39 protein-coding genes and 4 tRNA genes (2 of these 43 running past the window's edge) are annotated in these 57,671 nt (G+C 42.9%); 38 read left to right on the top strand and 5 right to left on the bottom strand.

Annotated elements, in window-relative coordinates; translation table 11 throughout:
• From D0T20_RS05475 to D0T20_RS05460, 4 genes are all read left to right on the top strand, one after another.
• Positions 1–398: the 3' end of a lipid II:glycine glycyltransferase FemX gene (locus D0T20_RS05475; protein ID WP_116438638.1), read on the top strand. It extends 691 nt beyond the left edge of the window; only the last 398 of its 1,089 coding nucleotides appear in the window; its start codon lies beyond the left edge, outside the window; its stop codon occupies positions 396–398.
• 452 nt (positions 399–850) lie between these two features.
• Positions 851–1,021, top strand: coding sequence for a hypothetical protein (locus D0T20_RS06405; RefSeq protein ID WP_155237383.1), 171 nt, complete (start codon positions 851–853; stop codon positions 1,019–1,021).
• Positions 940–6,660: a MiiA motif-containing surface protein gene (locus D0T20_RS05470; protein ID WP_116438637.1), complete on the top strand. Its 5,721-nt coding sequence runs from the start codon at positions 940–942 to the stop codon at positions 6,658–6,660. The genes D0T20_RS06405 and D0T20_RS05470 overlap by 82 nt, the downstream gene beginning before the upstream one ends.
• A 402-nt stretch (positions 6,661–7,062) precedes the next feature.
• On the top strand, positions 7,063–8,892 hold the full coding sequence (locus D0T20_RS05460) for a DEAD/DEAH box helicase (protein WP_116438636.1): 1,830 nt from the start codon (positions 7,063–7,065) through the stop codon (positions 8,890–8,892).
• Positions 8,893–9,080: 188 nt separating this feature from the next.
• On the opposite strand, the gene D0T20_RS05455 is transcribed toward D0T20_RS05460, so the two are convergent.
• The gene (locus tag D0T20_RS05455; protein WP_004130062.1) at positions 9,081–9,503 is read right to left on the bottom strand and encodes a DUF3052 domain-containing protein; all 423 of its coding nucleotides are present in this window, start codon (positions 9,501–9,503) and stop codon (positions 9,081–9,083) included.
• A 237-nt stretch (positions 9,504–9,740) separates the two neighbouring features.
• Between D0T20_RS05455 and nrdD the strand changes: the two genes are divergently transcribed.
• The 6 genes from nrdD (at position 9,741) to D0T20_RS05425 (ending at position 17,814) form a co-directional block, all read left to right on the top strand.
• Positions 9,741–12,188, top strand: coding sequence for an anaerobic ribonucleoside-triphosphate reductase (nrdD, locus tag D0T20_RS05450; RefSeq protein WP_116438635.1), 2,448 nt, complete (start codon positions 9,741–9,743; stop codon positions 12,186–12,188).
• A 133-nt stretch (positions 12,189–12,321) separates the two neighbouring features.
• On the top strand, positions 12,322–13,029 hold the full coding sequence (gene nrdG, locus D0T20_RS05445) for an anaerobic ribonucleoside-triphosphate reductase activating protein (RefSeq protein WP_016636315.1): 708 nt from the start codon (positions 12,322–12,324) through the stop codon (positions 13,027–13,029).
• Positions 13,030–13,289: 260 nt separating this feature from the next.
• A complete protein-coding gene (locus tag D0T20_RS05440) occupies positions 13,290–15,233 on the top strand; it encodes an ABC transporter ATP-binding protein (protein WP_116438634.1) in 1,944 nt (647 codons plus the stop codon).
• Entirely contained in the window at positions 15,223–17,481 is a 2,259-nt protein-coding gene (locus tag D0T20_RS05435) for an ABC transporter ATP-binding protein (protein ID WP_116438633.1), read from the top strand. Before D0T20_RS05440 ends, D0T20_RS05435 begins: the two co-directional genes overlap by 11 nt.
• A gap of 143 nt (positions 17,482–17,624) precedes the next feature.
• A tRNA-Asp gene (locus D0T20_RS05430) sits at positions 17,625–17,698 on the top strand.
• 43 nt (positions 17,699–17,741) lie between these two features.
• Positions 17,742–17,814 (top strand) — tRNA-Phe (locus tag D0T20_RS05425).
• Between the two features lie 119 nt (positions 17,815–17,933).
• Here the strand turns inward: D0T20_RS05425 and galE are convergent.
• Positions 17,934–18,944: a UDP-glucose 4-epimerase GalE gene (gene galE / locus D0T20_RS05420; RefSeq protein ID WP_116438632.1), complete on the bottom strand. Its 1,011-nt coding sequence runs from the start codon at positions 18,942–18,944 to the stop codon at positions 17,934–17,936.
• A 212-nt stretch (positions 18,945–19,156) separates the two neighbouring features.
• Here galE and trmB point away from each other — a divergent pair, with 212 nt between their 5' ends.
• The 7 genes from trmB to D0T20_RS05385 all read left to right on the top strand — a co-directional run bounded on the left by trmB (position 19,157) and on the right by D0T20_RS05385 (position 26,725).
• Complete coding sequence (gene trmB, locus D0T20_RS05415; protein ID WP_116438742.1) at positions 19,157–20,098, top strand: tRNA (guanosine(46)-N7)-methyltransferase TrmB; 942 nt, start codon at positions 19,157–19,159, stop codon at positions 20,096–20,098.
• A gap of 153 nt (positions 20,099–20,251) precedes the next feature.
• Positions 20,252–20,323, top strand: a tRNA-Glu gene (locus D0T20_RS05410).
• 170 nt (positions 20,324–20,493) lie between these two features.
• Positions 20,494–21,231, top strand: coding sequence for a hypothetical protein (locus D0T20_RS05405; RefSeq protein ID WP_115757303.1), 738 nt, complete (start codon positions 20,494–20,496; stop codon positions 21,229–21,231).
• Positions 21,232–21,256: 25 nt separating this feature from the next.
• Positions 21,257–23,971 (top strand): HAD-IC family P-type ATPase, encoded by a 2,715-nt coding sequence (locus tag D0T20_RS05400; protein WP_116438741.1) that lies wholly within the window; start codon positions 21,257–21,259, stop codon positions 23,969–23,971.
• Positions 23,972–24,033: 62 nt separating this feature from the next.
• The gene (locus D0T20_RS05395; RefSeq protein ID WP_116438631.1) at positions 24,034–25,512 is read left to right on the top strand and encodes an L-serine ammonia-lyase; all 1,479 of its coding nucleotides are present in this window, start codon (positions 24,034–24,036) and stop codon (positions 25,510–25,512) included.
• A gap of 268 nt (positions 25,513–25,780) precedes the next feature.
• A complete protein-coding gene (locus D0T20_RS05390) occupies positions 25,781–26,188 on the top strand; it encodes an FKBP-type peptidyl-prolyl cis-trans isomerase (protein WP_004130076.1) in 408 nt (135 codons plus the stop codon).
• 57 nt (positions 26,189–26,245) lie between these two features.
• The gene (locus tag D0T20_RS05385) at positions 26,246–26,725 is read left to right on the top strand and encodes a GreA/GreB family elongation factor (RefSeq protein ID WP_004132677.1); all 480 of its coding nucleotides are present in this window, start codon (positions 26,246–26,248) and stop codon (positions 26,723–26,725) included.
• 186 nt (positions 26,726–26,911) lie between these two features.
• Here the strand turns inward: D0T20_RS05385 and lexA are convergent, their stop codons facing one another.
• Complete coding sequence (lexA, locus tag D0T20_RS05380) at positions 26,912–27,634, bottom strand: transcriptional repressor LexA (protein WP_004130078.1); 723 nt, start codon at positions 27,632–27,634, stop codon at positions 26,912–26,914.
• A gap of 160 nt (positions 27,635–27,794) precedes the next feature.
• On the opposite strand from lexA, the gene D0T20_RS05375 reads away from it, so the two are divergent.
• Entirely contained in the window at positions 27,795–28,157 is a 363-nt protein-coding gene (locus tag D0T20_RS05375; RefSeq protein ID WP_116438630.1) for a LysM peptidoglycan-binding domain-containing protein, read from the top strand.
• A gap of 312 nt (positions 28,158–28,469) precedes the next feature.
• Positions 28,470–28,916, top strand: coding sequence for a transcriptional regulator NrdR (nrdR, locus tag D0T20_RS05365; RefSeq protein ID WP_116438629.1), 447 nt, complete (start codon positions 28,470–28,472; stop codon positions 28,914–28,916).
• A 234-nt stretch (positions 28,917–29,150) separates the two neighbouring features.
• Here the strand turns inward: nrdR and D0T20_RS05360 are convergent, their stop codons facing one another.
• Positions 29,151–31,427, bottom strand: a complete 2,277-nt coding sequence (locus D0T20_RS05360; RefSeq protein WP_116438628.1) for a HelD family protein — start codon at positions 31,425–31,427, stop codon at positions 29,151–29,153.
• 199 nt (positions 31,428–31,626) lie between these two features.
• On the opposite strand from D0T20_RS05360, the gene mraZ reads away from it, so the two are divergent.
• The 18 genes from mraZ to D0T20_RS05275 all read left to right on the top strand — a co-directional run bounded on the left by mraZ (position 31,627) and on the right by D0T20_RS05275 (position 54,884).
• Complete coding sequence (mraZ, locus tag D0T20_RS05355; protein WP_116438627.1) at positions 31,627–32,406, top strand: division/cell wall cluster transcriptional repressor MraZ; 780 nt, start codon at positions 31,627–31,629, stop codon at positions 32,404–32,406.
• Positions 32,403–33,473 carry a 16S rRNA (cytosine(1402)-N(4))-methyltransferase RsmH gene (gene rsmH / locus D0T20_RS05350; RefSeq protein ID WP_116438626.1) on the top strand — a complete coding sequence of 357 codons (1,071 nt, stop codon included), beginning with the start codon at positions 32,403–32,405 and terminating at the stop codon, positions 33,471–33,473. Before mraZ ends, rsmH begins: the two co-directional genes overlap by 4 nt.
• Positions 33,473–34,117, top strand: coding sequence for a hypothetical protein (locus tag D0T20_RS05345; protein WP_116438624.1), 645 nt, complete (start codon positions 33,473–33,475; stop codon positions 34,115–34,117). The genes rsmH and D0T20_RS05345 overlap by 1 nt, the downstream gene beginning before the upstream one ends.
• Positions 34,117–36,171: a peptidoglycan D,D-transpeptidase FtsI family protein gene (locus tag D0T20_RS05340; RefSeq protein ID WP_116438622.1), complete on the top strand. Its 2,055-nt coding sequence runs from the start codon at positions 34,117–34,119 to the stop codon at positions 36,169–36,171. The genes D0T20_RS05345 and D0T20_RS05340 overlap by 1 nt, the downstream gene beginning before the upstream one ends.
• A gap of 28 nt (positions 36,172–36,199) precedes the next feature.
• Complete coding sequence (locus tag D0T20_RS05335; RefSeq protein WP_116438621.1) at positions 36,200–37,381, top strand: UDP-N-acetylmuramyl peptide synthase; 1,182 nt, start codon at positions 36,200–36,202, stop codon at positions 37,379–37,381.
• Between the two features lie 23 nt (positions 37,382–37,404).
• A complete protein-coding gene (locus D0T20_RS05330; protein WP_116438619.1) occupies positions 37,405–39,240 on the top strand; it encodes a UDP-N-acetylmuramoyl-tripeptide--D-alanyl-D-alanine ligase in 1,836 nt (611 codons plus the stop codon).
• The gene (gene mraY, locus D0T20_RS05325; protein ID WP_016802455.1) at positions 39,237–40,340 is read left to right on the top strand and encodes a phospho-N-acetylmuramoyl-pentapeptide-transferase; all 1,104 of its coding nucleotides are present in this window, start codon (positions 39,237–39,239) and stop codon (positions 40,338–40,340) included. The genes D0T20_RS05330 and mraY overlap by 4 nt, the downstream gene beginning before the upstream one ends.
• Before the next feature lie 9 nt (positions 40,341–40,349).
• Positions 40,350–41,918 (top strand): UDP-N-acetylmuramoyl-L-alanine--D-glutamate ligase, encoded by a 1,569-nt coding sequence (gene murD / locus D0T20_RS05320; protein ID WP_116438617.1) that lies wholly within the window; start codon positions 40,350–40,352, stop codon positions 41,916–41,918.
• Positions 41,911–43,254: an FtsW/RodA/SpoVE family cell cycle protein gene (locus D0T20_RS05315; RefSeq protein ID WP_116438616.1), complete on the top strand. Its 1,344-nt coding sequence runs from the start codon at positions 41,911–41,913 to the stop codon at positions 43,252–43,254. Before murD ends, D0T20_RS05315 begins: the two co-directional genes overlap by 8 nt.
• 214 nt (positions 43,255–43,468) lie before the next feature.
• Positions 43,469–44,677 (top strand): UDP-N-acetylglucosamine--N-acetylmuramyl-(pentapeptide) pyrophosphoryl-undecaprenol N-acetylglucosamine transferase, encoded by a 1,209-nt coding sequence (locus tag D0T20_RS05310; RefSeq protein ID WP_198684139.1) that lies wholly within the window; start codon positions 43,469–43,471, stop codon positions 44,675–44,677.
• A gap of 2 nt (positions 44,678–44,679) precedes the next feature.
• A complete protein-coding gene (gene murC / locus D0T20_RS05305) occupies positions 44,680–46,188 on the top strand; it encodes a UDP-N-acetylmuramate--L-alanine ligase (RefSeq protein WP_116438615.1) in 1,509 nt (502 codons plus the stop codon).
• A 115-nt stretch (positions 46,189–46,303) separates the two neighbouring features.
• A complete protein-coding gene (locus D0T20_RS05300) occupies positions 46,304–47,494 on the top strand; it encodes a cell division protein FtsQ/DivIB (protein ID WP_116438613.1) in 1,191 nt (396 codons plus the stop codon).
• A 285-nt stretch (positions 47,495–47,779) separates the two neighbouring features.
• Complete coding sequence (gene rpsL / locus D0T20_RS05295) at positions 47,780–48,151, top strand: 30S ribosomal protein S12 (RefSeq protein ID WP_003813881.1); 372 nt, start codon at positions 47,780–47,782, stop codon at positions 48,149–48,151.
• Between the two features lie 3 nt (positions 48,152–48,154).
• Positions 48,155–48,625, top strand: coding sequence for a 30S ribosomal protein S7 (rpsG, locus tag D0T20_RS05290; protein ID WP_004127577.1), 471 nt, complete (start codon positions 48,155–48,157; stop codon positions 48,623–48,625).
• Positions 48,626–48,667: 42 nt separating this feature from the next.
• On the top strand, positions 48,668–50,797 hold the full coding sequence (gene fusA, locus D0T20_RS05285; protein WP_004130136.1) for an elongation factor G: 2,130 nt from the start codon (positions 48,668–48,670) through the stop codon (positions 50,795–50,797).
• Between the two features lie 170 nt (positions 50,798–50,967).
• Positions 50,968–52,167, top strand: a complete 1,200-nt coding sequence (gene tuf, locus D0T20_RS05280) for an elongation factor Tu (protein ID WP_004130138.1) — start codon at positions 50,968–50,970, stop codon at positions 52,165–52,167.
• 211 nt (positions 52,168–52,378) lie between these two features.
• Positions 52,379–52,555, top strand: a complete 177-nt coding sequence (locus D0T20_RS06400; RefSeq protein ID WP_162862694.1) for a hypothetical protein — start codon at positions 52,379–52,381, stop codon at positions 52,553–52,555.
• Entirely contained in the window at positions 52,518–54,884 is a 2,367-nt protein-coding gene (locus D0T20_RS05275) for a leucine-rich repeat domain-containing protein (RefSeq protein WP_116438611.1), read from the top strand. Before D0T20_RS06400 ends, D0T20_RS05275 begins: the two co-directional genes overlap by 38 nt.
• A 189-nt stretch (positions 54,885–55,073) precedes the next feature.
• Here the strand turns inward: D0T20_RS05275 and D0T20_RS05270 are convergent.
• Positions 55,074–55,147 (bottom strand) — tRNA-Lys (locus D0T20_RS05270).
• A gap of 438 nt (positions 55,148–55,585) precedes the next feature.
• Between D0T20_RS05270 and D0T20_RS05265 the strand changes: the two genes are divergently transcribed.
• Positions 55,586–57,671: the start of a S8 family serine peptidase gene (locus D0T20_RS05265; protein WP_116438610.1), read on the top strand. The gene runs 3,815 nt beyond the window's last position; 2,086 of the gene's 5,901 nt are visible here — the first part of the coding sequence; the start codon lies at positions 55,586–55,588; its stop codon lies off the right edge, out of view.

Here is a 57,671-nt window from a genome sequence, read left to right as displayed (position 1 = left end):
AAGGCGAGCCAGTTGCAAGCATGCTTTCGTTCCCATATAAAGACACTTTGTGGTACATTTACGGCGCAACTCAGACTATGCACGGAAAGGTTGCTCCAGGCTATACGTGCATTTGGAATTTGATTCTGCGCACTAAGGAGCTTGGCTTAAAGTGGTTCAATATGGGCGGAACTTATTCGCTTAGCATGGACGAAGGCCTTTACTTCTTTAAGAACGGTTTTTGCAGAGCGAATGATCCGTTTACTTGGATTGGCGAGTTAGACGTTGTTGTTGACCAAGACGCTTACAAGAAGTTTGTTGGCAGGTGGGATGATTTGCCAGAGGCTAAGAGTGATGCGGATAAGGCAGATGCTGCGTCTGCAGGTGAGGCTGCAGGTGAGTCTGCTAAGGCAGAGTAGTATTTAACTCCTAAAGCTCTAATAGCTTTTAATGGCGCTTTTGCGACTAGTTGCATGTTTTGTGTGGCTAGTCGCTTTTGTTTTTCCCACGAGTCTTTCCGCTTTTTGTACGTGTTTTAGGTCGAATTTGGTACAAAGTGCGTCAATATCGCTCGCGCGGATTAGCCGCGCTCACGTCTTCGCCGCGCAGAAGCAGTGCTTCTGCCTTGAGCGGCTCAGCGAATCGAGGTGACTTCTCGCGCTACGCTTTAAGCTCGAAGTCGTCGATTCGCTGCTTTTTGTATGTGTTTTAGGTCGAATTTGGTACAAAGTGCGTTAATCACACAAAATTCATCATACGAATTAATCTTAAATTGTATAAAACAATTAGTAAAATATGCCTTGCATAGTTATATGGATTTTGCGGTCTGGTTGGCGTATTAATCCAAAGAAAAAGATAATGGAGTAAGAGTATGTCTAAGAAGATTCGTGTAGTTAAGCACTATTCTGGCGTTTATTCTGGTGTTGGGGCTGATTCTCAGCCAGTTCTTTCAAAGAGTGTTTGCGCTGCAATGCTAGCTGGCGCAATGGTGCTTGGGGGGGGGTATTCGTTTCCTCACCTGCCTATGCTGATGGTTATGTAGACGGCACTGGCAACAACATTTATTACGGTTATAAAACAGACGCAAGTTATACAGAAGCTCGTTTCCACATAGAAGTGGATTATTACGATACTCTTGATCACGCCATAGACGGTGGTACTGAAGGAAAAGATCCTCTAGGCAAGTTTGTTCGCGTTCATTATCTTTCTAATTGCAAGAAAGAAGGCGGCACAGCTGACGACTGGCGATTCCGTCCAATGTGGTGGTTTGGCGTTCCAAAAGGTTTGCAGAACGTGCAAAATATTACGTATACGCGCGTTGAAAAAATGACTAATGTGCGCGGTAATCAGCAGTTTGTGCCAGCAGGTTCATCGCAGTTTACGTTTACAGATACAAACGGTTACGGCGTTGCGTCTAAGAAAACATATCCTACTCCAAAGCAGTGGAAAGGCATCTCCAACTTCTACTTTGATGAACAAAATGTGCTTGCAAGTAAGGGGTGGAAGCAGCTGCTTGGTCTTAATGGCGGAAAGTACGATAACACTGGAAATACTGAGAGTCAGTGGGGTGATTATCAGAAGGAAACCGACGGCTTACAGGGCATTTTTGTAGACTGGGAGTCTGCAGGGCAGCGCTTCTACGATATGACTTACGTTGGCGAGATGACTAAGGCAGCTTGGGAGAATCGCGACGCGAATCCGCTTCGTTTTGCTGCTGGCGTGTATCGTTTTGCTGGAAATTGGCACTATGCGGTTGGTCAAAAGCACAATACTCCAAAGATTGCGGATTATTTGAAGCTTGCGTATCCAGCTGTGACTAAGGTGAAGGATACCGAAAAGCTCACTGGTGACGAACAGACAGCTGTTAAAGAAAAAATTGAAAAAGCAAACGCAAACACAAAGTATTACTCGGATTTGGTAGAAAAAGTAGAAGTATCCGAAAAGGGTGTGGCTACTATCACCTTCAAAGATAATACGACTCGCACTATGCCAGCTAGCTTGCTTGTAACAAAAGACGAGACTGATAAAGATAAGTACAAGCCAACTTTGCCAACTCGCACTCCTGTAGTTAATTTGAATAAGCTCACGCCTGACGAAAAAACTAAAATTCGTCAAGCGATTATTGATGCCAATGGTAAGGAAACTCCAAACGATTTCTTGAAGCATATTAAGAAAGATAGCACTGGTGGCTACGATTTTAAGGTTGCGGATAATGGTGATGTAAGTGTTGAATACCAAGATGGCTCAAAGATTACAATCCCTGCGTCTGAGCTTGTGTTCCAAGGGCCAAAGATCTCCGACTGGGCGCCTTACGTTGTGCCTGATCCAATTGAGGTTGAGAATCTTTCTAGTTTAACGGAACAAGAAAAAACGCAGATTGTCAATGCTTTTGATGCAGCCAACACTGGTATTACGCCGTATGATGAGGCAAAGAACAAGAATGCCGATAAGAAGGCTCCTGTTACGGTTGATTCTAATACGGGCGATGCAACAATCACGTGGGCAGATGGCTCAACAACCACTATTGCCGCGTGGCAATTCCTTAAGGAAAGGCCAAAGACTACGCCATCTCCAGAGCCTCCTGCTCCAACTCCTACCGCCGAAAAAGAGTTCATTGTTGAAGCTCCTAAGACGCAGTTAAATGTTAATTTTGATCCGTTTAATGCATCACAAAAAGACATAACTGATAATCAGACGCAGCTTAATGCACTTAAAGATGCGATTAAAAAGTGCGCGGCAAAAGATGCAAAGGACAACAATACCTCTGTCACAATCAAAGATGTTGAATTTAAGATAGTAGAGGGTAAGGGTGTAGTAGTATTCCACGCTGACGACTACAAAGACGCTACCTATCCAATGAGCGTATTCCTTAAGCAGAAAGCTAATAAGCAAACCCCGACTCCAGATACCACTTTGCATCATCCAGGTCAGATGACTGCATATAATTATTATGTAGATCCAGTTGAAGTAGATAACGTTAATTCTCCTTCGCCACAAGATCAGATTGCGGCGTTTAAGAAGTTTATACAAAAAAACTATACTAACGTAAACGAAAGTGAGTTGGCTGCTGGCCTATATTCACTTAAGGAAAATAATACGCCTGTATCAGGTGTGACCAATATGCAACGATATGTTCTGGGCCAAAATAATGGTGCAGGAGTTGTATCGTTTAGCCTTAATGCGGACGGAACCATAGCTGTTCAAGGTTTTGAAACTGGTGAGAATAGTTCGAGGAAACTGTTTGATGTGCCTTTAACAGATTTGTATGTTAAAAAGAACAGCCCTCAACCTCAAAAAGACAACACGATTGAGGATTTGAAGAAGCAAGCGAAAGCTTTGCTTACACAGAAGCGTGATACTGACAAGTTAAGCAACAACGACCTCACGCGAGCAGGTATCAAAGATGCTGATCAGCTCAATAATGACAAGATTGACGGCATGAGTGAAAAGGATCTTCGCGATCTTATTCGCAAGCTTACTGATGCCAAGAAGGCTGATTATAAGTACAATACAAATCCTTACGAGGTAAGTGATCCAACTGCGCAACAGAATGATAATGATTTCCAAGCTGCAGTTAAGCAATTCCTGAAAGCCAATTATGATGATAGTAGCGCAACCGAGAAGATTGATAATCTTACTTTCACTGCAAACACTGCAACGCTAACAGGTAAGGGCTGGACGCCAAAAGCTGGTACTTCCTGCTTGGAGCTTAAGTCCGATTCTGCAACGTATGGCATTACTACTGTTTCTATTAATGGTGATGGCAAGAGTGTCGACTTTAAGAATGGTGATACTGTTCTGTTCACCGTGCCTGCAGACAAGCTCTACAAGAAGAAGGACGCGACACCTACGCCAAATCCAAATCCTGATGAGAATAAACTCAAAGAGATGAAGAAGCAGGCGAAGGAGATGATTGAGCGCAATCCAAACCTTACTGATGAGCAGAAGAAGCAGTACGAGAAGCAAGTTGAGGATGCTACGGATGAAAGTGGTGTCAAGAAAGCTTTGAGTGATGCTAATAATAAGGGCAAAGAGAATGCAAAATCTACTGACCCTAATACTAAGAAGACCATAACCGACAACAAGGGTGGTAATAACGCCAAGGAGAAGAAGGAAAAGGAGGAGCGCGAGAAGGATAAAAAGGATAAGGAAAACCAGCAGCTTCAAACCGATAAAACGAATGCTTCTAATGAGATTGACAAGCTCAATAATCTGAGTGATGAAGAGAAAAAGGCTCTCAAGAAAGAGATTAATGGTGGGGGAACGTCAGGAGATCCACAAGGCGCAACAACACCTGAAGCCGTAAAGAAGATTCTCGACAAGGCTAAGGCTATTGATGGTGCTAAGGGTGCGTTGAAGGACGGCGCGCTTCCGTTCCTTGATCATGGTACGGGTGCTGAGGGTAAAACCGATACAACCCATGCCGACGATGCTGCTCTTAACGAGCTGCTCGGAGGAACTCCTGCTAAGGATCAAACGCTCACCGATTTGGAGACCGCTCTAAAGGCTACTGACGCTACAGCTGATAGTATCAACAAGGCTCTTGACGCAGCCAAGCGCCAGAATGCGATTAACGAAGAAAATGCTAAGAATGCTGGTATTGCGAAGCTTGATGCGCTTTTGCAGCAGCTGACCGACGCTGAAAATGGCTTGAATGAGACTCAGAAAGAAGCTGTTAAGCAGAAGGTTGAAGCTGCCAAGACTGCAATCAACGGTGCTAAGACTTCTATAAAAGATGCTAAGAAGCCTTCTGACATCAAGACTGCTGTTGATGGCGTGAAGATTGATGATGCGCTTAAAGAAATCAACACTCAGGTGACTAACGCGCAGAAGACAAATGCTAGTGATCCAAGTCAAACACAAAATGGAAAACTTGACGAGGAAAAGCAGAAGGCCAAAGAGCGGGTCAATGCTACTAATTTGTCTCAGGAAGAAAAGGACAAGTTCAATAAACAGATTGACGATAGTAAAAAGTCTGGCGACCCAACTGCTATTGCAAACCGCGCAGAAAAGGCCCAAAAGATTGAGGATGCTCTAAAGAAGATTGATGAGTTCAAGCATCTTAATGATAAGCAGAAGGAAGCTTTCAAGAAGATTATTGAAGATACTGATGCTGGTAATCACAAGGATGATGATGGCAATGACACTGGTGTTGACGACATTGACGATGCGCTCGCTAACGCTGCAAACACCGATAATGCTATGGCTCGTCTTGAAGACTTGAAGGTTATTGCGGATAAGTTTGCTAAGAGCGACAAGTATAAGGGTCTGCAAGACGGCGATGACAAAAAGAAAGCATTTGATGATGCTGCCACTGCCGCTGGTGCCGTGCTAGACAGAGATAAGGGCGATGCTAAGGGCGCTGCTGAAGTAAACGATATCTACGCGGATCTTCTTAAAGCAATGCAAGCGCTTGACAACACTGTTAAGGGTGCAGGCGTTAAGACAGATGCTCTTGCTGCGGAGATTGGCTCTGATAAGGGCTTGAAGCCAAGTGAAACTGATCCTAAGACTCCAGGCGATTCTGTTTATACCACTGCTTCTGCAGATAAGAAAAAAGCATTTGATGACGCTTTGACTGCCGCTGAGCAAGCTTTGAAGACTGCAAACGACGATAATGCAAATTATAAGAAGGAAGGTGCCACGCCGCGAACTCCTGAACAGGAAGCAAAAGCTCAGAAGGCTGTTGATGAAGCTCTAGACAAGCTTATTAAGGCTCGCCTTGCTTTGGATGGCGTTAACACCAAGCCTCTTGAGCAACAAATCGCTAAAGATGCGGATATTAAGAAGTCTGTAGAGTACACTAAGGCTTCTGATTCTAAGAAGAAGGCGTATGACGATGCTCTTGATGCTGCTCAGAAGATTATAGATAAGCTAACTGGTAAGAAGGATGCTAGCGCAGACGATCATCTTGACACCAAGGAGAATAAGCAGAAGGCTTTGGATGCAGCGCTTAAGGCGTTGAGCGATGCGGCTGAGGCTCTTGACGGCAAGGATACAACTCCAGTTCCTCCAAGCGATGATGACAATCCTGGCTCTGGTTCGGAATCGGATTCTGGCTCTGGCACTTCCACAAGCACGGGCGGTGGCGTCAATAAGCAGAATTTGATTAATCAGATTAATACCACCGAAAATCCAGGTGGTGCTAATTCAGGCTCTGGTGCTGCTGGCACAAATCCAAGCGCACCAGGTGCAGGTGCGCAAGGCGCTGGTATGGGTGCTGTAACTCCAGGCTCAGGCGCTGGTGCTGCTGGCACTGGCGCTGCGGGCGCAGCCAGTGCAGGTGTTGACAACAAGGCTGTAAACAACGCTGTAGAAAACGCTCCAGAAGTTAAGCAAGCGGATGCTGCTGTTAAGCAAGCTGCTGCTACGCTAGACGAAGCCTTGGCACAAGCTAAGCGTGTTGCTGCAGATCCGCATGCAACGCAAGCGCAAGTTGACGCTGCGGCAGCTAAGCTTGCGGATGCACGTAAGGCGCTTGCGGATGCTCAAGCCAATGCAGCAAAAGTGCGTGCAGCTGTTCGCAGCCGCGTTATAAAGGGCATGCGTTCTCGCGGAAATGCAGGCATTGCGACTGGTGCAAACGTTGCGACTACTGGATTGATTGCAACTATGATTGCAGCAATCGGCGGAGCATTTGCAACTCGTCGCATGCGCACAAAGCACGCTAATCGCGATTAATGCTTGGCTGTAAGCTATTTAGCTTGACTGATGTTTTACTGATAGCTGATTAGCTTTGCTAGTGCTTATAGCAATACTCATAAGCCTCGTTTGGTCTTTTGCCGAGCGAGGCTTATGTCTTACCGAAAATGTTGCTCTAATCTGCGTGTTGAGCAACAAAATGCGGAAATGTCGCTTGCGCGGATTAGCCGCGCTCACGTCTTCGCAGCGCAGAAGCAGTGCTTCTGCCTTGAGCTGCTCAGCGCTCCGAATTACCTTTTCGCGCTACGCTTTAAGCGAAAAGGCAGGTCGTCGCGCATAGCGCAACAGTTTTGTGTGGGGCGTGTGCTAGTCTCGGTTAGTTCATGACTTTTTATCGATTCGTCAATCGAATTGTTCAATCATAAAATACGAAAGGCTATTGTGCCACATACTCATTATGATGCGTTTGGTAAAACGCAAGGCTCTAAGAAAACTGCTGCTAGAAAATCGAATAGTAAAAAATCCGCTGTAAGTCAAAAAGATAATAAGAATTTTTCTAAAAAAGGCTATAAGTCCAAAGAAAATCCATTTGAATATAGAAGAAATCGTAAGAATAACGATTTTAACGCGCGTAAGAACCGCAATCGTAAGGCAGATAAAGCTAGAAGTCGCGCTAGAGAAAAAGCTTTGCAATACGAAGAGATGGCAATTCAAGAAGCTGAACAGGACTTTGGAGAGAAGGACTTTAGTTCTAAGGACTTTAGCAAGCGTGATTTTGATAAGCGCGACTTTAAGAATCGTCGTATAAATAATCGTAATCAAAATAAGCAAAATTCATATAAGCAAAATCAAGAAGTCGAAAAAAACTCCGTAATGATTCCAGATACAGCTGTGGAATCACGCGAAAACTACAGCGATGACGTGACTTTTGCGCAGCTAGGAGTTCCGCAGCCTTTGGTGGAAGTTTTGCGCGCAGACTGCAAAACCACGGCTTTTCCAATACAGCAAGCGACTTTGCCAGACTCTTTGCAAGGCGCGAATATTCTAGGACGCGGACGAACGGGAAGTGGCAAGACGCTCGCATTTTCTATTCCGCTTGTTGCACGATTGGCAGAAAACTTTGTTGATTTAATCAACTCGGGTCGAGCTTCTAGAAAAAACAAGAATCGCAAAGAAGACGATGTTCCAGCGCCTCACGCAATGATTTTGGCGCCGACTCGCGAGCTGGTGCATCAAATAGACGACGTAATCGCGCCTCTAGCGTCTGCTTACGGCATGAAAACTGTAACTGTTTATGGCGGCGTGCGTTACAAGCAGCAAATGGCGCTTCTTAAGCAGGGAGCGCAAATCGTAGTGGCTTGCCCAGGGCGATTAGAGGATTTGCTGCGTCAAGGCGCTTTAACGCTCGAAAAAGTGATGGTAAGTGTTTTGGATGAGGCCGACGAAATGGCGGATATGGGATTTTTGCCAGCCGTTACGCGCTTGCTTGAGCAGACTGATCCAAACGGTCAGCGCATGCTGTTTTCTGCTACTTTAGATAAGCAAGTTGCGACTATAGTAAATCGCTTTTTGCCAAATGCGCTTGTTCACGCTGTTGATGACGCGGATTCGCAAGTAGACACAATGACACATTACGTTTTTGGCGTTTCTGCGGCAGATAAGTACGAAGTTTTGAGAAAGCTGGCTTCGGGCAAAAAACGCTCAATATTCTTTACGCGCACAAAGTATCAAGCCAAGAATATGGCAAAGAAGTTTGTGCAACAGGGGATTCCTGCAGTTGATTTGCAAGGAAACTTGTCTCAAAATCAACGCGATAGGCATATGAGCGTTTTTGCTAGTGGAGACGTGCGTGTGCTAGTGGCTACGGATGTTGCTGCGCGAGGCATTGATATTAGCGATGTGGCGCTTGTTGTGCAAACGGAGCCACCAGAGGATCCAAAGTCGTTCTTGCATAGGTCGGGGCGTACTGCGCGCGCAGGCGAGTCGGGCAATGTTGTGACTCTTGTGTTGCCTAATCAAAAGCGAATGGCTCACACTATGTTGAGGCGTGCTGGCATTAATGCTAAAGCGCAAGACGTTAAGCCAGAGTCGCCGATTTTGCAAGAGATTGTTGGCGATTTGGCGGATTTGCAAGAGGGCTGGAGTATGCCAGAGCCAGAGCAGCCAAAGCGCAAAGGCCGGGGTAGAGGCCGAGGCAGAGGTAGAGGACGCGGACGTTCGCATGATTCGCGCAGTTCGCGTGACTCGCATAGTTCGCAACGTCACGCATAATTTTCCGCTTTTTGTACGTGATTTAGGTCAAATTTGGTACAAAGTGCGTCAATTTTTTCCGCTTTTTGTTGTTCAACACGCCGTAAATTGCTACAAAAAGCGGAGTTGTTTTCCTGAGAATGTACGTGATTTAGGTCAAATTTGGTACAAAAAGCGTCGGCTAACTAACTAAGTGCCGACTAACTGCGTTACTTGCTTTGACCTTTGCCGAATGCGCGCAAGCGAATACCATTCCAATCTTCGCTAACTGTTAAAGGCGTTGCGGCGTTCATTCCAGCAGTCATTGCTGCTGCTTGAACAGTGCTAGAGCTTGGAGAACCAGCACGCCCTGGCTTAGGTGTTAAAACCCACATAGGCGCGTTGCTGTTCAACATGTTTGTTGCATCCATAATGGTGTCTGCTAGCTCGTCTTCGTCGTCGCCGTCTCGCCACCAAATAATCACTCCGTCAACAGTGGAGCTGTAATCTTCGTCAACAAGTTCTTCGCCAGTCAATTCTTCGATATTGCTGCAAATCGCATCGTCAACGTCATCGTCCCACAGCCACTGCTGTACGATGTCTCCAGGTTGGAATCCAAATTCTTCTGCATGTTGAAAAGCTGTCTGTTCCACGTGACTCAATATATCAAAGCGTCAAGAATTTGCGCGACTCGCCCTAGCCGCGCGCACGGCACGCTGAGACACGCCTGGAAAATCGCCAGAAACCACAAAATCACTATATATAGTTTGTTATTTATGTAAGTTGCCCTAGATATTGTGCATGCAATGGGTTATAGTAGAGCAAGTTGTTGCGAATCATAAGTCGATTTGCGATGCAAAATACACGGTAGATTGAGAAAGGTCTGTAGAATGCAGGTCTCTGATATGACTTTAGAAGATGCCACTTTGCAAGATGAAGAAGCCGTCACTTTGGGTGATTTTAATGTAGCTTCAAACGACTCTTCTAAGAAGTCTCGCGTGCAAGTCGAAAAGCGCGATGGTCGCGTTGTTGACTTCGATCAGATGAACATAATAATGGCCATTAAAGCTGCGTTTAAGGATTTGCGCAAAGAAGTTGGCCCGCAAGAAGAGCAGATGATTCGCGATATTACGGATCATATTGAGGCCGAGATTCAAGACCGTTACAATGGCCCTGCAAAAATCGAAGATATTCAGACTCTTGTTGAGCATGGTCTTATTGAAAATCACCTTTACGAGGTTGCGCGTTGCTACACAAGCTACCGCCTAAACCGAGATATCGACCGCGCTAAGGCAACCGACATTAACGAAGCTGTGAATCGCCTTGTAAACCGAGACGAGTCGCTTGTGCGCGAAAATGCTAACAAGGATTCCAACGTTTACGCTACTCAGCGCGATCTTCTTGCAGGCGCTGTTTCTAAGGCTTCCGCGTTTTCTATGCTTCCTCACGCGGTTTCTAACGCGCATATGAAGGGCGATATTCACTTCCACGATGCTGATTATTCGCCATTTACTTGCATGAGCAATTGCTCGCTTCCAGATTTTGGAGATATGCTTGCTAAGGGATTTGCGCTTGGAAACGCAATGATGGATAGCCCAAAGTCGATTGGCACGGCGGCTACTCAAGTTACGCAGATTATTAAGGATATTGCAGGCGCGCAGTACGGCGGCCAAACTGTAAACCGCGCAGACGAGATGCTTGAGCCTTACGCTAAGTGCGATTACGACAAGAATCTTGCTATGGCTCAGGCCATGATTCCAGATTCCACGCCAATCGAAGTTGCTAAGGCCATGATTGACGGCTTAAAGGCTCAGGAGCCTAAGAATCTTCATTGTTCAGATAGGGATCCTCTTCCAGAAGACACTCCTTTTGACGAGAATTTGAGTGAGTTGGATCAGCTTCGCGAAGTTTACGCAAAGATTATGACGCGCAAGGCGATTTACGACGCTATGCAGACAATGGAATATCAAATCAATTCTAACCGCGTTTCTAACGGTCAGACTCCGTTCGTAACTGTTGGCTTTGGCTTGGGTACGTCTTGGTTTGCTCGCGAAATTCAGCGCGCTATTTTACTTAATCGCATTCGCGGACTCGGCAAGGACCGTCATACTGCTATCTTCCCTAAACTTGTGTTTACTATTAAGCACGGCGTTAACGCAGATGCAGGCGATCCAAACTACGATTTGAAGCAGCTGGCGCTTGAGTGCTCTACAAAGCGCATGTACCCAGACGTTGTGTTCTACGAGAATATTGTTAAGATTACAGGCTCCTTTAAGGCGCCTATGGGCTGCCGATCCTTCCTTCAGGGCTGGGTTGATCCAAAGACTGGCAAAGACGTGGAAGACGGCCGCATGAATCTTGGCGTTGTAACAGTTAACGTGCCTCGCATTGCGCTGGAGTCTCACGGAGACGTAAACCGCTTCTGGAAGCTTTTTAACGAGCGCATGGAAGTGGCGCATCAAGCTTTGCGATTCCGCATTATGCGTTGCAAGCAGGCCACTCCTGTAAACGCTCCAACTCTGTTCCGCTACGGTGCTTTTGGCCGTTTGGGCGCTAATGAGAGCGTGGATCAGCTGTTCCGCAACGAGCGCGCAACTGTGTCTCTTGGCTATATTGGCCTGTATGAAGCTACATCCGTGTTCTTTGGCAAGGATTGGATGCAAGATCACAGCTGGAATGAGGATGGCAAGCAATTTGCGCTTTCTATGGTTCGCCGTATGAATCAGCTTTGCCAGCAGTGGTCGAAGGCGGAGGGATACCATTACTCGGTATATTCCACTCCTGCTGAGTCTTTGACGGATCGCTTTAACCGCATGGATCGCCAGAAGTTTGGCAGCATTGAAGGCGTTACCGATCACGACTTCTACACTAATTCCTTCCATTACCCAGTGTGGTTGCAGCCAACTCCTATGGAGAAGCTCCGCTACGAGGTTGACTTCCCGTATCTTGCTTCCGGCGGCTTTATTAACTACTGCGAGTTCCCATGCTTGCAAGCAAATCCTAAGGCTTTGGAGGCTGTTTGGGATTATGCTTATAAGATTGGCATTGGCTACTTGGGTACGAACACTCCGATTGACCATTGCTTTGTTTGCGGATTCCAGGGCGATTTTGAGCCAACTAAGGAAGGCTTCCGTTGCCCAGAGTGCGGAAACAGCGATCCAGATAAGTGCAATGTGACTAAGCGCACTTGCGGATACTTGGGCAATCCTGTTCAGCGACCAATGGTTCACGGACGCCACGAGGAGATTGCTCACCGCGTAAAGCACATGTCGGGCGAAACTGGCCATGTTGTTCTTAACAATGGCGAGTCGCGCGAGTGGTACGAGGAGACAAAGTAGCTCGTAGGAATGCGGTATAAAATTGCGGAGCGTGTAATCGCGTAAAGTCGCAGCGTAAAATCACGGCTTAAAGTCGCATAAAGTCGCATAAAATAAAGTAAAAGCTAGGCTAAATTACTAAAAGGTTGGAACCATGGCTCGTATAAGTTTGCACGATTTTGCACCTGCAGACGTTAACCGCGGGCCTTGGATTCCAACCTCTCTTTCTAATAATCCGCGCGCAGGGCAGTGGTCCAGTGAGCGCATGAGCAAGGGCATGATTGCGGATTATAAGCGATTTCTTATGACAGATGGCGAGGGAATCCGCTGCTCGCTGTATGTTTCTGGCTGCCCGTTCCATTGCGTTGAATGCTATAACGAGTCGATTTGGGATTTTCGCGCAGGCTACCCATACACGCAAAAGCTTGAAGACCAGATTATGGAAGATTTGGCGCTTCCGTACGTGCAAGGTTTGACTCTTCTTGGCGGCGAGCCGCTTCTTAACACTGGTATTTTGCTGCCACTTTGCAAGCGTATTCGAAGCGAGTTTGGTAATACAAAAGACATTTGGAGCTGGACTGGTTACACTTGGGAAGAGCTTATGCGCAAAGGCGAGACGCCAGATAAACTTGAGCTTTTGCAATACATTGACATTCTTGTTGACGGGCGATATATGAAGGATCTTCACGATTCGCTGCTGCAATTCCGCGGATCTAGTAATCAGCGGATTATTGACGTGCCAAAGTCGCTGAAAAATCCGATTGATCCGCCTGTAATCTGGGAAAAGCTTCACGATCAAGAGCGTTTTATTCCATCAATCTACGGCAAGGATCGAGCAGTTGGCGAAGGTGACGCGAGTTAGCTAATAGTTGTTAGAAATAGTGCGCTCCGACCTGCCTTTTCGCTTAGAGCGTAGCGCGAAAAGGCAATTCGGAGCGCTGGGCCACTCAAGGCAGAAGCACTGCTTCTGCGTGGCGAAGACGTTCGCGCGCTTAGACCGCGCGAACGACACGACCTGCCATGTACCTGATTTACGGCGTGTCGCAGTACAATCGCACTACAAGTCAAAACAGTCAGAGGTGATATGATTAAGCGTATAAATTCATTTATTAGAGAGGTCGCATGAAAGCAAAATCGCAGCAAAAACCTAAGAATTACGCGCCTCATGCGTTTCGCACAATAATGCCGCTGTTAAAGCGCTATCGCATGCTTGGCGTAATCACGTCTGTTGCGATTTTTGTAGAAGCGTCTATGCAAATTGCGATTCCAACAGTAATGTCTAGTCTTATTGACTTTGGAATTGCCGCAAAATCCCAAAACGCTGTTAAATACTACGGCTTGCAATTACTAGCTTTTGCTGCAATATCAATGATTTTCGGCGTTATTTCTGGAGTTTGTTGCGCTTATTCTAGCGCTGGCTTTGGCAAAAATTTGCGATGCAAGATGTTTAGTCGCTTGCAATCGTTGAGTTTTTGCGATCTTGACCGTTTTTCTACTGGCACTGTTGTTACGCGCTTAACTAGCGACGTTTCTAATATTCAATTTGCGTATCAAATGGTTATTCGCGCAGGCGTTCGCAGCCTTGTGATTATTGTTGCAGCGTGGTGGTTTACTTTTTGCATAAGCCCTTCTATTTCTTGGGTTTTTCTTAGTCTTATTCCAATTGTTGGCGTTATTTGTGGTATTGGTGCAAAGATTGTTGCGCCTACTTTTGCGCGAATTTACGGCACGATTGACATCATGAACAGCATGGTTAGCGAAAATTTGCGCAATATTCGCATTGTTAAGTCGTATGTTAGGGAAGACTACGAAAACCACCGTTTTAGGCGCATATCGCATAAGATTTACAGCTATTTTTTAAAAGCAGAGTATGTTCTAAATTGCAGTATTCCGCTTTTTAACTTGTGTTTTTATGCGTGTTTGCTTCTTATTGCGTGGATGGCTTCTAAGCAAATCGTTGCTTCGGGAAATAATCCTGCATTTGGCTTGACTACGGGAAATCTTGCGGCGCTGGTTGTGTATGCGTTGCAAATTTTGTTTGCGTTGGCTAACTTGGTTGTAATTTTTGTTATGACGGTTACTGCGCGCACGTCAATGCATCGTGTTGCAAATGTTTTACAATCGCATAACAGTGAGTATGTTCATAAAAACCCTATTACAGAGCTTGCAGATGCTTCGATTTGCTTTAATAATGTTGATTTTGCATATGATTCTGCGAATGATTTTGAGCATGATTTTGCGCGCGTAAATGGCGGTTTGTCTTCGGCTGCTGGCGATTTGTCGAAAGGCAATCAGGAAATTAAAGATAGTCAGGAAATTTTACACAACATAAATCTAAACATTCCTTCTGGCTCTACTGTTGGGATTGTGGGCGCAACGGGTAGCGGAAAGTCAAGTATTATAAATTTGATTGCTCGCATTTACGATGTAACAAAAGGCACTGTTTTTGTAGGCGGATCAGACGTTCGTTTTTATGATTCCAAAAGTTTGCGCAACCAGATAGGAATTGTGTTACAAAAAAATATTCTGTTTAGCGGCACTATTGCGCAAAATCTTCGATGGGGCAATGAGGATGCCAGTGACTCCGACTTGCGCGAAGCGTGCAAAATCGCTTGCGCTCAAGAGTTTATAAACGATTTGCCACATGCATATAACACGAATCTTGAGCAAGGCGGTAAGAATCTTTCGGGCGGTCAAAAACAGCGACTTTGCATTGCGCGCGCATTGCTAAAGCGGCCAAAAATCTTGATTTTAGATGATTCAATGAGTGCGGTAGATGTTAAAACAGACGCCAAGATTCGCGAGAATTTAAGGCATTTTATGCCCGATTCCACGCAAATCATTGTTGCGCAACGCGTGTCTTCTTGCATGCATGCGGATTTGATTGTTGTTCTTAAAGATGGGCGTGTTGTTGCTAAAGGGAAGCATAGCGAGTTGATGGAATCGTGTGAAATTTATAGAAAAATGGCGATTTCTCAAGGTGTAAAAATGATTGAGTCTAAAAACAGCGAAGGCAGTGAAGACGGCGAAGGTAGCGAAGGCGGCAGGATTAACAATGAAAAATAATGAAAAGTCGCAAGAAAACTTGGCGCAAAAGTCTGCACAAGAATCTTCGCAAAAATCGCAAGAAAACTTAGATCACAAGTCGCAAGAAAACTTAGAGCAAAAATCGCAAGAAAACTTAGAGCAAAAATCGCAAGAAAAATCCGCTCTAAATTGGCGCGTTCTAAAGCGCTTAGCGTCTTATATTATGGCTTACAAGATGCAAGTTTTTGTTGTTATTGTGTCAATTATTGTAAGCTCCATTGTTCAAGCTGTAAGCGCAATGTTTTTGCAATCGCTTGTAGACGCGTACATTTTGCCTCTAATCGGCAAGCGTAATCCCGATTTTGCGCCACTTTTGCGAATGATTGCAATTATGGCATGCGTGTGCGCTATTGGTGTGTTCTTTAGCTGGCTTTGGAGCAGGCTGGTTGTAAAAATCGCGCAAAGTGTAATGCGAAACCTTAGAAATCAAATGTTTAAGCATCATCAAGATCTTCCGCTTGGGTACTTAGACGCTCACGGATATGGCGATGTTATGAGCCGATACACAAACGACACGGAAGCGCTCCATGAAGCGATTTCTTGGTCTTTTCCCGATTCGTTTAGCGCGCTAATGTCTATTGCGGCTGCGTTTTGCGCGATTGTTTGGCTTTCGATTCCTGTTGCGATTTTTATTGTGATTTTTACTGCAATTCTTTTGCTTCTAGTGCGTTTTATGCTTAAGCGTTCGGGCAAGCTTTTTGTGCAATTCCAGGCAGCTTTGGGTGATTTGAACGAGTTTGTAGAAGAGGCGGATTCTGGTAGAAAAGTTATTAAGATTTTTAATCACGAGCGTGCGGCGGTTAAAAAATTAAGTGATTTGGCTTCTCGCGTGCAAAAAATTTCTGCTAGCGCCAATTCTTACGCAAATAATGTTATGCCTGTGATTAGTAACGCGAGCTATCTTTTTTACGTTTTGCTTGCGATTTTTGGAGCGTGGGCTGTAAATGCTGGCGTGCCTTCTGCTGGATTGAGCGGCGTTTTTGGTGTGAATTCAAGCACGCTTACAATCGGCACGCTTATATCGCTTCTTACGCTTTCTCGCGCGTTTATAAACCCGATTGGCGAGATAACAATGCAATTAAATTCGCTTATGATGGCAGCTGCAGGCGCGAATCGCATTTTTGCGCTTTTAGATGAGCCTGTTGAAAAAGATGATGGAACAGTTAAGCTTGTTAAAATTCGCGCAAAAATCGTTGAGTTTTGTAGTGGAGATAGTGGGGATAATAGCAATAAATCGCAAGTAGATTTTACAGACGCTAAACAGTCTTATTTGCAAGTTTTTAGTGAAGTAAGCGAAGATTCTTGCGGAAATAACGTGTATTGGGCGTGGAAAAATTGCTCTGAAAAGTCAAGTTGCGATTCTTCAAATTGCGATTCTTCGAGCTACGATTCTTCAAGTTGCGATTATTCAAATCCAGATTCTTCAAGCTACGATTCTTGCACGGATGCCCAAAAACACGCGATTTGCTCTAAAGACGGCGTTTATACGCTTGTTAGGGGAGATGTTCGCTTTGAAAACGTTACGTTTGGCTACGAGCCTTCTAAAACCGTTTTGCACAACATATCTTGGTATGCGCACGCGGGTCAAAAAGTTGCGCTTGTAGGTGCCACTGGCGCTGGCAAAACCACAATCGCCAATCTTCTTACGCGTTTTTACAACATTGCAGATGGTCAAATCTTGTATGACGGAATTGACGTTCGCAATATTTGCAAAAGCGACTTGCGACATGCTGTTGCAACTGTTTTGCAAGATGTTGGATTGTTTAGTGCAAGCATAATGGACAATATTCGCTACGGACGTCTTAATGCTAGCGATTCGGATTGCGTTGCTGCCGCCACTCTTGCGCATGCGGATTCCTTTATTTCCAAGCTGCCAGACGGCTACAACACGCATATTAAAAACGGCGGAGCAGAGCTTTCGCAGGGCCAAAAGCAGCTGATTGCGATTGCGCGCGCTGCTGTTGCGAATCCGCCTGTTTTGATTTTAGACGAAGCAACTTCTTCGATAGACACGCATACGGAAGCGCTTGTGCAAAGCGCGATGGATGCTTTGATGCAAGATAGAACCGTGTTTGTGATTGCGCACAGGCTTTCCACAGTGCGAAACGCGGATGTGATTATGGTTTTGGACCATGGCAGGATTGTTGAGCGTGGGTCTCATGAAGACTTGATGAAAAAGCGCGGAGAATATTATCAACTTTGCACGGGTGCAATGGAGCTGGAGTAGCCAGCGTTGTGTGTTTGCACGTATTGAACATAATGTGCGTTTGCTTGATATTCCGCGGCAACACGCCGAACACGCTTTTGAGCTTGCATTTTGGCGTGGATTCTGTAAGATAGTAACTCGGCTGTTCAATGGAACAAAGCCACGGCCCCGTAGCTCAGTTGGTTAGAGCGCCGCCCTGTCACGGCGGAGGTCACCGGTTCAAGTCCGGCCGGGGTCGCGATTAGTAAAGGCCCGGTTCGCCCGGGTTTTTTATTCATCATGGCTCTGTAGCTCAGTTGGTAGAGCGAGCGACTGAAAATCGCTAGGTCAGCGGATCGATCCCGCTCGGAGCCACAAGTAAATAAACAAAACTAAATAACAAAACGCGCAGCATTTTTGCCGCGCGTTTTTTGTTTATATGACTTGTTTATATGACTTGCTTATCTGACTTGACTAGTCAACTCGCTTAGTCATTAGTCAACTTGCTTCCACGATTCAACATCAATATGATGATCTGGATTTGCTTGCCAAGCTTTCCATGCAGATTCCACAATATCTTTAACGCTGTAGCGCGCGTGCCATCCCATCTCTTCGTTAATGCGCTTTGTGCTTCCAATCAATTGTGGCGGATCGCCAGCTCTACGCCCTAAAATCGCCTCTCTAAATGGCAATCCAGTAACGCGCCTAACTTCGTCTACAATTTGACGAACAGAAGTGCCTTTGCCTGTTCCAACGTTAAAAGCGTCGTATTTGCGCTCATCGCGATCTAAATAAGTAAGCGCTGCAATGTGCGCGTCTGCAAGATCAGAAACGTGAATGTAGTCGCGAATGCAAGTGCCGTCGTCAGTAGGGTAGTCGTTGCCAAAAATCGCAGGAGCTTTGCCTTGCTGCAACCTATCTAAAAGCATAGGAATCAGGTTCAAAATCGCAGGATCTTCTAGCTCCACAGGCCCGCATCCCGCAACGTTAAAGTAGCGAAGTGCGCAAAAGCGAATTCCATAAGTGTGTTCGCAAGCGCGTGCCATCCACTCGCCAAAAAGTTTAGTTTGGCCGTATGGATTAATCGGAAGCATTGGCACAACGTCTTCTGGCACAACTTCTACAGGCGGCTCGCCATACGTGGCCGCGCTAGACGAAAAAACAAGCTTTTTAGCACCGCTTTGGCGCATTCCTTCTAGAACGTTAAGCATGCCATTAATGTTCTGCTGGTAGTACCAAAGTGGCTTTTCTACGGACTCTCCAACTTGCTTTCGCGCAGCAAAGTGAATCACAGAGTCAACGTTATTTTCCTTCATTATTTGCGCAAGTCGCGCTCCAGCGTCTGGGGAAGCAATGTCCATTCCGTAAAGTCGCGCGCCTTCAATTCTTGTAGGCTTTCCGTAGCTCAAATCGTCTACAACTACAACGTTTTGCTTTGCTTGGTGAAGAGCGTGTACAACGTGTGCGCCAATGTAGCCGCATCCGCCTGTAACTAGAATAGTCATTGTTTACCGTTTACCTTTCTTGCATATGCTGTTTTTGCATAATGTTATAGGGAAATTATAGCGCTTGAATCATATTGTGTTTTTGGCATTGTTTGTGTTTGTTCCAGTGTTTGTGATTGTTCCAGTGTTTGTGATTGTTTGTGTTTGTGCTGGTATTTGTGCCAGTGTTTTGCGCGTTTGATATTATGCGATGAGTTGTGATTCAATCGCGTATGCAAGAAAATAAGGAAGATTGGCTAAAAATGAACGATTTTAATGTAGATAGTGCAAGTGACGATTTGCATGGTGGCCACTCTTTTGGCGATTTGACTGATGGCGAGGATGGTGGCGCGGTTGCTTGCGACTCTTCCAAACCTCAACAGCCTCACGCATCCGCTAGGGCGATTCTTTCTTTTGTACGAAGATCTGCCAGGCTCGACGCGCGCTTAGAGAAAGCCAAGCAACGCTACTCAGGCGCTTATTTGCTATGCATTGCGGATGGCGATGGGTCTTTGCGCGTAAAAAGCGATTTGTGTGTGGATTCGCAATGGATTGAAGCCAATTGGGGCAATGCTAATCCGCTTATAGTCGAAATCGGCTCGGGGCAGGGAGAAAACATTGTGGCAGCTGCTGCAGCAAACCCGAATACGAATTTTCTTGCGCTAGAAGTTTATGACCCAGGCGTAGCGCACACTATGCTTTTGGCTGGTAAGCAGGATTTGCGTAATTTGCGAATTGCTCAAGTGAACGCTCCTGATTTTCTTGCGGCGTGCAAAAGTGGTGTTTTGGCAGAGGTTTGGACATTTTTCCCGGATCCTTGGCCTAAAATGCGTCATCACAAGCGCCGAATTGTTCAGCCATCTTTGGCTAAGTCTGTGCATAATGCGCTTGTTGCAGGCGGAGTTTGGCGAATTGCTACAGATATTGAGGATTACGCATTGCATGTTCACGAAGTTATGGATTCTTTGGCGTGCTTTGAAAACGATGGCGATTTGCGCGTGAGTTTGCCTACGGAGCATGTTGGAAAGGGTAATGCGCAAGATGCTGCGGATTTGCCTCATGCGGATTTTGTGGAGTCGCGTCGCTTTGATGGGCGTGTTTTGACGAATTTTGAGCGCAAGGGATTAGAAGCTGGTCGCGTGATTCACGATTTTGCGTATGTTGTTAAAAAGTGAGTTGTGAATTTGATTGTTGAGCGTGGCGTGGCGTGTGGTGCGTTGAGCGCGGCGTGGTGTGTGGCGTGGCGTTAGAATCGCGTTGTCTTCCTTCAACACGCCGTAATTTGCAAGAACTGCGCGTGAGTGTTAACATTATATGGTTTGGTTAAAGCCCCCTTCGTCTAACGGTTAGGACACCAGACTTTCAATCTGACAACAAGAGTTCGACTCTCTTAGGGGGTACAAATTTTGCGCCGCTAGTTTTAGCGGCGTTTTTGTTATCTACGATGTTTACCTCTTGTGGGGTTATAGGCCAAAAAGTTGGGTTATAGGCCAGAGTTATTAACTCTTACCCTTAACTCTTGCGCTGTTCTTTGATACTCTTCGTGCGTGATTTGTGCTATAAAAGTCTTATGGTCTTTATGCGCAAAACAAAACACGTTCTTATGCGTGCGATTCGTGCTGTTTTGTGCAAACGTAATTATGTTGTTTCGGCTTTTGCGTCCGCATTGGTGATTTTCTTATTTGCGTCTCTAAGTGCTTGCACTCCTCAGGGCCATGCTGTTGGCGATAGCGGGCATTTGGACGACATTGTTCATGATGGCATTGATGTAGAAGACATAAAATTGTTTGTAGTTGGATCCAGGCAGGCGGCTCTTGATTCTAAGCTTTTGCATATGTGTGAGAAATCTGGTTTGCATGCATCATATACTTCGATTGCAGACGTCAAAAATGCTAATTTTGCTTCGCAAGAGGCAATTACAGACGCTTCAAATCAGCCCGTGTCTATTATTTTTATAAACAACATTAATGTTGATAGAGCAGATCGCGTTGATTCTAGCGTTAAAAGCAATGCTGGCGGTGCGCACGTTGATCTAAAAGCTCGCAAAGCTTGGACTAATGCGCTTGAATATGCGCGCTCTGCTGGGATTCCTGTTGTGCTTGTTAATCCGCAAAATCCACCTAAGGACCGCACTTTGTATGCAGCAAAGCTTTATATTCTTAAGGATTTAGATGGCGAGAATTTGTTTGACGCAAATCTAATTAAGGGTTTCGGTAAAATCCAACATTCTAGTCTTCTAAAAATTGTTCAATCTGTGATTGACAATACGCCTCACAGTAGGGATGTGGTTATAAATGACAAAGATTAGCTCTAACGTTACGAGTTTGCAAAAAATGCATGATTCGCAAAGCTCTGCAAACTCTACAGATTCTGTGAATATCTCAGATTTCCCTGATTTGCCAGAGGTTAGCGAACAAGGCTTAACGCAAAGCGAAGTTTTTGATGCTGTAAATCGCGGATTTGTAAATGTTACAAATAATCGCACATCTAGGTCCGTTCTTTCTATTGTGCGCGCAAACGTGTTTACTCTTTTTAACGCAATTATTTTTGCAGCAATGGTTGTTGTTCTTGCCACTGGTTCTTGGAAAGACGCTGTTTTTGGCTTTGTGATTCTTATTAACACGGGTATTGGTGTTGTTACGGAGTTGCGCGCAAAGCGTACGCTCGACCGTCTTTCGATTCTTGTTGCTTCCAAATCGATTGTTCGGCGCGAAGGCAAAAATGTTTATGTTGATCATAGCGGTATTGTGCTTGGTGATTTGTTGTGGGTTCGTTCTGGCGACCAGGTTCCTGCAGATGCAAATGTTGTTAAATCTTGGGGCTTAGAGATGGACGAGTCCATGCTTACGGGCGAATCTGTTACTGTTCGTAAAGCTGCGGATGACTTTGTTTATTCTGGCTCTACTGCGGTTTCTGGCATTGCTTTAATGCGCGTTACGGCTGTAGGAGATAACAGCTATGCGTCTAAGCTTGCTGCACAAGCAAAGGTCTATACAAAAACAATCTCCGATTTGAGTCGTGGAATTAACACGATTCTAAAGTGGATGACGATTGTTGTTGTTCCTCTTTGCGTTTTGCTTGTTTGGTCGCAAATCAATAAGGTTGGCGGATTTGCTGTAGCTTTACAGACAGGGCAGTGGAAGAGTGCTGTTGTTTCTGCGGTTGCTGGCGTTGTTGGCATGATTCCAGAAGGGCTTGTTCTTTTAACTTCACTTAACTTTGCTGTTGCTGCAATGCGTCTTGCGCGTAAAAAAACGTTGGTTCAGGAGCTTGAATCTGTTGAAACTTTGGCTCGAGTGGATTGCCTTAATCTAGACAAAACGGGCACTATTACGGATGGTGGAATCGCGTTTGTTGGTGTTGACTTGATTGGTGGTGACTCGAATCGTTTGGTGAATCAAGCTTTGTTTGACTTATCTAACGAAGAAAATCCAAATGCTACAGGTTCTGCCATTATGGAAGGCCTTAAAGATCAAGGTGTTTCCTCTGCTTCTAGCGTTAGCGCTCGCTTGCCATTTTCGTCTGCAAGAAAGTGGAGCGCAATACGCTATGCGCTAAAAGACGGTAGATTTGAAACGTGGTATATGGGTGCTCCAGAGGTTTTGGCAACTGCGATTTGTGCACGCAAATCTAGCGTTGCTTCTGGCGATTTGCACGGTTCTATTGCTCCAGCGGTTGCAGAAGGCGGAATCAGCGATTCTGCGGTTTCTGGAGATTCTCCTTTCGATAATTGCCATTTAACGGATTCGTTTAAGCAAATTTTGAATCGTGTAAACGAATACGCTCAGCAGGGTAATCGTGTTCTTCTTCTAGCTGTTGCTTATAGTGATTCTGGCGATTCTAATAACGTAACGTTCTCAAGTTCTCCAGTAGTGTCTACAAGCGCTCGCCCTGTTGCTTTAGTTCGATGCTCAGAGAAAATACGTGCTGATGCTCGTCAAACTCTTGCTTGGTTTAGACAGCAAGGTGTTAGGTGTCGCGTTATTTCTGGCGATAATCCAACAACCGTTGCATCTGTTGCCGAAAAAGTTGGTCTAACTGGTAACTCAAAGCCTGTTTCGATGGACGCAAGGCAGTTGCCTAAAGATATAAATCAACTTGCCGAAGTTCTTGAAAACATTGATGTTCTTGGTCGTGTTTTGCCTGATCAAAAGAAGGCGATTGTTCAAGCTTTGCACTCTAAAGGCCACGTTGTTGCTATGACTGGCGACGGTGTAAACGACACGCTTGCGCTCAAAGAGGCAGACTTAGGCGTTGCAATGGGTAACGCTGCTCCAGCTGCTAAAGCTGTTGCGCAAGTTGTTCTTGTTGACTCACGTTTCTCGCATCTTCCAGACGTTGTTGCTAAAGGTCGTCAAGTAATGGCAAACATGGAACGTGTTGCAGGACTGTTCCTTGTTAAAACCGTGTATTCTGCACTGATTTCTGCAGGTGTGGTTTTGCTCGGTCTTAATTTCCCATATTTGCCTCGTCACATAACCTATATCGGTTCGTTAACCATTGGTATTCCAGCATTTTTGCTCGCTTTGGCTCCTAATACAAGACGCTACGTTCCTGGATTCTTGCATCGTGTTGTTCGTTTTGCTTTACCAAATGGCATAGCTGTTGCTGTGTCTGTTTTGGTTGTGTCCATTCTTTCTCCTTTAATGCTTGCGCGTGGTCTTGATTCTTCTAACGCTAGCGCTTCTAGGCTTATTGTTGAATCTGTGCACGCTGTTGGTGTAACTCGCACTATTTGTGCTGTTACTGTTTTTGTGCTCGGTGTTGCAGTTTTGGCTACAGTTTCTAAGCCACTTATTTCTTGGCGTGGAATTATGGTCTTATGCTTTGCTGCTGCTGGCGTTATTGGTGCATTTATACCGTTTGTTGCGCATTTCTTTGATTTGCATGTTCCTGTGAGCGGAAATGCAATGTTTGTTATGATTTGTGCTGTAATTTTTGCCTTTGTTATCTGGTTAGTTTTACATCTTGTTAGTCACTTGATTGAAAACTGGATTGATAATGTAAACGATGGTAGTGTTTTGCACTCTTATGATAGTGATCGTTGACGTAGCGTGTCGTGCCTACTAACAATTGTGCTTACAATAGATATGTGTTCAGTATTTTAGAAATGTTCTCGGTTGGTGTAGGTCCTAGTTCTTCGCACACGGTTGGACCTATGCGCGCAGCGAATGCTTTTGTGACTTCTCTTCAAAAGAATGGAAAGCTTAAAGACGTTTCGCGTGTGCGAGTCACACTGTATGGCTCCTTGTCTCTTACTGGATTGGGGCATGGTACGGATCGTGCATCGGTTGCTGGTCTTGAAGGTAACCTTCCAGACGATGTTGATACGGAACACATGATGACTATTCGCGAAGATTGTAAGAAAAACGGAACTTTAACACTTGCGCATAGTCATACTATCGAATTTGACTACGATTCCGATGTTGTTTTTGAAAAGTGGCGGCGCATGGCTGCACATCCTAATGGCATGCGGTTTGTTGCTTTGGATTCCTTTGGTAATACTGTTGATGAGCAAGTTTGGTATTCGATTGGTGGCGGATTTATTCGCAAAGGCAATGCAAACGATAAGATGATTGGTTTGCATGACCGCGTTGATGAAAATGTGGAAGAAAGTGAAGATAAAACTAAAGATTCTAGTCATAAAGATTCTGAATCTTCTAGTGATTTGCATGAAGACTCGTCTGTTCCATATCCTTTTACAACGTGCAAAGAACTTATCTCGATTTGCAAAAAAGAGCATAAGAGCATAAGTGACATTGTTTGGCAAAACGAACTTGCTTTGCATAACGGTAATTCCGAATATGTTCGTTCCTATTTGTTGCATGTTTGGGAAGTTATGGAAGAGTGTGTTGAACATGGATGTAACTCTAAGCAGCAGATTCTTCCAGGCGGACTTGAGGTTCATAGGCGTGCTCCGCGTATGTATGCTCGTCTTGCTGCGAATTCCGATATGCTTAAGCAAAATCGTAGGCGAGCTGATTGCGCTCTGGAAGCTTCTGATTCTGCTTGGGTAAATCTTTTTGCTCTTGCAGTAAGTGAAGAAAACGCTGGAGGTGGTCGTATTGTTACAGCTCCGACTAATGGATCCGCTGGTATTATTCCGGCTGTTTTGCAATACTATTGGCGTTTTGTAGACAGTTCTAGCGAGGAGGGAATAATAAAGTTCCTTCTTGCTTCTGGAGCTGTTGGCTATTTGTTTAAGCGCAATGCTTCTATTTCTGGTGCAGAAGTTGGGTGCCAGGGAGAAGTTGGCTCTGCGTGTTCTATGGCTGCTGCAGGCTTGTGCGAAGTTCTTGGCGGAACTCCGCAGCAGGTTGAAAATGCTGCCGAAATTGGTATTGAGCATCATCTTGGTCTCACTTGTGATCCGGTTGGTGGCTTGGTTCAGATTCCTTGTATCGAGCGCAATGCTATGGCTGCCAACACTGCTATTAACGCTGTTAGAATGGCTCTTCTAGGTGATGGCTCTCATATTGTTAGCTTAGATAGTGCTATTAAAACTATGAAGGAAACTGGCCAAGACATGATGTCTAAATATCGCGAAACATCTAAGGGTGGCTTAGCTGTAAATGTAGTTGAGTGCTAGTTATAGTCGTTGCATTTATAGCTATTTTTATTGCATTTTCCTTAAGCATGTTTTGCGTATTTGCTTGCATTGTGTTGCTATATTGTTATGCAAGTTATATGCGTATTGGCATAGGTAGCGGTTGAGTGCTAATCTAAAACACGCTATAAAATTGCAAAAATGTTATAATATTCAAAGTTTTTAATGAATAGTTTGTAAGTGTTAGTGGCTTTTTGCAAGCATTTACACATGTTTGTAAGGGATTATAAGAGGTTATAAAGGAGGCAAAATGGCACAGGATATGCCAGAAGTAGTTGCGGAATTTGGTACTACGCCAACGGTGACGTTCCCAGCGCTTGAGCCGCCAGCAGGGCTTAAGGTTGTTGAATTGGTAGAAGGTAATGGGCCTTTGGTTCGTGCTGGAGACACTGTTACCGTTAATTACCATGGCGTTGTTTGGGGAGCAAGTGAGCCTTTTGACTCTAGTTTTGCTCGTCATACTCCTGCCAGCTTTGGTATTGGTGTTGGTCAGGTTATTCAGGGTTGGGATCGTACTGTTCCAGGACATAATGTTGGTTCCCGCTTACTTGTTTCTATTCCGCCTGAGTATGGTTATGGTTCACGAGGTGTTCCGCAGGCTGGAATTGGTGGTTCGGACACCCTCGTTTTTGTGATTGATATTATTTCTACTCGCTAAACGCGAGTGATTGTTTTGTTGCTTTTATTCTTTATTCTTTGTTAAGGAGATTGCAAAATGGCTGAAGAAAAAATAATTCTGTTAACTAAAGAGGCCTACGATAAGCTTAAGGAAGAATTAGCTCATCGCGAGGGTGAATATCGTGATGAAATCACCGAGCGTATTGCTGCTGCTCGCGCCGAAGGCGATTTGTCTGAAAACGGTGGCTATCAGGCTGCTCGCGAAGAGCAGGGCAAGAACGAGGGTCGTATTAACGAGCTTATTGTTAAGCTACGCAACGCAAAGATTCTTGAGGCTCCAGAGGAAGGCCTTGTTGGCAATGGCTCTGTTGTTACTTTAGATCTTGCTGGTCGAGAGATGACTTATGTTCTTGGTTCTCGTGATATTGCTGTTGCTACCGATTACGATGTTATTAGTCCAGAATCTCCGATTGGTGCTGCAATTATTGGCGCTAAAGCGGGTGATACTGTTAGCTACTCTGCTCCAAATGGTCGCCAAATTTCTGTAACCATTAAGGATTCTCATCCACTCGCTTAAACAATGAATTTGTTTTAATAAGCGAGCACATACTTGTTATCTATCTATTTTCTCTAATCGCTGTGATTTAGAATCTATATGATTTATAGGTCACAGCGATTTTATTTATATGCTTATTTGTATCCGTTTAACAGTATTGCTCTTTAGCTGTTTTAATCTAGTAAATCTTGTAAATCTCTTAAATCATTAAATTTTTCTTAAAATGGTAACAACTTTGCCCATTATCTTTGCGTGAGACCCATCTATAGGGGAATACGCTGGATTGTGAGGCATAAGCCAAACGTGACCATTTTCTTTTCTAAACGTCTTTACAGTTGCTTCGTTATCTAGCAGCGCAGCAACAATATCTCCATTTGTTGCTTCGTTCTGTTCTCGCACAACAACATAATCACCGTCGCAAATTGCTGCGTCAATCATTGAATCTCCGTGTACTTCTAGCATGAACAGATTTCCGCTTCCAGTAAGTCTTTCTGGTAAACGCATAACATCTTCAACATGTTGTTCAGCTGTTATAGGTGTTCCTGCAGCGATTCTTCCAACAAGAGGAACATCGTGAGAGTTTATCAAAGACTCACTGTTATACATGCTCACATCGATAGCTGATTGTTTTTCAAGCAATGCATGGGCTTTTTCTTTATTCTTTTGTATAAAATCTCCAATAACTTCAATTGCTCTACCTTTATTTGCGCTTATTCGTATTAATCCTTTCATCTCGAGTGCTCGTAATTGATGTTTTACGGAAGAAGGACTTCTTAAGCCTACAGCTTCACCTATTTCTCTAAATGATGGAGGGAATCCATGTTCTTCGAGGCATTGCTGTATAGCATCCATGATTTTTCTCTGGCGATCTGTTAGTGGCTCAGCGTTGTGCGCCGCAGAATCACTAAGCTCGTTTTGGGTGGTATTCATGGTGTCTCCTTTCGTTGTTTTACATTCTAATACACTTTTCTAAAAAAATCAAACATATGTTCGACACGCCGTTGCATCTTTAGAACAAATGTGTCAAGATTAATACACTTGTTCGATAGAACAAATGTTCATGTCAATTAAAGAGTAAGAAAGGATAGTTATGTATAAGAACTCGAACTCTTCTAATGGTATTAGTTATTCAACGCTAAATCGTGCCGCTCTGGCTAATAAGGGTTACAAAAAACGCAAAAATAAATTATTTATTCGTTTTATAGTTTTTTCTGCGTTAGTTTGTTTTGTTTGGATTATTTTTATGCCAAAGCCAGCTGTTTCGGCCGTATCAAAATCCTTTGTAACGTATACTGTTCGACCTGGAGATACCTTGTGGAGTTATGCAAAATCAATAACAGATAAAAATGGCAATATTTCTGATTCTGTTGATTACCTTATGCAATTAAATAATCTTGATTCTACAGATTTAGAAGTAGGGCAGTCTATACGAGTACCTTTTATTGACGACTGATTTTGTTATTACAAATATTATTAGAATGGAGTATTTATGAGTTCAGATTATGAATATAATTCGTCAGACTCATATGATTTGTTTGCATTATATTATTGCGATGATTCTGCATGTTGCAGTTGTAATGATCTAAGCGTTAAGCCAATTGTTGAACCACTTGTTGTTATGGATGTATCTATATATCCATCTATTCGAGTGTTTTGCGATAAATTTTATAAAATATACGAGGAAAAATATGAAAAAATCGATTTATTTATATAAAACATTGAAATATATATAACATATTTAATTAATTTTTAGTATGCTGTATATATGCATTGTCCTTTTTGTAAGAATTCCGATACTAAGGTTATTGACACTAGAATCAGCGAGGATGGATATTCAATCCGTCGTAGGCGCGAGTGTCAGATGTGTGGTAATCGTTTTACAACAGTAGAAACTACGCAATTGCTTGTTATGAAGCGTTCTGGTTCTGTGGAACCTTTTGATAGAGCAAAAGTGGTTGCTGGTGTTGGAAAAGCTTGCCAGGGTAGACCAATAGATTCTGAGGAGCTAAAGACTCTTGGAATGGAAGTTGAAGCTGATTTACGTGCTCGTGGATTAGCTCAAATCACATCCGAAGATGTTGGAAAAGCAATATTAAAGCCGTTGCGTGAATTAGACGAGGTGGCGTATCTTCGTTTTGCTAGCGTATATCAGAATTTTACTGGTTTGGAAGATTTTGAACGTTCAATAGATGATCTTAAGAAAAGCAAGTGATTGTGCAATGTTTTACATTGAGTGAACACTTTGTGAATATTGCTAAAAGTATAAGTTTGAGTATTTGAGTTTGTGTGAATGTTGATTTGCTGTTTGTTAGCGAATCGTTGAGTCTTAGAATAAATATGGTTATAGTGTGAGGGATAACCTGATTTGTTTGACCCAATTAAAGGGTCAAACAAATAACAAGGTTGTTAATAGTTGGGTTTACTCAGTACTTTTACTTCGCGATCATTACTTTGAAAAATTGGCGTCGTCTTGTGTGCGCAAGACAACAAGACGCTGTGTTGGTCTTGTCATTGCAACGTATAGATTTGCCGCTGCGCTAAGTCTGGATGCTGCTTCTTGTTCTATAGCAGAAGGTTGCATTAGGATTACCGCATCGTATTCCAATCCCTTAACATCTTCCGCACTGCAAACGCTAATTTGGCTATCGTCAAAGTTTTGCTGAATTATGCGTGCATATTCCTTAGTTGAAAGATTCTTGCTAAGAGTATTTTTAACGATTTTGTTTGCATGCTCTATTAGTTCTTGAGGAACAATAATTGCTACGCGTCCGCTTCCGTCTTCGGAAACAAATTCGTTAAATAGATCAATGCAATATTTAGCAAGCATATTATTAAGCTCATTTTGATTCTGAACCGTATGTGTAACAAGCGAATCTGGAACAGATCTAACTGCATTAACTGTTGATATATATAAGCCAGAATTATTTGCAACTTTTCCTGCAGCTTCAGAAACTTCTTTAGGATTACGGTAATTAATTGTTAGTTCATAAAGATCCCAGTTTTCGTTTCCAAACAATGAGCTCATGTTTTTTTGCCAACTATGTGTACCACCTAAAGAGGAGGTTTGTGCAACATCGCCAACAATTGTAAATGAGCGTGAAGGGCACCTGCGTATTAGCATTCGCCAATCCATTGCAGTAAGCTCTTGCGCTTCATCTACAACAACATGACCATAAGTCCACTCTCTATCCGACGCGGCAAGATTTGCAACCATACTTGCATCGTTACCTTGAATATTCTCAATAAGCATATCGGCGGTAATAATGCCATTTCCTATGCCATTTTGTGCAAGAGTATCGGAAGCATATTGCTGTTCTTCGAGTTTTTTACGAGCGAGGGCAGCGTTTTGTGCTTCAATCTTTGGATCTGGGCCTAGTAGCTCCATAGCTTCGTCAAGAAGTGGGATGTCGGACTGAGTTAAAGGACTTCCTTTTGGTCTAATTAATGCACGAATATCATTTTCACTTAACCAAGGAGCATATATGCGAAGTTGTTCAGGTTTAGAAAAGAGTTGGTCTATAAGCCAATTGGCATTCATAGGTAGCCAAGCAAGATTTAATGTAATCTTGAGCTTATTTTCCATTCTAAGTTGCGAAGTAATATCGGATATCTCCGCTTGGGAAGGAACATAATCAAGCTGTTCTAGATACCTGTTTCTAAGCGAACTTATAACTGACTTTACAAAGGTTTTACGCGCCTGGTTATGAGGCTGGTGTGTGCGCTGAGCGTCTAATTGCGCAAGCTCTATATCTTCCTTCTTTAATTGCACAGCAAAACCATTTATGCGTAGTGTTGGCAAATCTTTAGGAATGCGTATTCTTGCGCAAATAGCGTTTTGAATAACGTTTTTCATGCGGTACATTCCCTTAAGTTTTGCTGCATGAGGAGTGTCTTGCACTGTTGCATGAATATTTGGGATTAGATCCGCTATAGTTCTGCTAACAACACCAGTTTCACCCAAAGATGGCAAAACTTGATCTATGTATCTTAAGAATGCGGAGCTTGGTCCTACGATCAAAACGCCTGATCTTTCAAGCTTTCTGCGATGCGTGTAGAGCAAGTATGCTGCTCTGTGCAAAGCTACTGCAGTTTTGCCTGTACCAGGTCCGCCTTGAACAACAATTGTACGGTCTAGAGGAGCGCGAATAATGCGGTCTTGTTCTGCCTGAATGGTTGCAACAATATCCGTCATTTTTCCAGTTCTACGAGAACCTAGAGAAGCAAGCAATGCACCTTCGCCAGTAAGTGTTCCTTGCTTAGATGCTTTGTTTACTTCGTCTGAATGAATATCTAGAATCTCGTCTTCAACTCCTACAACTTCTCGGAATTTAAGAGTTATGTGCCTACGCATAACAATGTCTCCATGATTTGAAGGAGTTGTTTCGTAGAATGGTCTGGCTGCTTCTGCTCTCCAATCAGTTAAGATTGGGTCGTGATTTTCGCTTAGTAAACCGATTCTTCCAATGTAACGTCTTATGCCTTCTCGGTCGTCTAGTCTGCCGAACACGAGTCTATCTTCTACAGCTCTAAGTTGCGTTAAACGATCTTCGTACATTGTTGCAAAAGAATCTCGTTCTGTTCGCTGAGTTGGTGAGCCATGCGAGCCTGCAGCGCGTACAGAATCAAGCCTTGCTCGGATTGTTGAACGCAAGTTATCTAATCGGCTGTAAGCGCAATCAACAGCTTGTTGTTCTTCGCTGAGTTGTGAGGAGTACGTAGACATTTGTGTCCGTTCTTCTTAAAAGTTGGGCTAAAACTAGGCGTTTAAGTATACCTCGAGGCTAATACACGTTGCATGTTTCCAATCTAAGTTAAAAAAATATTATTTTTTTATAAAAAAGTGGGGATTTTTGGTGAGAAATGGGGTAAAATGGTGAACGATGTGCAAGTGGCATATTGCATGTTGAAAAGGAGGTGGATTTATGGCTAGTAACAATGCTGGCGCAAATGCGCAAGATAAAGCCAATTCCTCCTTTAAGCATGCTCAAAATCCATCTGGTTATGATTCTCAAAATACGGCTCAAGCTAATGCCCAAGATGCGCATATGCCAATGCAAAATTCTCAAGCGTACGCTCAGCCTTATTATGTGATGCCGCAAATGCCGCAAATGTATCAAGCGCAGCAAATGCCGCAAATGCATGTTATGCAGCCTGTTATGCAACCTCAACCTACGTCTTCGGCTTTTACATCCACTCCTTTGCCTCAAGACGCGGTTTTTGGTGCTAATAATTTGCAAAGTCAGGCTAATAATCACGTAAAGAATCCGATACTTCTTGGAACTTATTCTCCAAAAATAGATGCAAAGGGTCGTGTGGCTTTACCAGCAAAATTCAGATCCCAGTTGGGCGATGGTTTTGTTATGGCTCGCGGACAAGAGCGATGCGTTTATGTTCTTCCAATGCAAGAGTTTGAGCGTATTACAACTCAGATTCAGCTCACATCTATGAGTAATAAGTCTGCAAGAGACTACCTTAGAGTCTTCCTTTCTGGCGCTGTTGATCAGGAGCCAGATAAGCAAGGACGTATAGTGGTTCCTCCAATGCTAAGAGATTATGCCAATCTTGGAGATGAGATTGTTGTAATTGGTGTTGGAACTCGCGCAGAAATATGGAACAAATCTGCTTGGAACAATTATCTTGCAGATAAAGAGCAAGATTATGCAGATATTGCAAATGATGTTCTTCCGGCGGTGGCACAATGAAAGATTTATCTACAATTCATGCGCCAGTACTGTTGGAAGATTGCGTAGATCTTGTTTCTCCAGCATTAGATTACAAAGATTCTATTGTTGTTGATTGCACTCTTGGGCTTGCGGGTCACGCAACAGCTTTTCTTAAAGCTGCTCCACTTGCAACTCTTATTGGAATAGATAGAGATAGTGAAGCTCTTGAATTAGCTACACGAAGAATGCGCGAAGAAGGATTAGAAAATCGTTTTATTCCAGTGCATGCTGCATTTGATGAAGTTGACAAAGTTCTTGAAGATTTAGAAATCGATAAGATTGACGCAGCGTTTATGGACTTGGGTCTTTCTAGTTTGCAAATAGACGAGGAAGATAGAGGATTTTCTTATTCTCATAACACAGTCTTAGATATGCGCATGGATACAACTCAAAGTGTTACTGCTGAAACCATTCTTGCTACCTACAGCGCATCCAGTCTTGCTCAAATATTCCGTGAGTATGGTCAAGAACGTTTTTCTGGGCCAATCGCAAGAAAAATAGTGCAAGTTAGACAAGAGAATCCAATAAAAACATCTGGTCAACTTGTTGATTTAGTGGATCATGTTATTCCGCGTGCTCATCGTGCTCCAGGAAATCCAGCTAAACGAGTTTTTCAGGCTCTTAGAATCGAAGTTAATGGAGAATTAGATAAGCTTTCTAGGACTCTGCCAAAGCTTGCTTTGCGCTTAAATAACGGCGGCAGAATTGTTGTTGAGTCTTATCATTCTTTGGAAGATATTACAGTTAAGCGTTTTATGAATAAAGGCTTAGAAGTAGATGTTCCAGCAAATATGCCAATTATTCCGCAAAGTGCAAAACCTTTCTTTAAGTCTTTAACTCGCGGAGCTATTAAAGCATCTAAAGAAGAAATTGCAAATAATACAAGGTCTTCTTCTGTTCGCTTACGCGCAGTGGAGCTTATTAGAGATATTCCAGATAGGTGGATTAAAGACTTTACAGCTATTGCTCAAGGAGAAGATTCATCTTTGCATCGTTCTTCTTCTAAAGCGAATGGTGTAAATAACAGCAAAGGAGGCAGGTTCTAATGGATAAGCCAAGTAAAAACCGTGCTTCTAGGATTGCTGCGTCTTATGCAAGTTCATCTGCTCCTGCTGGGCGAGTAAATGATAAAGCAGCTGGTAATAATTCAAGGCAAAATCGTGTTTTAAAGTCGATTCCATTAGTGTTTAGTGCCTCTGACCGTAGGTCTTACACAGTAATGAATAACTTACATAGAGTTATAGAGTGGAGTAACACTCGTAAGGCTCCTCTTTTCAACTTGATTATTGTTGTTATTTTCCTTTTTGTTACGCCTACTACGTCTTTGTTATTGCGCACAAAAATGGCGGAGATATCTTTTGAACAAGCTGCCACTCAATCAAGTATCTCTAGGCTTCGTCAAGATGTGGAAACTGCGCAAACAAAGTTAGATGCGCTAGAAGCGGATCTTCCAGCAAAAGCACAAGATATGGGAATGATTCCACAACAGGGAGCAATAACAGTTGATTTAAGTGCTTATGCCAATAAAAAGAAGGCAGAACAAGCTGCTATTGAAGCTCAAAAAGCTAAGCCAGAGCAAGCACAGCAAAAACTTAAACAACAACAAACTAAACCAGATAAAACTAAATCAGACAAAACTAAACAACAAACTAAACAACAGCCAGAACAAAAAAATAAGGAGAAACATTGATGAACCGCCTAATCAAGCAACGTTTCGCCAAATACTCAGGCAAAATGAAAACAGTATTGTATTATGCCAAACTTGCTGGTAAAAAGTTGCGCTCTATTACAAGCAGAGTGAGCAAAATCAGCAAGAGCAGATTCAATACGAGTAAGTTGTACAGATCATACGGCAGTAATGCCGCGCGTTCTGGTTCTGGTTATGCTTCTTCTGGAGCTAATGCACGTTATGGCGCTCAAACTAGCGTTATACGAAACACGGTTTTTGCAAAAAAGTGTATTGCTGTTGCAATGATATTCGCGTTTATTGCATCTGTAGCAATAGTAAAACTTAGCTTTATACAGTTAATCAATGCACGTTCTACTGCTCAGGCGGCGCAGGCAGAACGTAGCAGAACTCGTCCAATACTTGCTCGTAGAGGTCGTATTTTAGATGCAAATGGTTCTGTTTTAGCTCAAAGTGTTGAAAGATACAATATAATCGCAGATCCTATGAATGCGCAATCCTTTAAGCCAACTCCTTGCACAAAGCAAACTGCTGGTAATTGTCATGCGATTAATGGTAAGGATGTTGAAGGTACGGGTGCTGTGGCGGTGGCTCGTCTTTTAGCTCCAATTTTGCATATGAGCTCTGTGGAAATTGGCGGCAAGATTGCAGGCGTAGGACGTTACGCTGTTATTAAACGAAATGTTAAGCCTTCTGTTAAGCGTGCAATAGACAAACTTAATCTTTCTGGTTGTGTTTATGCAGAAAACAGTAGCGAACGCGTATACTCTAGCGGCCCTATTCTTGGTGCTTTAATCGGCTCTGTTAAAGATGCTGAAGAAAGTGCTCGTAAGGAAGCAAAGGGTAGAAGAGGTGAAATTGGTGAATCTGGACTAGAGCTTTCTCAAGATAAAGTTTTGACTGGTAAAGATGGGTATCAAAAATATCAAGGAAATAATATTGGAAACGAGAAAATTCCTGGAACTGTAAGCGAATATAAAGATGCCATAAACGGTAACGACATAAAGCTAACTGTTGATAGCGATGTAGATTGGTATGTTAAAAAGGCTCTTCTAGACGGCATGAATAGGTATAAAGCTGGATGGGGCGTTGCTGTTGTTCAAGATATTCGCACTGGAGAGATTGTTGCCATTGAAGATAGTGACAGCATTAAGGCTGGAAGTACTGAGGCTAGGGCATCTGTTTCTAAAGCAGTTAGCCAAGTATTTGAACCAGGTTCTATTGGCAAAGTATTCTCAGTTGCAGGCATGGTTCAAACTGGTGCTCGTCAATTAGCAGATAAATTCTCTGTTCCTGGAAGTATTGAAAGCCACGGTCAGCTTTTCCATGATTCTCATAGCCATGGTGTTATGAAGCTTACTTTGGCTGGCATTTTAAAGGAATCATCTAACGTAGGTATGATTCTTGCTGGCGAAAAATATCCGAATAATAAGCGTTACGAATTCTTGTCTAAGTTTGGAATTGGCCAATACACTGGATTGGGTTTGCAAGGCGAATCGCAAGGTTTGCTACCAAGTGTTCAAGCTTGGGATATTCGTAAGCAAAATACTGTACTTTTTGGTCAGGGATACGCAACTAACGCTTTGCAAATTACAAATGCAATTGCAACAATTGCAAATAAGGGCGTAAGGTTGCAGCAATCTATTATTAAGTCGGTAATTGACTCACACGGAAGAGTTAATGAGCATAAAAGACCTCAAGGAGTTCGCGTTTTAGATGATCATGTAGCTGATCAAATGTTAAACGCTATGGAGTCCACTGCAGAATATTACGGTAGCTACATATCTGTTAATGGATATCGAATTGCTGCAAAGAGTGGTACTGCAGAAGTTGCTGGATTTGGCGGAGCGCTTAGCTCTACAGTTGCAGATTGCGCAGCAATATTGCCTGTAGATAATCCACGTTTTGCAATAACTGTAGCATTAAGCAATCCAGAAGGTACATTCGGTGTTTATACTGCGGCGCCTATTATAAAAACAATAGGCGAGTTCCTAATGCAAAAGTACAACGTTCCAGTATCGACGCCTCGCACCAATCCTATTGCTGTACAATGGTAATAGATAGCGAGCGAGGGCGAGTGCGAGTATGAATGCTGTTGATGAATTTTCTAGAACAAGAGTAACTCTTGGTTTTGCTGCACAACAATACGGTTTTGAAGTAATACCATCTTTTGCTTCTGGAATAACAATTACGTCTTTAGCGTGTGATGTTAGGAATGTTAAGCCTGGGTGTCTTTTTATTCCTGCAAATCGCGTAGATAAAAGACAATTGGAAGCTGCTAGAGATGCTGGAGCATATGCAGCAATGGTTACTCCAGAGTTTAGGTCCGAAGCTATGAGCGTTGGTATTCCACTTTTAGTTTCTTCCAACAATCCAGTAACTTTGGGTAAACTTGCTTGCGATGTTAATAATGATCCATCTTCTTTTATAGCGACTTTTGCGGTTGCTGGCGACGATGATGACGAAGTCTATGCAAATGTTATACGATTAGCTGATTTTCTTCATATGCTTGGCAATCCAATTGGTGTTATAAGCGCTGCAGGGTCTAATTCTCTTCAGCGAGAACTGGATTTAGAATATCCGCTTGGAATAGTTGATATTCAGCACAATTTGTCGGTATGCGTAGAAGATGGTGCTGCAGCTGTTGTTATAGCGCTAAATTCTGCAACTCTTAAAAAAGACGCTTTGCAATCTGTAAACATTGATGTTCTTGGAGTTGAAAGCAATAATGCGCTAGCAATGGCAGGAAGTCTTGATTTGTATAAGTCAGATTCCAGTTCGCAAGCTATTGAACACAGTGGTGGCGATTTGGCATATGATTCAAGTTTGGCAAATTCAAAAGATAAGTCGCAAGCAAGCGGCACATTAGAAGCCAAATCTAAAGTGGATGCTAATTCAGAAGATTCGCAAGATTCGCATGAGTCTAAGTCTAAAGAATCATCGGAATCACTTATATATAGTAATAAAAAAGATGATTCTAAGATTGATTACAAGAACGATTCCAAGATTGACGAATCAAGCATAAAATCTGCGCGCCCTGTAATGAGTTTTTATAATTTGCAACAAAGGTATGGATTTATAAGTCACGAAAGATCTTATTGTGTAATGCGTTCTAGGGAATCCGATGAGTTAGCTGCATTAGCAGATCAAATCGGCGGCAAAAGTGTTAGTAAACATCTTTCTCTTTCAATCGCAATGGTTCTTGCTGCTGGTGTTAGAAGAGGAACAATTAAGAGCGCGTTGCGAGTATCTCACGAACTAAAATAGAAACCAATATTTAAGAGCAGAAAATGTTTTCAATAGAGCAAAATAGCAAGCAAAATAGCAAGCAAAATAAAATTACAGACACTGTTTTTACGCAAGATAGCACTCATATGATGCCTATGAGCATTAAAGAGGTAGCAGATGCTGTTAACGCAAGCGAGCTTTTATGCGGTTCGTCGGCGTCGTGCGATTCGGCATCTTGCGATTCGGTAAAAGGCACCGATATTGTTAATTTCGCTACAAGTGATTCGCGTAACGTTGCTTGCGGAGCGGTATTTATTGCTATAAAGGGCGAGCGAGTAGACGGACACGATTTTGTTCAAAAAGCAGCTCAACTTGGAGCCAAAGCTGCGATTGTGGAACATGCTGTTTTGCTAGATGAAAGTGTGCAAAACAAGATTGCTCAAATCGTTGTTAAAAATTCGGTTGAAGCGCTTGGGCTTTTAGCAAAACATAATTTAGTTCGCCGCCGCGCGTTAAATACGCCATTTAGCATTATTGGCATAACTGGTTCCGTTGGAAAAACTACCACAAAAGATATGCTTAATGCTTTGCTTTCAACGCTTGGTAATACAGTTGCGCCCGTTGGGTCTTTTAATAACGAGATTGGATTGCCATTAACGTCTTTGCGTGTAAACGAGAATACGCGATTCCTTATTGCGGAGATGGGTGCAAATCATGTTGGAGAAATTGCAATGCTCACAACTATTGCGCCTCCAGACTTATCGGTTGTATTAAAAGTTGGTGTTGCTCATTTGGGCGAATTTGGATCTGTAGAAAAAATTGCGCAAGCTAAGAGTGAGATTGTTAGGGGACTTTTGCCTCATGGTGTTGCAATTTTGAATGCAGATGATTTTCGCGTTGCAGCTATGAGCAAGCTGGCTGATCAAGATAAAGTTCGCTGGTTTGGCTTAAATGTTGATAATAATGGCAATTTTGATGCATCGAATAATGGTAATTATCAATTGCGCGCGCAAGATATTTCTTTAGACGAAAGTGGTTGTGCAAAATTTACGATTATCGAAAGCGAAAAAATCGCGACTAGTGAAAATAGTGCAATTAGTGAAAATAGTACAACACTACATCTTGCGCTTCCTGGCGCGCACAATGTTATGAATGCTCTTGCTGCATCAAATGTTGCACGATATTTTGGAATGAGTCTTAAAAACATTGCTCTAGTTTTGAATAAAGTTTCGCATATTAGCCCGCATCGTATGCAAATTTCTGTTATTTGCAAAGATGATAAAAAATTTACACTTATTGACGATTCGTTTAATGCAAATCCAGACTCTATGAAAGCAGGAATTGACGGATTATGCTCTTATGAGTCCAATGATTCTTCTAATTCCGCTAACTCTTCTAACTCCGACGATTCTGCAAATTCTGCCGATTCTGCCAAGTCTTCATCTGCCAAACTTTTTAGAATCGCTGTTTTAGGCTCAATGCTGGAACTTGGAAAAGACGAATATAACATGCATGAGTCTATAGGAAAATATGTTGCACAAAAGAATATTGACGCAATAATTTCCGTTGGATCTTCCACGAGTGAAAAATTAGATGAATTAGCTTCTTGCATAGCTAAAGGTGCTAGAGATAATTGGCAAAATAACAGAAATAACATAAATAACATTGTAAATAAGTATCAAAATAACAATGTTGATGCTAAAAACAACGTGTACTTTGTGCATGATTGTATTGAGGCGAATAATATTGTTTGGAGTCTTGTGGGTGAGCATTCTAGTACTGTTGTGTTGTTAAAGGGGTCTCATGCTTCGGGGCTGAGTGTTTTGGCTGAAAGCTGGGCTAAACTTAGTAAGAGTCTTAACGCTAGCCTTAACAAACATACGGAGGTTAACCTGTGATTGCGCTTATTGTGGGAATAGTGGTTTCGCTAATAGTCACTATTGTTGGCACGCCGCTTTTAATCCGCTTAGTACACCGATTAAATTACGGACAATACATTCGCCAAGACGGTCCGCAATCACATTTAGTTAAGCGAGGCACGCCTACAATGGGCGGTGTTGTTATTAATCTTGCTGTTGTGGTTGGATGGGCTGCATCTGCTTTGTACAGGTATTTTTCTGTTGGCAGAACGCCTTCTTGGTCTGCAGTTCTTGTTCTTTTTGCAATGCTTTCAATGGGCTTTTTAGGTTTTATTGATGATTTTGCAAAGGTTAGAAAAAAGCAAAATCTTGGTCTTTCTGTGCGTGCAAAGTTGTTTGGTCAGATTATTTTTGCAAGCATTTATGCGCTTTTAGCTCTTATGCTTCCAACTCAGTCGGGCATTGCAAGCGCGCAGCCTGGCATGAGTTTTATAGAAAAGCCATTCTTTGATTTTTCTATGTTTGGCAAAGCAATAGGAATCGTAATTTTTATTGTTTGGGTAAACTTTTTAATGGCTGCATGGTCTAATGCAGTAAATCTTACAGATGGATTAGACGGCCTTGCTGCTGGATCTTCTATGATTGCTTTTGCAGGATATGCGCTTATTGCTTTTTGGGAAAGCTACCATGTTAAAGGCGGCGGTCACTTTGGATTCTCTTATGCTGTATCGGATCCGCTTGATTTAACAATTATTTCTGTTTGTGCCGCCGTTGCTTGCTTTGGATTCTTGTGGTACAACTCAAATCCTGCTCAAGTGTTTATGGGAGACACTGGTTCCTTGGCTTTAGGTGGTCTTTTTGCTGCACTTTCCATTGCTACTCACACAGAGTTTTTGGCTGTTATTTTAGGCGGACTGTTCGTTGCAGAAACTTGCAGTGATGTGATTCAGGTTGGCTGTTTTAAGTTAACGCATAAGCGCGTGTTCAAAATGGCGCCAATTCATCATCATTTTGAGCTTGTTGGATGGGCAGAAGGCAAAGTTGTTGTTCGTTTTTGGATGATTGAGCTTATGTTTGTCTTGTCTGCGTTGATGACGTTCTATGCGGATTGGGCAGGCCGTTCTGGATTGTTGATTTAGGGTGATTATATGAGCAATGTTGCAAATGATTTGTGCAAGGAGTTCTCTTTGCACAATGAGTTCCCGTTCCATAATGTTCTTGTAGCAGGATTGGGTGTTTCTGGCATAGGAGCCATGGAAGTGCTTAAAACTGTTGGCGCTAATGCGATTAGCGCAGACGAGCGTAAGGAAGAAGCGCAAATCCACGATTTTTCTAAAATCGATTGGAATACGATTGATGCTGTTGTAACATCGCCAGTTTTTAACCCTAGAACGCCTTTTATTCTAGAGGCTCAAAAGCGCAATATTCCAGTCATCAGCGAAGTGGAGCTTGCGTGGCTTGTGCGCGTAAAGTCGCTTAAAACAAATCTTCCAGCTGCATGGATTGGAATTACTGGAACAAATGGCAAAACATCTACAACAGAGATGACTTCCGATATGCTTACAGCTTGCGGTCTAGATGCTCCTGCGGTTGGCAACATTGGCAAGTCTGTTTCTTACGCTGCGTTAGAAAAAGAACACGACGCGTTATGTGTTGAATTAAGCTCTTTCCAACTTCATTTTACTAATTCCTTAGAGTTGGATTGCGCTGCGATTACTAATATTGCGGCTGACCATTTGGATTGGCACGGCGGCATTGAAGCTTACGCAAAAGATAAGTCGAAAGTTTTTAATGGCGTTAAAAAAGCGCTTGTGTATAATGCTCAAGATTCACGAGTTAGCGAATTAGCAAAAGTTGCACAAGTTAAAGATGGTTGTAAAAAAATTGGTTTTACACTTTGCGCGCCAAAATGCGGAGAAATAGGCGTTGAAAATGGTTGGATTGTAGACAAAAGTGGCGTTTCTGGCGCAAAAGTTGGTGATCCAGTCAAAATAGTAGCGCTAAAAGAACTAAAACACTTATGTGAGCCAGATGGAAGCGTGTATCCTCATCTTCTTGCAGACGCACTAACTGCGCTAGCTCTAACTCTTGGCTTAAAACAAGACGTTGAAAACGCAGTTAAAGCATTGTGCAACTTTGCTCCAGGAGGGCATAGGATTCAAACTGTTGCAACGTTAAATGCTAAAGATAGTCTTCCAGAACACGCGATTCGTTTTGTGGACGATTCCAAAGCTACTAATGCTCATGCTGCTGCCGCTTCTATTTCTAGTTTTGGTAAAAAATCCGTAATTTTGATTGCTGGAGGTCTTGCAAAAGGCGGTCATTTTGAAGATTTAGTTAATCAAAATCGTAGTATTATTAAGGCTGTTGTTGTTATTGGACTAGATCAAAAGCCGATTGTAGAAGCGCTTAATTCTAAAGGCCAGGGTATTCCTGTAACAATAGTTTCTGCGAATGGCGAAAGTTTCGAATCTTTTGATTCTGTAGACGATCGCGTTCTTAAAGAGGTTGAAAAGTCGCCAGTTCTTAGCGCGGATTCTACTTTGGGTCAAAAAGTTATTTCTACAGCTGTTCAAGCTGCTGGAAGGTACGCGCAGCCTGGAGATGTTGTTCTTCTGGCACCAGCATGCGCTTCTATGGATCAATTTGTTTCTTACGCAGATCGTGGCAATCGTTTTGCTAAAGAATCTGAGCGATGGGTTAAGAGCCATGAATGAGAACAATAAAAAAGCTAGCTCATCAAGTTCTAGAAGCCCTAAAAAGCTTAAAAAACGCGGTTTTGGCATTTTTGGCAGTAAAGTGGAGTCTTCAAATAATGCTTTTGGCGTTAAAGAAACATTTAGTGATAATACAAAGGCTTTTAAGCAATACGTTGGTATTCGCAGTATTTTTAACCCATTGTGGTGTCTTTTTGGACTAAGAATATCTGTTGTAATATTAACCGTTTTTGGCTTATTTATGGTGTTTTCAAGCTCGTCGGTAACGATGATTACTTACGGAGCTGGCCCTTGGGGTTCTGGAATGAGCCAACTGTTTTATTGCGTTATTGGTCTTGCTGGATATTTGATTTTTTCGCATCTTCCTGTTGATTTTTATAAAAGCAGGATTATTACCATTTACGCAATATCGGTTTTTATGCAATTTTTGACTTTTGTTCCAGGTATTAGGCACGAGGTTAATGGTAATGCTAGCTGGATTAAAATAGGCCCGCTTACAATGCAACCAGCAGAAATCACCAAACTTGCTATATGCATTTGGCTACCAATGGCACTTATTCTTGCAAAAAAGGCTTATAAGCGTGTTGCTATGCGCGCATATATTCCAACAGTTGTAGCTTTGGGTGTTTCGGTTCTTTTAGTTGTTGCAGGCAAGGATCTTGGTACAGCTCTTATTATTTTGCTTATTGCTGTTGTGGCGTTTTATGTTGGAGGATTTCCTACAAAATGGCTTGTTGTGGCCCTTCTAACGGCTTGTGCAGCAGTTTTATTGCTTGTTGTGACTAGCCAAAATCGTATGCGTCGTATTCTTGCTACGATTCATGGATGCGATGCAAAGTCGATTAGAGGCGTTTGTTTTCAGTCGATTCATGCGCAATACGCAATGGCGTCTGGTGGAATAATGGGCGTTGGCATAGGCAATTCTAGAGAAAAGTGGAATTATTTGCCGTATGCTCACAACGATTTTATTTTTGCAATTATTGGCGAAGAGATGGGCTTTATTGTTGCTTCTTGCGTAATCCTTCTTTACATTGTAATTGGATGGTGCTTGCTAACTTCTGCCTTGCAATCAACAAATAAGCTTGTTTCAATATCTCTTATTAGCATTGCTACTTGGATTGTTGGCCAAGGACTAATAAACATTTTGGTTGTTGTTCAGGTTTTGCCAGTTATGGGCGTTCCTATGCCATTTGTTTCCGCAGGTGGATCTTCTCTTGTTATGTGTCTTCTTGCGATGGGTGTTGCGGATAGTTTTATTAAGAGCAATCCGAACATAAAATTTGGGAATAAATGGTCATTAAAGCGTGCAAAATCGCGGCAGCAAAGTGGTGATTAATCCGCTCAATATCTAAACAAGTGTTAATCAAAAATAAGTGTTAATCAAAATTGGGAAAGTATTATAAAATTATAAAATTATAAAATCCGCTTTTCGTAAAAATTTTGTTTAATTTATATTTAATTGTTAAGTCATATATTAAAGTTTTAAGTAGATTAGTTCTGATTGGGATTTCTGATTGGGATTATTAAATAAGCAGATTGTAGGTGGCGAATTGGCGCAAGATCAATATAAAGATAGCAATTCTTTGCATGTTGTTCTAGCAGGCGGGGGCACTGCTGGTCATGTTAATCCTCTTCTTTCTGTAGCGCATGCGTTAAAAGATTTAGATGAGTCGGTAGAAATCAGTGTTATTGGCACTAATGCTGGTTTAGAAAAAACGCTAGTTCCTAAAGCGGGGCTGCCATTAGACGTTATTGAAAAAGTCCCATTCCCTAGAAAACCTAATTTGTACATGCTTAAGTTTCCTTTTAAGTGGATTCGCGAAACGCGCAAGGTTGCTAAGATTCTTGAGCAAAGGCATGCGAATATTGTTGTTGGATTTGGCGGTTACGCGTCTGCGCCAGTTTATGCACAAGCGCATAAGATGCATTTGCCTATTGTGATTCATGAGCAAAATGCGCGTGCTGGAATGGCAAATAAGCTTGGAGCGCGTTGGGCAAGCATGATTGGGTGTGTTTACGAAGGCACTGGTTTAGTCGCAAGGGCGGCGTCGAATAGCAGAGCTATAAGAGTTGGTCTTCCTCTTAGAAAATCCATATCTGATTTATGCGCAAAGATTACTCAAGACATTGATTTAGCTAGATTTGAAGGCGCTAAAAATCTTGGACTAGACCCTAGCAGGCCGATTATTCTTGTAACTGGCGGGTCTTTGGGTGCTAAAAGCATTAACGAAGCTGTTTCTATTGCTGCTGGCGATTTACTAAAATGCGCGCAGATTATTCATCTTACGGGTAGCGGAAAATCTAAAGAAGTTAAAGATAATGTTGAGCGTTCGGCTGGTCTTAATCAAATAAACGACATTAAGCCAGAGCATGCAGGCCTTGGTGATTACCATATTTGTGAATATTTAGAACGAATTGATTGGGCTTTTGCTTGCGCGGACTTAGTGATTTGCAGATCGGGAGCAGGAACTGTTGCAGAAGTTTCGGCGATTGGCGTTCCTGCAATCTACGTGCCGCTTCCAATTGGAAACGGCGAACAGCGATTTAACGCGCAGCCTGTTGCAAACGCAGGAGGAGCGATTATTGTAAACGATTGCGATTTTAGCGATGATTGGATTCGCGCTAACGTGTTGAAATTGCTTAATAACCCAGACGAGCTTTGCCAAATGCGTGAAAAAGCTTGGAAATACGGCATTCGTAATGCTGCAAGAGTAATGGCAGAGCATATTCTTAAGATTGCAAAAGAAAGCAAAAAATAATCATGGAAATTAATATGAATCCTATTTGTGCTGCTTTTAGTAAAGATCAGACTGTAAATTCTTTAGGTTCTGTGCATTTTATTGGCATTGGTGGCGCTGGAATGAGCGTTTTAGCAGAGATGTTGCACGAAGAAGGCGTTAGTGTAAGCGGATGCGATAGTAAAGAAAGCGACCACACAAGTCGTTTAGAGGAACTCGGCATAAGTGTACAGATTGGTCAAAGTGCAAGCCACGTAAAAAATGCAGATATTCTTGTGTACTCTAGCGCGATTAAGCCAAACAATCCAGAAGTGGTGGCGGCCGCCGAAAATGGCGTAAAACTTGTTCACAGAAGTGACATTTTATCTTTACTTTTAAGTTCTAAAAAAGGTGTGACTGTTGCGGGAGCGCATGGTAAGACTACAACAAGCTCTCTTTTGGCTCACATTTTAAAAGTTTGCGGTAAAGGCGATTTAGCAGACCCGAGTTATGCGATTGGCGGTTCGATTCAAGCGCAGGGCGGCGGAGAATTAGACGGAGGTCATGCTGGGCGCGGAAGCGTTATGGTTGCGGAGGCGGACGAATCCGACGGCAGCTTTGAAAAATACAATCCATATATTGCAATTGTTACAAACGTAGAAGCGGACCACCTAGACCATTATAAGAATGCGCAAAATTATCGCGCAGCGTTTGTTGAGCATTTAAGCCACGCTCTTGGATATATTGTGATTTGTGCAGACGATGATGGCGCTCGCGCTGTTTTAGAGGATTTAAGCGATGACTCTCTTAAAAAAACAATCGCCTATGCAAGTAGTAAGAATAGTGTTTCTTGCTTAAGTAATAGAGTAAAAAGCCTTGTAAAGTTTGCGTTTATTAATCACGAAAGCGAGCAGACGGGTAGTGGTAGTGAGTCGTTTGCTATTGACTTTGACGGCGATTCTATAAGCGTTAATCTTATGATTCCAGGATTGCACAATGCTAGAAACGCGTGTGCTGCGATTATTGCAGCAACACTTTTGGGCATGAATCCTAAAGATGCAGCAGATGGAGCTTCGAGCTTCCTTGGTGCTTCTAGAAGATTTGACATTCGCGGATGCGTTGGCGGAGTAACGGTTGTAGACGATTACGCGCATCATCCTACAGAAATCGACGCTCTTTTGCACGCCGCAAGAAGAAGATACCCAGATTCTACGATTCGCGTGCTTTTCCAACCACATCTGTTTTCTAGGACGCGCTCTTTTGCGCGCGAATTTGCTTCTGCTTTATCTCTTGCAAACGATGTTATTGTTACGGGCATTTTCCCAGCTCGAGAAAAGCAAGAAGATTTTCCAAATATTCACGCTTCGACTATTGTTAACGCAGCTAAAGAATGTGCGCTTAATTGCAATATTGAAGCTGTAGAAGACATGAAGGATGGTGCTTTGCTTCTTGCTCGCCGAGCTAATAGTGGAGATGTACTTTTTACGGTTGGTGCTGGAAGCATTACCACTATGACGTCTGTTATGCTAGAAGAGTTGCGATTAAAGCGATAAGCTAAATTGGCAATAATAGTCGGTAAAAGTGATAATAAGCAAACTGTAAAGTCGCAAATAAAGTAGTAAATAAAGTCGCGTATAGATGCAAGTGGAAGTAGGTGAGTGAATAGCTATGGGTCGAATGATTTTTGGCAAGTCTGCCGTCAATAACGAATTCAACGAGCCCAACGAGCCTAATAAGCCTAATAAATCTGCTAGTTCTAAAAATACTAGGTCTATTACATCCACTTTTGCTACAACCGATACTTTTGCTGCAACTGATAATTTCCCTAAGTCTACTGATTTTTCTAAGTCTTCTAATCTTGATGCGCATAAAAGGTCAATTCAATCCAATCTAAACTCACAAGATTCTACAAGATTAGCTAAAAATGATTTATCTAATAGCAAAAAGGCGACTACGAGTAGCTCGTTAGAAAATCAATCTGCTAAAAATGCTTTTGTAGATGCAAGAAGACTTTCCGTAGTTGATTTTGTAAAGCAAACGTTAAAGTCTAGTTCTGGTCCTCTTGGAATTGCATCTAGACCTAAAGTAATAGATTTTAGCGCTCGCGAAAAAGAAAAGAATTTTGCTAAAATACGTACCATTTTGCTGCGATTTGCCTACGCTTTTCTTGCGTTCGCGTTAATCGCTTTGCTTTGTTGGATGCTGTTTTTATCTCCATTTTTCCGTCTTGATTCTAAAAATATACGCATTTTTGGCTCTAATGAATGGGTGAGTGAACAGAAAATTGCGTTAATTGCGTCTAATCAGGTAGATAAGTCACTGTTTTTAGTTTCTTCTCAACAAATAATTGAGCAATTAAATAACATACCTGGCGTAACAGAAACAAAGGTTGTAAAACAATTTCCGCACGGTTTGCAAATAACTGTTCGTGCGCAAAAGCCTGCTGCAATGCTTAAAGCAAAAGATGGCGAAAAACTTACTGCTGTAGATGTTAAGGGTAGAGTCTTAAACGCTGTTCAAAACGTCTCTACTAGCGGAATACCAGTTATAGAAGTTAGCGACGTTAATAAAAGTCTAAACAGCAGGGCTGTTAAGGAAGCGTTGAAAATTGTAAGCTCGCTTTCTCAAGATTTTAGGTCTCACGTTATTCGTGTTAGTGCAAAAACGCAGGATTCTGTTGAAACAGAGGTTTCTTACCCTGGCCCAAGCGGAGAAGTTCATAGGATTGTTGTTTGGGGAGATTCTTCGGATTTGGAGCTTAAAAAGGCGATTGTGGAAACGATTATTAGCGATCCAAGTAAAATCAGCAATCGTCAGCTTTTGGATGTTTCTGCTCCTGCAAGGCCGATTCTTAAGTAGTTTGCTTGAGTAGCTCCAGTGCATAGTTGCTTAAGCGGTTTTTAATTGTCAAGCAAATGTGTATAATAATAGTTTGTGTGTGCCAACGGCGTGCCTTATGTAATAGGCGTGCTGGTTGGGATATCCCAAGTGCCAAAGATAGCGCGCAGTAATGTGCGTCTGGAGGTGCAAGGGCCATCGGGCCGGTGGACTGTGGCTTTTCTCTTTAACCGATTCAGGTTTAAGGTGTGCTGCAGTGCTGCGGTTTCACCAAATAGAAGACATTAATGAATCGGAGAACTTAAGTTGCCTACGATTGAACAACTCGTCCGTAAGGGACGTCAGGCCAAGCCTAAGAAGTCAAAGACTTTGGCCTTGAAAGGTAGCCCGTTGCGTCGTGGCGTGTGCACTCGTGTGTACACAACCACTCCTAAGAAGCCAAACTCTGCGCTTCGTAAGGTTGCTCGTGTGCGCCTCAGCTCGGGTATTGAAGTAACCGCCTATATTCCAGGCGAAGGTCACAACTTGCAGGAGCACTCCATTGTGCTTGTGCGCGGTGGCCGTGTGAAGGATCTCCCAGGTGTGCGTTACCACATCGTGCGTGGCGCTCTCGATACCCAGGGTGTTAAGGACCGCAAGCAGGGTCGTTCCCTGTATGGAGCAAAGAAGGCGAAGTAAAACATGTCACGTAAAGGACCTGCAAAAAAGCATCAGCTGCTTCCTGATCCAATCTACGGCTCGACCGTCGTGGCTCAGTTGATTAACAAAATTCTTCTCGATGGCAAGAAGTCCATCGCAGAAAACATCGTCTACACCGCTCTTGAGCAGGTGAAGGCAAAGACCGAGCAGGAGCCAGTTTCTGTTTTGAAGCGCGCTCTCGATAACATTCGTCCAAGCCTCGAGGTTCGTTCCCGCCGCGTTGGTGGCGCAACCTACCAGGTGCCAGTCGAAGTTAAGCCTGCTCGTGCAAACACCTTGTCGTTGCGCTGGCTTACAGACTTCTCCCGCGTTCGTCGTGAGAAGACTATGGCTGAGCGTTTAGCTAACGAAATTCTCGATGCCTCCAATGGCTTGGGTGCTTCTGTAAAGCGCCGCGAGGATACCCACAAGATGGCAGAAGCAAACAAGGCTTTTGCTCACTATCGCTGGTAATCCACAAGATAATCGGTATCTTAAAGAGCTAAGGATAATAATATGGCACAAGATGTGCTTAACGACCTGAATATGGTTCGTAACATCGGCATCATGGCGCACATCGATGCTGGTAAGACTACTACCACCGAGCGTATTCTTTACTACACTGGTAAGAATTACAAGATTGGTGAAACTCACGATGGCGCTTCTACCATGGACTTTATGGCGCAGGAGCAGGAACGCGGTATTACTATTCAGTCTGCTGCAACCACTTGCTTCTGGCAGCGTCAAACCCATGACACAGATGACCGCTATCAAATCAACATCATCGATACACCAGGACACGTTGACTTTACCGCAGAGGTAGAGCGTTCTTTGCGTGTTCTCGACGGTGCTGTTGCAGTGTTCGACGGTAAGGAAGGCGTGGAGCCTCAGTCCGAAACCGTTTGGCGTCAGGCAGATAAGTATAGCGTTCCACGTATTTGCTTCATCAACAAGATGGATAAGTTGGGCGCAGACTTCTACTATTCTGTTAAGACCATTAAGGAAAAGCTTGGCGCTAAGCCACTCGTTATTCAGCTTCCAATCGGCGCTGAAAACGACTTCCTTGGTGTTGTTGACTTGATTCGTATGAAGGCTTACGTTTGGAATGACGTTAAGGACGATATGGGTGCCCACTACGACACCGTTGACATTCCTGCCGACTTGCAAGAGCGTGCAGAAGAATATCGTGCCGAGCTTATGGATCAGGTTGCAGAAGCCGACGAAGAGTTGCTCGAGAAGTATCTTGAATCGGGAGAGCTTTCCGAAGAAGAGATTCGCATGGGTATTCGCAAGCTTACTATTGCTCGCGAAGCCTTCCCAGTAACTTGCGGTTCTGCATTTAAGGATAAGGGCGTTCAGCCAATGCTGGATGCTGTTGTTGACTTCCTTCCAAGCCCAGAAGATGTTCCATCTATTAAGGGCTTTGATCCAAGCGACGAATCCGTTGAGATTGATCGTAAGCCAGTAAATACAGATCCATTTGCTGCATTGGTCTTTAAGATCTCCACTCATCCGTTCTACGGCAAGCTTGTGTTCGTGCGCGTGTACTCTGGCGAAGTTAAGCCAGGCGATTCCGTGTACGATTCCACTAAGAGCAAGAAGGAACGCGTTGGTAAGATCTTCCAGATGCACGCAGATAAGGAAAATCCTGTAGATTCTGCAGAAGCTGGAAACATTTACACCTTCGTTGGTTTGAAGAACGTTAGCACGGGCGATACCTTGTGCGACGAGAAGAGCCCAATTTCCTTGGAATCCATGACATTCCCAGATCCTGTTATCGAGGTTGCTGTGGAGCCAAAGACTAAGGCAGATCAGGAAAAGATGAGCTTGGCCTTGGCTAAGCTTTCCGACGAAGATCCTACCTTCCAGGTTAAGACCGACGAAGAATCTGGTCAGACTTTGATTTCTGGTATGGGCGAGCTTCAGCTCGACATTATTGTGGATCGTATGCGCCGCGAGTTCAAGGTTGAAGCGAATGTTGGTAAGCCACAGGTTGCTTATCGCGAAACTATTCGCAAGGCTGTTATGAACCAGGAATACACCCACAAGAAGCAGACTGGTGGTTCTGGTCAGTTCGCAAAGGTTTTGATGAACTTCGAGCCAATCGATCCAGAATCTGGCGAAGTCTATCAGTTTGTTAACGAGGTCACTGGTGGCCACATTACTAAGGAATTCATTCCTTCCATCGACGCAGGTGTGCAGGAAGCTATGGAATCTGGCGTTTTGGCTGGCTTCCCAGTGGTTGGCGTTAAAGCAACCGTTACCGACGGTCAGACTCACGACGTTGATTCTTCGGAAATGGCCTTCAAGATTGCAGGTTCCATGTGCTTCAAGGAAGCTGCTCCTAAGGCTCACCCAGTAATCCTCGAGCCAATTATGGCCGTGGAAGTTCGTACTCCAGAAGAGTACATGGGCGACGTTATGGGCGATTTGAACTCCCGTCGTGGAAACATTCAGTCTATGACCGACGCTACTGGCGTTAAGGTTATTGACGCTAAGGTTCCACTGAGTGAGATGTTCGGCTACATTGGTGATCTTCGTTCCAAGACTCAGGGACGTGCAATGTTCACCATGCAAATGGACTCTTACGCGGAAGTTCCAAAGGCTGTTTCGGACGAGATTATTAAAGCCCAGCGCGGCGAGTAAAAGCGCACGCTACTTCGGTGTTTTGTGTCCCTAGTCAACGCTAGAATTTCGTACGTTGACTGGGTTCTGGCACCGAAGTGGCACCTAACCCAGAAACCCAGTAAATATGTAGCTAGAGGCTTCACATAAGAGTGTGAAGCGAACTACGAGACGTCCAGGAGGACAAACACATGGCAAAGGAAAAGTACGAGCGTACTAAGCCGCATGTTAACATTGGTACCATTGGTCACGTTGATCACGGTAAGACTACCTTGACCGCGGCTATTTCTAAGGTGCTTCATGGCGAATATCCAGATCTGAACCCTCAGTATGACTTCGATCAGATCGACGCCGCTCCAGAAGAGAAGGAGCGCGGCATTACCATTAACATCGCCCACATCGAGTATCAGACGGCTGCACGCCACTATGCTCACGTGGACGCTCCAGGCCACGCTGATTACGTTAAGAACATGATCACTGGTGCCGCTCAGATGGATGGCGCAATCCTCGTGGTTGCTGCTACCGACGGCCCAATGGCTCAGACCCGTGAACACGTCTTGCTTGCTAAGCAGGTCGGCGTTCCAAAAATTCTTGTTGCTTTGAACAAGTGCGATATGGTTGACGACGAAGAGCTTATCGACCTCGTTGAAGAAGAGGTTCGTGACCTCCTCGACGAAAACGGCTTCGATCGCGATTGCCCAGTCATCCGTACTTCCGCTTACGGCGCTTTGCATGATGACGCTCCAGACCACGACAAGTGGGTAGAGACCGTCAAGGAACTCATGAAGGCTGTTGACGAGTACATCCCAACCCCAACTCACGATCTTGACAAGCCATTCTTGATGCCAATCGAAGATGTGTTCACCATCTCCGGTCGTGGTACCGTTGTCACCGGTCGTGTTGAGCGTGGTAAGCTCCCAATCAACACCCCAGTTGAGATCGTTGGTTTGCGCGATACCCAGACCACCACCGTCACCTCTATCGAGACCTTCCACAAGCAGATGGATGAGGCCGAGGCTGGCGATAACACTGGTCTTCTTCTCCGTGGTATCAACCGTACCGACGTTGAGCGTGGTCAGGTTGTGGCTGCTCCAGGTTCTGTGACTCCACACACCAAGTTCGAAGGAGAAGTTTACGTCTTGACCAAGGACGAAGGTGGCCGTCACTCGCCATTCTTCTCCAACTACCGTCCACAGTTCTACTTCCGTACCACCGATGTTACTGGCGTTATCACCTTGCCAGACGGCATCGAAATGGTTCAGCCAGGCGATCACGCAACCTTCACTGTTGAGTTGATCCAGGCTATCGCAATGGAAGAGGGCTTGACCTTCGCAGTTCGTGAAGGTGGCCGTACCGTTGGCTCTGGTCGTGTGACCAAGATTCTTGCCTAGTATTTTCGATTTTCTAATCTGAAGATATTAGCTAAGGCTTAGAAAAGACCCCGTAAGTTTTCTTGCGGGGTCTTTTTGTTTTCTGTGTTTTTCGTATTTTATTCATTTTTATGTAATTGTTCCAGATGGTTACTAAAATAGTGACTTGCGGCTTGTGGCTGCGTTTACGAGTTAACATTTATTTGAGTTGTTAAATAAGAAGGTTGAGTTTATGCCTGGGGTTATTGGCATGTTGGTTAATCGTATTAAAAGTGGTTTAACGGCTAAAGTTTTTAAGCTGTTTGTTGCTTCGATTATTGCTGTTTGCATGCTTTTTGGCATAATGCCAGCTTGCGAATCTCACGCAGCTTTTGCGCAAAATATTCCAGTGGGGGGGGGGTATCCCTAACCAGTCAGCTAGTTTAAATGCCAACGGTGCTGCAGATGCAGAAAAAACAGAAGATACAAATAATTTATTCGCTAATAACCCAACACTTAAACAAGCGTTGTATGACAGCATAAAAGAGTATGACACTGATGTTACTTTGCCTAGTTCTGTAAACGATTGGCATCCAACGAAAAAAGGTATGGAGAATATTAAAAAGCTTGGAATAAGCGGTAAGGGTATTAGTGACATTAGCTTTTTAAAGTATTTTCCAAATCTTGAAGATCTGAATTTGAGTGAGAATAAGATAAGTGATATTTCCCAGTTAGCTAGTTTAACAAATCTTAAAAATTTGAATTTGAGTTGGAATAATATAAGTGATATTACGAAATTATCTGGTTTAACAAATCTTGAATCTTTAGACATAAGTACAAACAAAATTAGTAATGTAGATAGTCTTGTTGGTCTATGTAACGGAAAACTTAAAACAATTAATGCTAAAACAAATAATATTAGCAACGTTTATAATATTTACACTATTGCTTATAAAAAGAATATAAGCTGGAATAATAATGTAGATAGAGATAAATATAACTGTTCTTACGATTTTTCTGACCAACATATTGAAAAAAATATAACTCCTAGTGATGCTATAAATGGGTATAATGTTAATCAAATTGTGAAACCAACAAAAATTAAAGATGCCGATTACATCTTTAATTATCGGTATGCTTATATGAATTTTTTTGACATCTATCACAGTAGATATACTTTTACAAATGAGTTAATTCATATTGATAAAAATGATGGAGTTAAATTAATCGATTTTGATTTAAATAAAAAACTGGGAGAGAATGGTTACAATGGAACCAGTACGGTTCATTATGGTCCAGACTTTAGATTTAATGGAAGGCTTCTTATACGTCAATATGTAATTAAACGTATAAATATAGAAGTTAATTTTGGTCAGTCAATTGATTTTAGGAATGCGCTAAAAAATAGTAAATTATCGGGCTACAGTGGGAAAATAAGCGATTTAGGATTGGAATTTTGTGGATATGATCCCTGGGCAGGTTACACCAATTCTAATTCGCCTGACGATTGGACAGCCTTTTTCCCTGGTAAAGAAACTTTTGAATTTCCTGTATGTTACAAAAATGGTGAGTTTAATAATCATATAGAAGGCTACTTTCCTGCTGATAATTTGACCTTTATAGTTACCGCGAAAACAATGGCTCAAACGTGGCCTGCTAAAAGCAGTGATGTGAAAATTGATAATATTGATTCGTCTAGCAAAAATCCGCCTGCTAAACAGCCAACTGTAGATTCTATTAAAACGGACGTTAAAAAGCAGGTCGAGGGATTATTTACAACAACAAGTAGACTTAACTATCCTTTGATTCCTGAAGGTAAAACTCCTAGTGCATGCGATTTATGTGATCCTAATAAATCTGAAGATGGATGTTCAAGCGCTTGTCAAAATGATGATGATAATCCAGATGATGGATTTAGTTCTGATTCCAGACCTTATTATTATAATGACGATAACGATAGGGTTTATCCAATTAAGATTGGTGATTCCTACTATAAAAGTTGTTATAATGTAGATGATCCAGATGCTTGTACTACACAGTATTATTACAAGGCACCTACGGTTACGGTAGATGATTTTAAAATACCTGAAGCGACTGATAAAGATCAGACTGTTGAAGTTCCTGTTACGGTAAGTTACGTTGATGGGTCTAAGTGTACGTTTAAAGCAAGCTTTACTGTAAAGGCAAAGCCGCAGCTTAATCCGCCAACGCCTAAGCCTCAACCTCAGCCGCAGCCAGTGACGCCTCAACCTCAGCCTCATCCTCAGCCAGTGCCAGAGCCGCAGCCGCATCCAGTGACGCCAACGCCGCAGCCAACGCCAACGCCAGATCCGCAGAATCCGCCTGTCACGCCTGCACCTGCGCCAACTCCAGATCAGCCTGAAACCCCTTCGGGTCAAACACACATGACGGAACCAGAGATATTGCCTAAGCCATATTTGAACATAGACGTAACACCTGATTCAAACATAGGCACAACGCCTAATACTGGTTCAGAAAATAGCAATACGCCTAATCCGTACCTTAATCAAAAGCCAGATGCTTCTAGGAATGGTGCATCTAAAAATGGTGTAGCTTTTGCTAAGTCTGCTAATAGGCACAAAACTGCTGCTGGAATTAACTCCGCATCGCATAAATCGCGTGGAACTATTCCAGCAACTGGCTCTGAGTCGTCTTTAATAGCGATTGTTGCAATGCTTAGCATATTGCTTGGAGTTGTTGCTATTTGTAAATGCAAATTCAAGCAATATATTTTGTAAAAATAGGTGTGTGGGCGCAAGCCTGTAAGTATGCGTAAGCATGTAATTGTGTGTAACCCTGTAAATATGGATGCATAAGTTTTATGCTTGAATCTCCGTATTTACAGGAATAATTAGCAAAGCAGGTAGGCAGTAGGAGATGTGCCTAAATACGAAAAAACCCAAGCCGCAAAGCTTGGGTTTTGTTTGTGCCCCCTCAGGGATTCGAACCCTGGACACGCTGATTAAGAGTCAGCTGCTCTAGCCAACTGAGCTAAAGGGGCGTTGGCGTTTTCTTGAGCCGAGTAATAACTATACTCAGAATCGCTTTATTTGCAAGTTACGGCGTGTCGTGTTTTGTTATTAGTGCTATAACGCTTTTTTGGTTTCACATTTTATATTTCGGAAAAATTTCGATAAGAAGTTTATCTAAAGTAACATATGTTTATAAATATAAGCAATATTTATAGAAAATAGTAACAAAAAACGAGTTTTTCAATCTTTTGTGTGAACAACATGTTAATTTATAGTTGTATAATCAACGCAGTTCTGAAAAATTTTCTCTTTAGAAATGGCTATATTTCGCCGTTCTTTGTGGGTTGATTCGTATTTGTTAACTGTTTATGCATAAAAATTTACATATTTATGTTTTTTTTTATTTTCCTCAATGCTAGGCTTGTGAAAAATATTTTATAAGTATTTCATTGAAGGAGAGCGTATTTATGAAGTTCAAAAGAGCATCATATTTAACTCGCTTAGCTGCATTAGGAGTTGCTACAGCAACCCTTATTGCGCCATTTGGTGCAGCGAATGCTGCGGATACTAAGAATTCAGTTAGTAATAACAGTGCTTATGTAAATGATGCAAATGCATCTTCTATTAAAAAGCAGTTTAGAATGTATAAAAATAACTCTGTAAGCCATAAGCTTACTAGAGATGAGAATTTATACTTAGATTCAAATAAAGCTGCATTGCTTGAAAAATATGCTATAAAGAACAGTGCTAGTGTGCCTAATAAGCCTATTGCTGTTATTGTTACTCTGCGTAAGCAGCCGAGTCATCCTTCAGTTGTTTCTGAAAAATCAAATAAAGACGAGCAAAATCGTTTAATTGCTAAATGGCGTAAAAAGTACAATATGGGTGTTCGTCGTCAGCTTGGATATTTAATGAATTGCTTTGAAGCAACAATTCCAGCAAACCGTATGCAAGCTTTACGCCATGAGCCAGAAGTTAGATCTGTAGAAAAAGAGCGTTTATATTATCCGCTGGAAAATTTTGCTCGTGAGCTTCAGGGTCTTACGCAGGCTTTCCGAGAAAGTAATAAAAACTTAGATGGTACTGGCATGTTGGTTTCAATAATCGATACTGGAATTGATATTAACAGTAAAGATATGAAGCTGGATTCATCTGCTAAAAGTGCAAAAAAGTTAAATCCACAACCAGGATTTACAGATAAAGTTCCTGCAGGATTTAATTATGCAGATGAAACTAATGAAGTGAAAGATAATCATGCTGAACAGCATGGCATGCATGTTGCTGGAATTGTTGGAGCTAATGGAGATGAAGAAAATGCTCCTGCAGCTAGCAATCATCGTGTTAATGGCATAGCTCCTAATGCGCAGCTGCTTGCTATGAAAGTGTTTTCTAACAACCCAGATATGCCTGGATGCCGTGATGCGGATGTTGTGGCAGCTATAGAAGATTCTGTTAAGCTTGGTGCCGACGTTATAAACATGTCTATTGGCTCCGATAATGGACTTGATTCTACTTCAAGTATTGCTGCGTTAGCGTTAATGAAGGCTAGAAAAGCTGGAGTGTTGCCTGTTGTTTCGGCTGGAAATTCTGGATTGAACTTCTCGAATTCTGGTGGATTAGATGATGTGTTTGGAAAATGGGATGATGGCACTTTGGGGTCTCCATCTTCCTTCCCAGATGCTTTTAGTGTTGCTTCTGTTGAAAATTCAAAAGTTACACAAACCAAGGCGCAATGGTTTGTTAATAATGCATCTGCTACAAACTCTGGTTCTAATGATGCTAAGAAAAATGATTTTCCTTACTCACTTTCTACAGGTGTAGCTGATGGAAAATCACATGAAATTGTTGATATTAACCTTGGTAAAAAAGATGATGTTAAAGACCTTAACTTAAAGGGTAAATATGCATTAGTTAAACGCGGAGATATTGCGTTTACAGAAAAAGTTAATAACGCAAAAGAAAAAGGTGCTGAAGGTGTTGTTGTATACAATGTAAAGGATGATCCTACTCAATTCCTAGATATGGCAGGCGTCGATAAGATTAAAGATGTTTTTGTAACATCAATACGCTATGAAGATGGTGAGGCAATCTATCAAGCAATCAAAAAGAATAATGGAAAAGTGGAAGTAACTTTCACCAATGATTTCGTTGCTATTGCTAACCCAGATTCGTTAAAGCCATCTAGATTTACGTCTTGGGGTCCAACTCCAGATCTTAATTTTAAGCCTCATATTTCTGGTATTGGTGGGAATGTGTGGTCTACTCAGAATGATAATAAGTACAGAAGTATGTCTGGTACTTCTATGGCAGCCCCAAATATATCAGGTCTTTCTGCTCTGCTGATGGAAAATTATAAAAAGCGTTTTAAGGGCAAAGAACTTAAACCTTCTGAATTAGTTGATCGTATTGAGCAAGTGTTGATGAATACAGCTAAGATTCTTACTCGGGATGATGGTAATAAAAAAGTTCCGTATGCTCCTAGACAAATTGGCGCTGGTTTAGCGCAGCTCGACAAAGCCATTAAGACGGATGTTGTTGCAACTACTAAAGATA

It is taken from the genome of Gardnerella piotii (assembly GCF_003397585.1).
GTDB lineage: Bacteria > Actinomycetota > Actinomycetes > Actinomycetales > Bifidobacteriaceae > Bifidobacterium > Bifidobacterium piotii.
The sequence above is the reverse complement of the archived record's forward strand: the minus strand, read 5'-3'. Positions and strand labels throughout refer to the sequence as shown.

Excerpts from the sequence above, each read along its gene's own strand:
- D0T20_RS06405 (WP_155237383.1), top strand. The coding sequence starts at position 851 with ATGTCTAAGAAGATTCGTGTAGTTAAGCACTATTCTGGCGTTTATTCT.
- nrdD (WP_116438635.1), top strand. The coding sequence starts at position 9,741 with ATGCAGGTCTCTGATATGACTTTAGAAGATGCCACTTTGCAAGATGAA.
- nrdG (WP_016636315.1), top strand. The coding sequence starts at position 12,322 with ATGGCTCGTATAAGTTTGCACGATTTTGCACCTGCAGACGTTAACCGC.
- D0T20_RS05440 (WP_116438634.1), top strand. The coding sequence starts at position 13,290 with ATGAAAGCAAAATCGCAGCAAAAACCTAAGAATTACGCGCCTCATGCG.
- D0T20_RS05435 (WP_116438633.1), top strand. The coding sequence starts at position 15,223 with ATGAAAAATAATGAAAAGTCGCAAGAAAACTTGGCGCAAAAGTCTGCA.
- galE (WP_116438632.1), bottom strand. The coding sequence starts at position 18,944 with ATGACTATTCTAGTTACAGGCGGATGCGGCTACATTGGCGCACACGTT.
- trmB (WP_116438742.1), top strand. The coding sequence starts at position 19,157 with ATGCAAGAAAATAAGGAAGATTGGCTAAAAATGAACGATTTTAATGTA.
- D0T20_RS05405 (WP_115757303.1), top strand. The coding sequence starts at position 20,494 with ATGGTCTTTATGCGCAAAACAAAACACGTTCTTATGCGTGCGATTCGT.
- D0T20_RS05400 (WP_116438741.1), top strand. The coding sequence starts at position 21,257 with ATGCATGATTCGCAAAGCTCTGCAAACTCTACAGATTCTGTGAATATC.
- D0T20_RS05395 (WP_116438631.1), top strand. The coding sequence starts at position 24,034 with ATGTTCTCGGTTGGTGTAGGTCCTAGTTCTTCGCACACGGTTGGACCT.
- D0T20_RS05390 (WP_004130076.1), top strand. The coding sequence starts at position 25,781 with ATGGCACAGGATATGCCAGAAGTAGTTGCGGAATTTGGTACTACGCCA.
- D0T20_RS05385 (WP_004132677.1), top strand. The coding sequence starts at position 26,246 with ATGGCTGAAGAAAAAATAATTCTGTTAACTAAAGAGGCCTACGATAAG.
- lexA (WP_004130078.1), bottom strand. The coding sequence starts at position 27,634 with ATGAATACCACCCAAAACGAGCTTAGTGATTCTGCGGCGCACAACGCT.
- D0T20_RS05375 (WP_116438630.1), top strand. The coding sequence starts at position 27,795 with ATGTATAAGAACTCGAACTCTTCTAATGGTATTAGTTATTCAACGCTA.
- nrdR (WP_116438629.1), top strand. The coding sequence starts at position 28,470 with ATGCATTGTCCTTTTTGTAAGAATTCCGATACTAAGGTTATTGACACT.
- D0T20_RS05360 (WP_116438628.1), bottom strand. The coding sequence starts at position 31,427 with ATGTCTACGTACTCCTCACAACTCAGCGAAGAACAACAAGCTGTTGAT.
- mraZ (WP_116438627.1), top strand. The coding sequence starts at position 31,627 with ATGGCTAGTAACAATGCTGGCGCAAATGCGCAAGATAAAGCCAATTCC.
- rsmH (WP_116438626.1), top strand. The coding sequence starts at position 32,403 with ATGAAAGATTTATCTACAATTCATGCGCCAGTACTGTTGGAAGATTGC.
- D0T20_RS05345 (WP_116438624.1), top strand. The coding sequence starts at position 33,473 with ATGGATAAGCCAAGTAAAAACCGTGCTTCTAGGATTGCTGCGTCTTAT.
- D0T20_RS05340 (WP_116438622.1), top strand. The coding sequence starts at position 34,117 with ATGAACCGCCTAATCAAGCAACGTTTCGCCAAATACTCAGGCAAAATG.
- D0T20_RS05335 (WP_116438621.1), top strand. The coding sequence starts at position 36,200 with ATGAATGCTGTTGATGAATTTTCTAGAACAAGAGTAACTCTTGGTTTT.
- D0T20_RS05330 (WP_116438619.1), top strand. The coding sequence starts at position 37,405 with ATGTTTTCAATAGAGCAAAATAGCAAGCAAAATAGCAAGCAAAATAAA.
- murD (WP_116438617.1), top strand. The coding sequence starts at position 40,350 with ATGAGCAATGTTGCAAATGATTTGTGCAAGGAGTTCTCTTTGCACAAT.
- D0T20_RS05315 (WP_116438616.1), top strand. The coding sequence starts at position 41,911 with ATGAATGAGAACAATAAAAAAGCTAGCTCATCAAGTTCTAGAAGCCCT.
- murC (WP_116438615.1), top strand. The coding sequence starts at position 44,680 with ATGGAAATTAATATGAATCCTATTTGTGCTGCTTTTAGTAAAGATCAG.
- D0T20_RS05300 (WP_116438613.1), top strand. The coding sequence starts at position 46,304 with ATGGGTCGAATGATTTTTGGCAAGTCTGCCGTCAATAACGAATTCAAC.
- rpsG (WP_004127577.1), top strand. The coding sequence starts at position 48,155 with ATGTCACGTAAAGGACCTGCAAAAAAGCATCAGCTGCTTCCTGATCCA.
- fusA (WP_004130136.1), top strand. The coding sequence starts at position 48,668 with ATGGCACAAGATGTGCTTAACGACCTGAATATGGTTCGTAACATCGGC.
- tuf (WP_004130138.1), top strand. The coding sequence starts at position 50,968 with ATGGCAAAGGAAAAGTACGAGCGTACTAAGCCGCATGTTAACATTGGT.
- D0T20_RS06400 (WP_162862694.1), top strand. The coding sequence starts at position 52,379 with ATGCCTGGGGTTATTGGCATGTTGGTTAATCGTATTAAAAGTGGTTTA.